The organism is Leptolyngbya sp. KIOST-1 (assembly GCF_000763385.1).
GTDB lineage: Bacteria > Cyanobacteriota > Cyanobacteriia > Phormidesmidales > Phormidesmidaceae > Nodosilinea.
Genome location: NZ_JQFA01000002.1, coordinates 3,030,090 through 3,087,760, shown reverse-complemented (window position 1 = coordinate 3,087,760; position 57,671 = coordinate 3,030,090). Strand labels below are relative to the sequence as shown.

Genomic DNA, 57,671 nt, shown 5'->3' with positions numbered 1-57,671 from the left:
CCCCGTGTCGCGCTGTGGCGATGCGGTAGTGATTGAGGCGCTGCCCGGCGGTGCCGACCAGGTGGTGGGGGGGCAGGTGACCCCCGAACAATACCGGGTGCAGGTGCTGCCCGACGATGTGCCGCCCCTGGCGGAGATTGCCGAGGCCGACTGGCAGCTGTCCGAGGCGCTGACGCTGACGGTGGAGGGGGAGGGCCAAACCCCGTCGCGTCTGTTGCAGCAGGTGGCCTACCTGGCTCGCCATCTGGAGAGCCGCTACCAGGGCGTGCCCCAGGACATCGAGTGGACCTACGACGGCGAGACCCTGTGGCTGTTGCAGAGCCGTCCGATCACCACTCTGCATCCGCTGTGGACCCGCAAAATTGCCGCCGAAGTGATTCCCGGCGCCATTCGCCCCCTCACCTGGTCGATCAATCGGCCCCTCACTTGTGGCGTCTGGGGCGAAATTTTTACCGTGGTGCTGGGCAACCGGGCCCAGGGCCTCAGGTTTGAGGAGACGGCCACCCTGCACCACGCCCACGCCTACTTCAATGCCACCCTGCTGGGGGATATTTTTCGGCGCATGGGGCTACCGCCCGAGAGCCTGGAATTTTTGACTCGGGGAGCCAAGTTTAGCCGCCCGCCGCTGGGGTCCACCCTGCGAAACCTGCCGGGTCTGCTGCGCCTGGTGGGCCGCGAGCTGAAGCTGGAGCAGCAGTTCGCCCAGGACAGCGATCGCTTTGGTCATGCCCTGCAGTCGATAGTAGACACCCCCAGCCACACCCTCAGCCCCGTGGACTTGGTGGGCCGGATCGAAACCATCCTTGACCTGCTCAAGCTCGTCACCTACTACAACATTCTGGGGCCGCTCAGCTTTGCCCTGCGCCGCGCCCTCTTCAAGGTGCCCGAAGAAAGCCTGAACCCCGTGCAGAACGTCGAGATTGCGGCCCTAGATGCGCTGCGGGCGATCGCCCAGGACATTCGCCAGGTGCTCTCCACCCCAGAACTCGATCGCATTACCGATAGCTCATCCCTGATGACAGCGCTGGCCGAGAGCACCGACGGCGGGTCGCTGCTCCAGGAGATGGAGCAATTTCTGGACCAGTACGGCTACCTCAGCCCGGTGGGGACCGATATTGCGGTGGCCACCTGGCGGGAAAACCCCGGCCCGGTGCGCGAGCTGCTGGCCCAGTTTGTCAGGCAGCCGCCCACGGCCAAGCCGACAACCCTGCCGCCCCCGACCGGAAAAGCCGCCCTGGTGCAGCGACGGCTCGACCTCAAGGGCCAGGTCAACACCCTCTACAATCGTCTGCTGGCGGAGCTGCGCTGGAGTATTTTGGCCCTGGCTGCCCAGTGGCAGGCCCAGCACCATCTGGGGGCTCAGGAGGATATTTTCTTTCTCACCCTGGACGAAATTCAGTCCCTGGTGGCTGACGGGACCGCCGCTGACTGGGGGCTGGTGCAGGAAAAAATTGGCGATCGCATGGCCCAGTACCGCCAGGACGCCCAGATGCAGGCCGTACCCTACCTGGTCTTTGGCAACGAACCGCCCAGCCGCAACCGGCCCCGCCTGGCCACCGCCACGGTGCAGCAAAAGCTCTCGGGTATTGGGGCCAGTGCGGGCACCGTGGCTGGCCCTGTGCGGGTGATGACCCAGCTAGAGGTCGTGACTGCCGAGGAACCGTTTATTCTGGTCGTACCCTATACCGATGCGGGCTGGGCCCCTCTGCTCGCCCGGGCTCAGGGTCTAATTGCCGAGGTCGGCGGTCGGCTGTCCCACGGGGCCATCATTGCCAGGGAGTATGGCATTCCAGCCGTGATGGATGTCACCAACGCCACCCAGCGGCTCCATAGCGGTCAGTGGGTGCGAATCAACGGCGAAACCGGCACCGTAGAAGTGATTGCTCCCCCGCAGGAGAGGACTCCCCAGCCCACTCTGCCTCCCGCAGGGGAGGACAGCTAGCCTGAATTGGCAATATCAACGCGAGGAGGATGAGCCTATGGGCAGGGGCTCGGCGGCGGCCACCGCCTGGTTTACTGCCTCGATTGCCTCAGCCCGAATCCAGCCCCGCTGGTTGGCGTGGCGGGCTACCGCGTTCGCATCTTCAAAGGTCACCAATTCGCTACCCGCCTGGCGCACCTGGTCTTTCAGGGCGTCGAGTTCTGACTGGCGCTCGGGGCGTTCCTTGGGGATATTGCGAATGTAGATGCAGGCAATGCGATCGGGGTGGTTCTGCACCAGCTGAGTGTAAATTTCCGGGTCTTTTTGGCCACTGTCACCGATCAAAATAAAGGGCAGGTCGGGGTACTGCTCTAGAATCGGCTCGATCTCACTGCGCTTGTGGTCGCTGTGCTCAAAGGAAAGCAGCTTCGACCAGGAGAGGTCGAGGGCCACCAGGGAAATAGGTCCAGCCGGTAGTCCCTGGGCGTCCATAAATTCTTCAAACAGGTCGTACATGTTCCAGGCGCTGCTGGACACGTAGAAGATCGGGTTTTTGTGCTGATCATCGTCACCGGCATGAAACGCCTGGTACAGGTCCGGAATGCCGGGGATGGGCAGGCGGGTCTGGCTGTTGCCCAGGTAGGCCAGCCGAATCATTTTCCATAGGTCGGTGGCGCTGGTGTGGACAATGGTGTCGTCAATGTCGCTGATGATGCCGAATTGGGCCTGCGATCGCGGCACCAGCAGCTGCGCCACCGCCTCCGGGGTCTCCTTTTTGGTGCGGGGTTCGATCAGCTCAACTTTGGCCTCGTGCCACAAATCCTCCCCAGACAACGGCTGATGGGGCCGCATTTCGTCGAAAAAGAAGCCCGCCCCATCGGTTTCAACCTCGTGGGTTTGATCCTGGAACGTCACCCGCAGCTTAGCCCCCGGTACTTCATCGTGGTCAAAGCGACGCCACATGTTGAGGGCATTTTTCCACACCGGCCAATCCTCATCGCAGGGATGGAGGCCGTCATCGCGCAGCACCCGGCCCCGAAAACAGAGGCGATCGGCGCTACCGTAGCCCCGGTAAGTCAGCACCTGGAGTGGGCCCGCCAGGCCTATCAGCTTGGTAATCGATCCCTTGACGTTGTTGAGATGGTTAATCGGCATAGTTAAATTTGTGAATGGCTTCTCGAAACAGCTCAATCCGGTTTGGGAACCGGGCTGAAGTCCTGCTTCAAGTCAAAAAGTTGATCTCGAAGCGGGCGGTTCGGCGGACCACCGCCAGGAAAATACCTCAGCCAACAACCCTGCAGCCAAGGACCAGATCCACCCAAGCGGATCCCGACTCTCTCAATACCTGGTGTGGCTACTGCCCCTAGCCCGTAGCTCTGGCACCTGGCCAGCTTAAACCTGCTGGGTTTAAGAAGGGTCAGCTTTAGAGTCGCAAACCTCAAACCGACCAACCTCTGTCGTTTGAACGATCTGGGAGTCGCAGCAGGGCAGATTTTTTGCCGATCAATCCAGAAAAGCGGTTGGCAAACTAGTACCTTTAGACTATTCTTAAAAATACAATTGTACTATTTTGATTCCTGGCTTCTCATCTTTGAGCGCGTATGAATGGTTACCGTGGTGGGGCCCAGGCCCTGGGCTGGATTGTTGCGTTGAGTGTTGGTGTTGGCGTCATGGCAGAACTGATTCAATCGGCTCCCCAGAGTATTGCCGAAGATCAAGGGGCGGCGGTCGAGGCGGCCCCAGCCAACCCTTGGCTGGGCGCGTCGTTCCCGCTCGAAAATTTCTCCCGCTACACCTCACCCTTCGGCTACCGCCAACACCCCATGGGCGGCCACCGCTTTCACTACGGCCTCGATCTGGCTGCTCCTATGGGCAGCTACATTCGCAGCTGGTGGGAAGGTAAGGTGATTGAGGTTCACGACCACACCGCCTGCGGTACCGCAGCTATTGTGCAGTCGGGCCGCTGGACCCACATCTACTGCCACATGCAGGGCAGCGTGGTAATCGAAAAAGAGGGGGGCCGCGTGCTGGTTGACCGGGCTGGCGGCATCGAGATTCGCCAGGGCCAGAGGGTAGCTTCTGGCCAGCGGATTGGCCGGGTCGGCATGACGGGCAGCACCACCGGACCCCATCTGCACTGGGGTCTCAAGTACGACGGGGCCTGGGTAGATCCTGCTCTGGTGATCAAAGCTGGGTTCGACTATCAGCAGCTACAGACGGCGCAGGCTGTAGATTAGTCCCTGGCAGACCTGGGTGAGAAACCCTAAATCCAAGCTTTCCAGGGTGTCGCTGGGCCGGTGGTAGTGGGGGTTGCGCAGGTCTGCCGTATCGGTAATCAAAATTGCCGGGTAGCCCAAATCCCAGAATGGCACGTGGTCGCTGCGCCGCGTGTCGGGCACGGCGCGGCCCCCGTTGACCACGGGCAGCCACTGGCTGGGCAGCCCAGCGGCGCGAAAGCCCCGCCACAGCCGCACCATGGTGGGAATGCTCTGCCACGGCCCAATTTGGGCGATATAGTTGCCGCGATTGGGGTAAAACCGCTCCAGCCCTGCCGGGTAGGTTTGGGAGTTGGGCTGGTGGGAGCAGTAGCCCAGCATTTCCAGCGACAGCATCAGCCCCAGGGGTTCTCCCTGCTGGTGGAGGGCGTTGGCATAGTGGCGGCTGCCCACAAACCCCAGCTCTTCGAGGTCAAAGGCGACCAGCCGCAGGGGCGATCGCCCCGGTTGCTGAGCCAAGGCGCGGGCCAGCTCCAGTAGCACTGCGACCCCGGTGGCGTTGTCGTCGGCTCCTGGGGAACCGGGTACCGAGTCGTAGTGGGCGCCGACCAGAATAACCGGGCGGCGGGGCTCCTCTCCGGGCAGGTCCAAAATCCAGTTGGTGAACGACTGCCCCTCGAAGTCAAACCGGTGGTCGGTGACTTGGCCCCAGCGCCCCAGCTCCTGCTGAAGGTATTGCTGCACAAAAAAGTGATGGGCCGAGGCCAAAAATGGGTTGCGATCGCGCGCCACCTGCTCCAAATGCCCTTTCAGGCGCTCCCGTAGGGCCGCATCACTCACGGGGATCACCTAGGCGGGCTTTTGCAGTTCCCGGGCCACCTCAGCCAGGTTCTTGCGGGGCAGCAGTCGGGTGGCCAGGGACAGCATTTTGTTGGTGGTGCCGTGTACCGCGATGCGCTGTCCTTTCTCCATCGCCGCGTAGGCGTAGGCGGCTACCTCGGCGGAAGTAGGCAGGGTTTTGCCCTCAAACAGCTTTGCGTTTTTGGCGTCGGCCTGGGCCTGAAACTCGGATTCGGTGGGGCCAGGGCAGAGGGTGGTGGCGGTCACGCCCGTGCCCTCCAGCTCGCTGGCGATCGCCTCGGTGAACGACAGCACGTAGGCTTTGCTGGCGTAGTACACCGCCATGTAAGGCCCCGGCAAAAACGCCGCCGTCGAGGCCACGTTGAGAATGCGGCCCTGGCCCTGGGCCACCATTTTGGGTAGGTATAGTCGGCTCAGGTGGGTGAGGGCGACGATGTTGAGCTGCAGCATGGCGTTTTGCTTCTCCCAGCTCGACTCGACAAAGGTGCTCAAATCGCCAAACCCGGCGTTGTTGACCAGCCCGTAGGGGGTAATGCCCTTGAACTCGGTCCAGTCAAAGAACTGCTGGCGGGTGTCGGCCTCGGTGAGGTCGCCCCGATAGGTCCACACCAGGATGCCGTGGGCGGCTTCTAGCTCATCCTTGAGCGCCAGCAGGCGCTCTTCGCGGCGGGCTACCAGCACCAGGTCGTGGTGGTGGGCAGCGCAGACCCTGGCCAGCTCGTAGCCAATCCCGCTGGAGGCACCCGTGATCAAAACTGGCTTTGCCATCGCTTGTCCCTGAAACCAAGTCGGCTTGATTCTAACGAATCGCGGCCGGGGCCGTCCGATCGCGGCGGGACTGAATCTCCAGGTACACCAGCAGGGCGTTGACATCGGCGGGGTTGACGCCGCCAATGCGCGAGGCCTGTCCAATGGTGAGCGGCTTGACCTGGGTCAGCTTCTCGCGGGCTTCCTTGGACAGGGTCTCGATCGCCATGTAGTCGAGGGTCGCGGGCAGTTTGCGGCCCGTATTTTTGGCCACCTGGTCAATCTGGTTCTGCTGGCGCTGAATGTAGCCCGAATACTTAATGTCAATCTCCGCCCCCTCTCGCTCTTCGCGGCTGAGGGCAGGGTTGCCCAGGCCGTAGCGATCGAGGTCGCCGTAGTGGAAACCGGGGCGGCGCAGCAGGTCCGCCAGGGTGATCGAGCCCTTGATCCGCTGGTCGGTGTCAAGGGCGATCCGCTGACCCAGCTCCTCGTGCTCCTTCACCCGAGTTTCGCCCAATCGCTCTTTTTCGGCGGCAATGTGGCTGTACTTGCGGGTAAATAGCTCCCAGCGGCGATCGTCAATCAGCCCGATCTCCCGGCCCAGGGGGGTGAGGCGCTGATCGGCATTGTCGGAGCGCAGCAGCAGCCGGTACTCAGAGCGCGAGGTCAGCATTCGGTAGGGCTCCCGCAGGTCCTTTGTGCACAGGTCGTCCAGCAGGGTGCCGATGTAGCTACCTTCCCGCGGCAGCACCAGCAGCTCCTGACCCTGCACCAGGCGGGCCGCATTCACCCCGGCCACAAAGCCCTGGGCGGCGGCTTCCTCGTAGCCCGTGGTGCCGTTGATCTGTCCGGCGCAAAACAGCCCGGCCACCCGTTTGGTCATCATGGTGGGGTAGCACTGGGTGGCGGGCAGGTAGTCATACTCCACGGCGTAGGCGGGGCGCAGCATGGTGCAGTGCTCTAGCCCCGGCAGGGTGCGCAGCATGGCCAGCTGGAGCTTTTCGGGCAGGCCGGTGGAGAAGCCCTGCACGTAGATTTCGGGAATGTCGCGCCCCTCCGGCTCCAGGAAGATCTGGTGGCTCTCCTTGTCGGCAAAGCGAACGATTTTGTCCTCGATGCTGGGGCAGTAGCGGGGGCCTTTAGAATCGACCCAGCCGCCGTAGATGGGCGACAGGTGCAGGTTGTCCTGAATCAGGCGGTGGGTTTCAGCGGTGGTGCGGGTCAGGTGGCAGGGCATTTGCTGCCGCTCCACCCACACCTCGGGGTCAAAGCTGAACCAGCGAATGTCTTCGTCGCCGGGCTGGGGTTCCAGGGCATCGAAGTTGATCGAGCGGCGATCGACTCGGGCTGGGGTACCGGTCTTCAGCCGCCCAGTCTCAAAGCCCAGGCGGTTGAGGGTGTCGGTGAGGCCGGTGGCGGCAAATTCCCCGGCCCGCCCGGCCGCCATGGATTTGTCGCCAATCCAGATGGTGCCGCCCAGGAAGGTGCCGGTGGTGAGGATGACGGCCTGGCACCTGAAGGCCACGCCAAAGTAGGTTTCCACTCCCACCACTTCGTCGTTGGCCCCCAGCACCAGGTCCGTCACCATGCCCTCGCGGATAGTCAAGTTGTCCTGATTTTCGACGATGGTTTTCATCACGGCGGCGTACTCGCGCTTGTCGGTCTGGGCCCGCAGCGCCCACACGGCGGGTCCGCGCGAGTTGTTGAGCACCCGCTTTTGCAGGTAGGTGCGATCGGCCATCTTGCCAATTTCGCCCCCCAGGGCATCGACCTCGTGGGTGAGCTGCGATTTGGCGGGGCCGCCCACGGCGGGGTTGCAGGGTTGCCAGGCAATTTTGTCGAGGTTGAGGGTAATCAGCAGAGTGCGACAACCCAGCCGGGCCGAAGCCAGGGCCGCCTCGCAGCCGGAGTGGCCCGCTCCTACGACGACCACATCGTATTCATCTAAAAACTCCACGGAAGCGCTCATGCAGGCTGAAACTCAGTAGGTGACGCCATAATCGCCAGACACGATCAATTTTAGCGGGTCAAGGGGGGCATCACCGCTGCCTTGGCCGCTGCCAGGGTGGTCAATCCCCCTCGCAGAGCGAGGCTGCGCCTCTATTCCTCAAGCCGCCTTCAAGCTGAGAGTGCGCGGCCTGGCAATCGCCTTCTACCGGCTGCGATCGCGGCAGATAAACCGTAAACGTGGTGCCATCCTGCGCTGTGGAGGTCACCTCCACTGTGCCGCCGTGGGCAACGACAATTTCGCGCACGATATACAGCCCCAGGCCGATGCTGCCCTGCACCCGTGGGGCTGTCGCTTCCGACAGAGTGTGGCGCATCAGCGGATTGAAAATGGTGGACAGCATCTCCGGCGGAATCGGTGGCCCCTCGTTGTGGACGCTCAGAGTCATGGTTGATGCCTCTGAGGCGATCGAGAGGTCGATTGGCCCTGCGGGAGAACCGTGCTGAATGGCGTTGCCCATCAGGTTGGAAACAACCTGGCGGAGCCGGGACGCATCGCAGTCGCCCGTCAGATCGCCCTCTGCGTGAAAGCGCAGCGTGTGCTGGGGGTGGGCAAAGCAAAATTCCTCAAAGACTTCGCGGCAGAGTTTTTCCAAATCGGTCGGACCGGGCGTCAGCGGCATCGCGCTGCCCAACCCCGTCGATGCAAAGTCGATCAGGTCGCTAATCAACCGTGTGATTGTCTTCGTATTCGTGTCGATCATTGACAGGGCTTTGGCTGAATCGGAGCCATCGCCTGAGGCGCGTGAGATGAGCTGGGCCGCCATGGTGATGGAGTTGAGCGGGTTGCGCAGGTCGTGGCTGAGGATGGCCAGAAACATGCGGCGCGACTGATCGACCCGGCTCGTGTAGCTGCCCACGGCGGCGGCTAGGGATTGATCGATTGACTCGTTGAAGCGGGTGATTTCCTCGATGTCGTCGATGGTGAGCTTTAGGCGGTGCTCACGCCACAGGCGAAGCACACTGGCGCGCAGGGCCCGGTATTCGGAGACCACCTCCATAATGTCAAAGCCTGAGCCCAGTCGTGATGCACCGTGCAGGACCGAAGCGTGGTCGAGGCGATCGCTCTCTTCACCCCCAACGCCGCCTTGCCCCTTCGACTTGCTCGTCTGCTGGTCGGAGCTTTGGCCAACTTTCATATCGCGCGCGGTGGCTCGCAGCATCGCCTCAGCGTCGTTTCGTAGGGCGAGCTTGGTCATAGTTGCGCCTGGGGCAAGGCTGCGCGCAAACGTCTCCCATTCCATCAGAATGAGCTCGACATTCTCAAGAATGAAGTCTGCCAGTCCCATCAATTTCTCCGCTGAAAACGCTCCATGAGCAGGGGACAGTACCCCAGCTTGGCCAGAAGAACATTCAACCTGACAGCCTCCCTTGGGCGATGAGGTAGACATAGGTCAGCCCAATGCCACCCGTTAGGGAAGATTGGGTTAGGACAATTTCAATTAATTCATTTAACGACAGCCTAATCCGTCGGTTCAACAACCAAAAGGCAGAGTGTAGTAGCAATTGCCGCGATCGCCCTACCACTTTGGGCAGAGTTGGGCTGACTGCTTCAGGTCAACTGGAGTTGTCGGATCCTTTTGGTGGATGCCTACCACCGTTATACGCTAGGGCAGCGCAACGGCGTACAGGACATTTGCAACACCCACAGTCTAGCGATTTTCATTGATTGAACGTTGCATTTTTGAACGTTGAATGTTGAATACCGCCCAGCGGTACCAGTCTTCGATGGCACCAGTCAGCCCATCATTCCTGATACCTGATACCTGGAACCTGACACCCCTGATACCTGGAACCCGACACCCCTAAGGTCTGGAACCTGACACCCTGGCAACGGTGGTCGCTCTCCGCCAGGCAAGACTAGTCCAGCTCCGGTTTCAGCCTGGCTTTGAGACCAGCCACCAACTCGTCCACCTCCGCCTCCAGGGTCAGGTAGTGGGTGCAGGCCCGCACGCAGTTGGGCGATTGCAGGGTGCGCAGGTACACCCCCTGGGTTTCCAACTCGTCCACCAGGCGCTTGTGCCAGGCCGGAGAAGGCTCCCCGCGCTCCAGCACCCAAAAGGACACCAGCCCCGAGTCGGGCGGCGTTTGACGTACGGTGCGAACGTAGGGGAGGTCCTGGAGCTGCGCCCACAGCCGCTGGCTGAGATCCACCAGCCGCTGGTAGCGCTGGGCTGGGGTACCCACCTCGGCCTGGTGGGCGATCGCCCTTCGCAGTCCCGCCAGCAGCGGGTAGTTCGAGGTAGCCACCTCAAACCGCTGGCCGTTGGGCTTCCACCCCGTGGGGTTGGCGTTGGCGTCGGTGGTGATCCCCCGCCAGCCGATGAAGGTGGGGGAGATCTGCGCCATCGCCTCGGGACGGCTGTAGAGGCCCCCCAGCCCCGCCGGGCCGCACCACCACTTGTGCCCGGTAAAGGCGTAGAAATCGATCCCCAGGGCGGGCAAATCCAGCGGCAGCGCGCCCACCGACTGGGCCGCATCCACCAGCACCAGCACCGGCTGGGGGCGGCGGTGACAGACCTCGGCGATCGCCTCCAGGGGGAGCACCTGCCCCGTATTCCAAAAAATGTGGCTGATCACCAGCATGCGAGTCTCGGGTCGCAGGTGCTGCGCCACCACCGCCGCTGGATCGCCCCCGTTCACCGTGGCCAGCAGCGGGCAGGTGCTATAGGTGACGCCAAAGCGGCGGCAGATCTCTGCCACGGCGGCAATCACGCCAGGATGTTCACAGTCTGACAGCAGAATGTGATCCCCGGCCTGCCACGCCACCCCCCACAGGGGAATGTTGCAGCCTACGGTGACATCCTCGGTGAGGGTAATGGTGTCGGCGGTGGTGCCCAGTTCTGCGGCGATCGCCGTGCGGGTCTGGGCCGCCTCCGCCATCACCCACTGGTTGGCCGCTGCCGAAAACGGCCCCAGTTCCTGCACCCGTCGGTGGGCCGCCGCGATCGCCTCCAGGGTGCCCTGGGCCATCGGCCCCTGACCTCCGTAGTTAAAGTACTGTTTGCCCAGCAAAGCGGGGAACGATTGGCGATGTTCCAGCAGACTATCTAACCCCGCCGCAAATAAAGACTGCATGTCGTTGAGTGTCGGATTAAAGATTCCCTTCAACCCTATACCACCTGTGCCCAATCGACCGGGCCACCCCAGGCTGTCCCCCTTCCCCGGAATTCCCCGATAGGGTATAACATGCTAAGGGTGAGCGTAGGTACTGTAAATCGGCCTATAGGCTTAACTCAGGCATGAACGGCAGCTCCATTCGACCCAGCTCAAGTCCAAACCGTGCGGTCAACCGTCAGCGACAGAAGTCGTTGCTCTTGACTGCGGATAGGGTTATGCCTGGCCAGACCAGCGGCACGCCATCGTCGATAGATCAGCAGTCGATGGATCGGCATCAGTCATGCGTTTCTTTGTTCTCTAACCTCTGCCCAACCCCTCGCTTTGTCTGCTAGTGCCCCCCTGCCATCGCATTCCAGTCCAGGGGGTGGCCACGAAAGCCCCCTGAGGCTGGCGGCTGGGCTAAAAAGCTCCCAGACTCAGCCCTCCATGCGCTGGCTCACCGATGACGTGCTGTTCCACTACCAGCGCTGCGGTCGGCGGGCCTACCTGGACCTCTACGGCGATCGCGATCGCCAGGACCACCCCTCCGACTACCTGCTCAAGCTGCGCCAGGACAGTCTGGCCCACCGGGAGCGCGTGCTCGAAGACTACTATCCCCTCTACCGGCCCGATTTTCCATCTGGCGACTGGGCCGCCGGAGCCAAAGCGACCCTGGACCTCATGGCCGAAGGGGTTGAGGCCATTCGCCAGGGGGTGCTGGCTGCCCCTGCGGTGGTGGACGGGGTGCAGTTGGTCAGCCAGCCCGATCTGCTGATCAAGCAGCCCGGCTGGTCCTGCTGGGGCGACTGGGTCTACGTTCCCGTTGATATTAAGCTGGGCAAAAAGCCCAAACTCGACTACCAGGTGGTGGCGGCCTACCACGCCTACGTGCTCTCCCGCGTGCAGGGAGTGTGGCCCCAGGCCAGCTACCTGGCCCTGCGCGGTGGCCAGATGTACACCATCGATCTGGCGCGGCTGGTGCCCAAGCTGCAAACCGTGCTCAATGACTGCCTGATCGACCTGCGATCGCCCGTCGCCCCAGAACTGTTTATCTCCCACAGCCGCTGCGACCTCTGCCACTGGTTCAACCACTGCTACAGCGAGGCCAAGGCAACCCGTCACCTGTCGCTGCTGCCCGGCGTCACCCCCGCCCGCTACGAATTGCTCAAGCAGCAACACCTGACTACCGTCGCCGCCCTAGCTCAGGCCAGCCCTGCCCATCTGGCTCCGCTGCCCGGCTTTGGCGAACAGGTGGCCGAAAAGCTGGTGCACCAGGCCCAGGCCCTGATCGGCAACCGAGCCATTCCCCGCAGCGCCCCCCACGCCCCCCACGGCTTTCCGCTGTGGCCCGAAGACCTGCCCGAGGGCGAGGTCGAGCTGTACTTCGACATCGAAGCCGCCCCGGACCAGAACCTGATCTACCTCCACGGGGTGCTGGTGGTCAACCACCGCACGGGCGAGACCAACTTCCACGCCCTGCTGGCCGAAAACCACCGCGAAGAGCGGCGGGCCTGGAACGATTTTCTCGACCTGGTGCACAGTTACCCCTACGCGCCCATCTACCACTTCTGCCCCTACGAGGCTCAAACCGTGCGGAAGCTAGGGCAGCTCTACGGCACCCCTCACCGCCACACCGAGGCGCTGCTCGATCGCTTCTTTGACGTCCACAAATGTATTACCGACGGCGTCACCCTACCCATCGAGAGCTACGCCCTCAAGCACATTGCCCGCTGGATGGGCTTTGACTGGCGCGACGAGGGGGCCAACGGGGCGCAGTCGATCTGCTGGTACAATGCCTGGGCCGAAACGGGCGATCGCAGCTATCTGGACGCCATTCTGCGCTACAACGAGGACGACTGTCGCGCCACCTATCACATCAAAGACTGGTTGGTAAAATTCGCCGAACCCTACTGGGACAGGCTCTACCAAAACATCGGCTAAAGCCTGCCCCGGTCTGGGAACGATGGTCCTCTAAACCGCTGCGGGGCAGGGTGCGGCGGGGATCGCTCCCTTAGCGCTCCTACTGAGGTACCGAGCTGTGGGCACCTAAAATTTCGGCCAGTCCGGGTACGGCCCCCTCCACATCCCCTTTGACCGACTGGCGCAGCTTGCCGTAGGACGAACGCACCAGGCCGTTGTCGGTGTTGGCAATGCGGCGATCGGTTACCCCCAGGATCACCTCGGCGGTCTGAGCCTGGTTCTGGCTCAGGTGAGCTACGGGATCCCCTGCCTGCAGGCCCTCTGCCCACATCGGCTCCAGGGCATCTACCACCGCGGGCAAAATACGCTCAACCGCCCCAGGAATATAGCCCGGCCCGGCTCCTTTGACCACCCCATAGGTCGCTTTGAGCGCCATACCGCCTAGCCCACCCTTGGCGGCTACCTGGCGATCGATCAGCTGGGCGCAGTCGTTGACAATGCTTGCTTTCACCGCTTGGTCATTCAAAATATCGCTTAAGCCCATAGCCATCCCTGTCTGAATAAAAATTTCCTGTACTGCTCTAGATTTTCCGTAGCCCGGTAGCCAGATCAGCATTCCCCACCGCAGATTCGAGATTGCTTAACAAGACGATAAACTTTGCTCAAGCATCCCGGGCTTGCCGAACCTGAGCCAAGGGCATCTTAACCAAAATGCAGTCCGACCGTCTTCGGGCTAGCCCAGCTGGCTCAAGTCCACGATCCAGGCTTGGCCATCGACTTCGACGCGATCGCCTGACACCAGCTTGCGTCCACGCCGGGTTTCAACTTCGCCATTCACTGCCACCTCTCCGGCTTGAATCATTAGTTTGGCCTGGCCTCCGGTACCTACCACCTGCATTTGCTTCAAAAACTGGTCAAGCTTGATGTAGTCAAGACTGGGCATAGCACTATCCCGGGAATACTAGTCGGGGAATACTGGGATGTAGAGCAGGAAACAGACCAATAGAAAGTCTTCAACTCCAGAGGCTAACCTGCCCCTTACACTCAAAGTAAGGCACCCTAAGGCAAGGGTGTCTATACCAAGGCCAGCTAAGGATTTGTAGTTTTTCCCCCGGCAAAATTCCACCTCTGAACTTGGATTTGATTCATACCACTGCTACCAGCGGAGAAGCACGATGTTGAGCAATCCCCAACTCCTGCAAGAACTCAGACAAAAGCAAGCGCAACTCGAGCATTTTCGCCATGCTGCCGGCCAGTCGCTCCAGGCCCTGTTAGACCAGTCCGATTGGGGCATTATCACGGGGGCGGGGCATCGGGGTTTACCGCTGATCACCCTGCGTTTGGATCACCGCATTGCCCTCGACGACCCCTTTTTGCTGGCCTTAGCCGAAGAGGCCGAGCGTACCTGGGGACCTGTAGATTTTGCCCTCTTTTCGGGCGAATCTCAAGATCCTGTGCGGGTACTAAGCTGCACCCTGCTCGATCGCCGCTGGCGGTGGCGACAGTCCAGCCGTTAATCGGTCCAGCCAAATATACCTGGCGTCTCCTCGGCCGCAGTCATCCCTAGGCCGCCTATCCTGCATCGCCAACTCGCTTTAACACCTGAGGCCCAGCCCCTCCAACCCGCAGGATCGTTGCCGCAGTAGCGTGGCCATCGCTAACCCGCAGATAACCCGCAGGGTATCAATAGCTCAGCTTGAGTGCGTTGACGGGTACCTCTTCCCAGGTTTCTACGGTGCGCATCTGAGCCACCCACCCCGCCGCCCGCTGCTCCTCGCTCAAATTCTCCTCAAACGAACGGTGGCACGCCTGGGCTTGCGCCTCATCGCTACAGGCAATGCAGGAGTAGATAATCCCTGACGGATCAATTTGTTCGTTGACCCAAATCATGCGTAGTTGTGCCTCTCGAACTCACCAGCCGACTCTAACATCTCTAGCAGCCCTAGGCTCAGGAAGCAGCCACAGAGGGAGCCCCCACGTTGGCTACCGTTTGACGCAGTTCCGCGATCGCCTGGAGTTGGTAGTCGTTAACTTCCTGTAGTTTAGTCACTCCGCCCGCCAAATTGTCCAACGACTGTCTCAGCCCGTTAACACTCTCCTGGGCTGGGTTCAGCAACTCTTCGCAAACCGCAAGCTTACCGATTAAGCCTGCTAAATCTCGCTGCTGTTGGCGCAGGTCGCTCTCAAAGCCCTCAACCTCACTGCGCTGGGTGGCCAGGGCCTTTTCACTGCTTTCAATGTCCTGCTTGAGTTGGCCAATGCTGTCCTGGCTTTGCTTGATCTCAGTTTCTAGGGCCTGAATCGCCTCGGTGGTCTGCTGGCGCTGCAGGTCAATGGTATTGAGCAGTGGCTCCAGGTCAACGGCACTGACCGGCGCTTCTTCCACCGCCAAGCCCTGCCGTCGGCGCAGCACAGCCTGGTGCTGACTCAGGACCTCCTCCCGCTCCAGCAGGTTGCGGCGCTGGCCCACCAGGGTTTCATTGAGCATCTGCGAGCGATCCTGTTCCTCCTCCAGCTCAGTTTCTAGCTGGAGGCGATCAAATTCGCTGGCTTGCTCAATTTTGAGCTTCAGCTCATCGATCGCCTGCTGCTCCAGGGCTAGCTCCTCCTCCTGGTCGGAGACAAAGCGAGACATTTTCTCCAGGTCTTTTTCTAAATCGCCAACCAGGGTTTGCAGTTGTTCGAGATCCATGGCCTCCAGGGCCGCCACATCGACCTTTTTGCTCAGCCGTACCTTGTCCGTTGTGTTGAGCAAGTCGTAGATTTTCTGGTGCAGGTTGACCTGGGCCTGGAGCGTATCCGACAGCGACTGAATCTGCTCCTGGTGGGCCTTGACCGCCTGCTGCCGCAGTTTGAGCTCCTCCCGCTTGGCAACCAAGCTGGCTTCGGCCTGCCGCCAGTCGGTCCAGCGCTGCTCCAGCTGGCTGGCCTGCTGGTCTAGCTGCTGCTGGCGCTGTTCCAGGTCCTGGCGCTGGTTTTCCAGGGACTGACGATACTCCCCCAGCAGCCCCTGGTGGTAGTTGAGACCATCGTTGGCATGGGTGAGGGGATCGCGCAGCGCCTCCAGGGGCATGACGGTCTCGGTGATCCGATTGAGGGCGCTCTGTAGGGTGGCAATCTGCTCTGAATCAAGGCCTGCAGTGGAGCTTCCTTCGGCGCGCTGTTCCTCAAGCCGACGCATTTCACCGTTGAGGTGGGCCCAGGCTCCCTCTAGATCCTGGTTTTTACGGGTAAGCTCCTCCTGCTGCTGCTCAAGGGTCTGGCGCAGCTGCTCGAGTTCCTGGCGCTGAGCATCGAGTTGCTCCAGGTCGGCTTCGGCCTGTTCCACCTGCTCCTGGCGGGTTTCTAGCTCCAGCTCACGGCGATTTAGCTCCTGACTCTGAAACGTCAGTGACTGCTTCCACTGCTCGATCTCTTCCTCTTGAGTTTTAGACTTTTTGCTCAGATTTGAGAAATTTTGCAGGATGCTCGTCAGGGTCCGCCCCGCCTCGTAGTGGCGCTGAACCTGTCGGTTGCCGCTGACTTCCACCATTACCAGCGCACCCGCATTATAGGAGGCGTCATCTGGGGCGACGAGAGTCTCATCGCCGGTTACAGTGCTCCAGCTGTGCTCGCTGCGCTGGCAGGCAAGCAGCTTAAACTCGGGCTTGCCGCTGCCAATAAACCCGGTCTTTTTCTGGACTTCTGCTAGGTACAGCACGCTGTTGGTCCTCGTGGCTTAATAATGTCAACGCTAAAAAAAATAAAGCTGATGCAGTAATTCTAAAGACTCAAAGAGCAATGGGGGGACCGATCGCGGTTAAGTCCGGCGTCATCAAGGGTAGGATGCCTGTCTGCATAAACCATTCAAGTCCCAGCGTGATGTGTTGTAATACACCATTGATGGATTCTCAGGCCATATCGAATCCCATTTGCCCTGAGGCTGACTGGGGCTCATAATGCAGGGTCTCCCCCGTAGAGTCAGCCGTACGCAGAGCTGCTCAAACCAATCAAGCGTCCCGTTTTCATGCTCATCCTAGCCTTACCCTGAGCCTATCGATAACAATCTACGACAAAGTTTTGGGTCCAAATCAGTTTGGGTCCAAATCAGAGGATGAGGGGTTCCCCCCTCCACGATCGCCCCCAGTGTCAACCTCTCTGGGTCCAGCCAGCGGCGATCGCCTGGTCACGAACCCAGGCGCTGCTACCAAAGTTAACTGGAATCTTAGCTAATTTTGGTTTGGTTAGACGGGGGTAGGCAACCCCAGCGGAGAAATACCCCGCCTCGGGTGGCCGTCCTTAGCATGCCCAAGAATAGTGCTGAGAGATCAGGCGCTGAGGAACATCGACGGGGGCAGTTTTCCGGTGCAATACCTCGAGCTGCGTATACTTAAAAGGGAGGCTGTCCAGCCACAGCCTCGCTCCGTGCTCTGCCCCGAGTTTTTCTGCCCCAATTTAGACAGAACCACGAGTCGACAGAACCACGAGATTACCCATTGCCTGCCTTGAAGCGAATGCACCTCAAGCCCTTGCCCCGCTGGAGGCTCCCTTCGCCCGAACTGGCTGGCTCGAGCCGTAGGCTAGATTCAGGGCGTCAGACCTGGGGTTAGAGGGTAGAATCGGGCTTCTAATTAGGGCATGCTGAGTCCAACTCACACGCCATAGCCTGGTCAGCCAGGTATCGTTCCCCTCCTTGGGTTGCCTCATGCAGGGTTATCTGTCAGAAATTGATATTCGCAGCATTTTGCAGCTCATCGAGCTAGGTCAGCGGACCGGCGAGCTGTACGTGGAGAGCTATGGCAGCAATCAGCCGTCTAGCTACCCCTTAGACAGCGCCCTGATGGCCCCGGTCCCACCCTCCTGGCTGGTGTTTCTGGCCAATGGGCAGATGGTGTATGCCGGAGCGACCGACAACAAGCTCGATCGCCTGCGCGACCACCTACACCGCTACGGCATTGACCAGTCCCTGCCCGATCCCAGCACCACCGCCGCGATCGCCTCCTTTAACTCCCTGGAGTACGGCACCCTGTGGGCCATGCTAGAGCAGCATGCGATCAGCCCCGACCAGGGCCGCACCATCCTTAGCCATATGGTGCATGAGACCCTGTTTGACCTCCTCAGTCTGCACCACGGGGCCTTCGTCTTTCAGCTAAGTTCCGCCCTCAGTCCCCAGCTAATGACCCACACCATTGGCGACTTGGTGGCCGGAATCACCCAACAAATCCAGACCTGGCACCAGCTGCACCCCCACCTGCAATCGCCCGATCAGTGCCCGGTACTGCTGGCCCCCGAGGTCTTTCGCGCCAGCGTATCCGACCAGGTGTACCAGCGCATGAACACCTGGATGGACGGCAAGACCTCCATTCGCCGCATCGCTCGCTACCTCAACCGAGATCTGCTCAGCGTTGCCCGTAGCCTGGTGCCTGCCCTACAGCAGGGTCAAGTCAGCCTGGTCTACAGTCCGGCTGAGGTGGGCCAAACTCCCAGTACCCCACTCCCTGGCCCAGACCGTCTGCCTCGCATTGTCTGCGTAGACGACAGCGCCACCGTTCGGCAGGCCGTGGAGCGTATCCTCGACGGTCAGGGCTACGAAGCCACCTCCATTGGCAATCCCCTCAAAGCCCTGGGCCTGCTGTTTCAGCTCCAGCCCAACCTGATTCTCTGCGACATCACCATGCCTGAGCTAGACGGCTATGAGCTCTGCGCCATGCTCAGGCACTCCAGCGCCTTTCGCCAAACGCCTATTGTTATGCTCACGGGCAAAGAGGGCTTTTTAGACCGGGTCAAAGCCAGAATGGTGGGAGCTACCGACTACCTCACCAAACCCTTTGGCCCCGGCGAACTGCTGGCCCTGGTCGAAAAATACGTCGGCCCCGGAGACCTTAACCGCCCCCGTCCCGACACCCTGCTGGCCGAAGCTATCGAAGACGAATTTGACATTGACTTTAGTCAGGCTTCCCTGCCCCGATAGGCCTCCTCCGGTAACATTCCTTAGTCTGAATCGGGTTTTTGCATCAATTCCGATAGGATTCGCCATAATCTAAACAACCGGATTGATTAATTTATCTAAACCGTCAGCATCCCTTGCGTTTGAGGGTACTTTAGAGTCACAGGTTTGGAGGCTGAAGCGATCGCTTATCTTGAGTCCAGCTCAAAGGTTTGGAGTTTTCCCGTCGGCAAGACTCGGCTTCTGGACTTGAATGAGGTTTATACGCCGTCATCCTTTGCGCTAAACCCTCGCCATCGGTAGCGGCTAAACCTTCGCTACTGGTTTATCTCTGGCCGTGCAGGCAGGCCTTTTAACTCAACCTATGAGCACAGTTCTAGTGGTAGAAGACAGCGTTCCTCAGCGGGAAATGATTACCGAACTCCTTCGAGGTATTGGCCTCAGCGTCACCGTTGCCAACGATGGCATGGAAGCCCTAGAGCAGATGCAGAGCCAGCGCCCCGATATGGTTGTGCTCGACATTGTCATGCCTCGCATGAACGGCTACGAGCTGTGTCGGCGGATTAAGGCCGACCCCTCCACGCAGCACGTGCCGGTGGTCATGTGCTCCTCCAAGGGGGAGGAGTTCGATCGCTACTGGGGCATGAAGCAGGGGGCAGACGCCTACATCGCCAAGCCGTTTCAGCCCACCGAGTTAGTGGGCACCGTCAAGCAGCTGCTCAGACCGTAATCAGACCGCCACAACCAGACCAGAACCGCAACGCCGCAACAGATCGATCACCCGAGGGACAACGAACAACAGTGCTATGGTAGGCAATCCTGATTTTCTCACCCAGACTGGACAAGACCAAGATCCAGAGCTACAGGAGCTGGAAACACCGGATGGTGAGCTATTCCTGCGGTTCTTTGTCACCGCCGAAGACGAGTTTGCCCTGCCCGCCACCGGCATTCGCCGCATCATTGAACAACCCCCTGATCGCATTACCCCAATTCCTAACGTATCAAACCTGCTGTTGGGTACCCTTAACGAGCAGGGCCGGGTCGTGTGGGTGGCTGACCTGGGCCAGTTTCTCGGCTATTCTTCGGTCCTCAACACCGATCGGCCTGAGATTTCGGTCATCGCCATTGAAGATCAGGGAACTATGCTAGGCTTGGCCGTTAACCGCATTGTCGGCACCCGCTGGCTCAACCCAGACAAGACTCAGGTATCTGACACCAGCCCCGATACGATGGCACCGTTTTTGCGGGGTGAATGGGTCATGGACGCGGAGGACCACAAAACCCTCAGGCTGCTTGACCACGTCGCTGTTATCCGTTCAGCCCGCTGGGCCACCTAGGCTTAGCTCATCCTTACCCCCTTAGGACACTTGCACCGGCAGGAGAAGACCATGGCTTCAGGCATTGATTACTCTCAAGCCTACCAAAAGGCAGAAAGAGCCTACGTACAGGGCAACTACCCAGAGGCCGCAGCGGTGATCGATCAGCTAGCTGCCGACTACCCCGAAGACCCCAGTGTGCTGCTGCTGCGAGGCCACATCTACTGCTATGGTTTGCAGCAGTACCAGGTGGCGGCTGCCCAGTACAGTGCGGTGCTCGATCTGACCTCTGAGCCCGAGTACGTCGACTATGCCAGCAATGGCCTTGACTACGCCAACCAGTTTGCCTCCTCCGGGGCTGAGGCGCCTGTGGACTTCGAGGCCGATACCGGAGATACCTTTTTTGATGCCGGGGCCGCTCTGTCTATGGATTTGGACAATGGGCGCACGGCCAACGGGGCCACCAGTCATAGAGAGACCGATCCCCTCAGCCCGGTGGACAGTCGCCACGCCTCGGTAGCGGCGGAAACCGGTGCCTTCAATGACCCCTTTGCCACCGATCCCTTTGCGGGCGACGATCCCTTCGCGGTTTCGCCGGGGGATGACGGCCCCAGCTTTGGCTCCAACGCCCTGGGCGATGGCTGGGCTGAGGGCGAGGAAAGCCTGGATGACATTACCTTTGACGACGAAGCGTCCTTTGACTCGTTGGAGATGGGGGACTCTGACGACGACCCATTTAGCGCGGCCTCGGAAGACTATGGCGACTCCTACGACGACGCCTTTAGCGATGCTGGGCTGGCCTCCGCAGACCTTAACACGGTCTGGCCGCCCGCCGACGATGGCGGCGACGACATGACGGTGTTTGCCCCGGAGCCAGATCTGCTCCAGGACGAACTGGACACCGCTGGCGACAGCCTCGGTGGCGACTTTGATGTCTACACCGACAACGGTTACAGCCCAGACCTGGAGGACAGCGCTCAGCCCAGCAGCAATGTGGACTTTTTGGACGAATTTAGCGATTTTGACGACCTGGGCAATCTCCCCGACTTTGAGCTGTCAGACAGCTCAGCTGGGTTTACGACCCCCTCGGTAGGGACCTCAGGGCTGACCTCAACGGACGACACCAGCCCCTACAGCGGCGGCACCTCAGCCTTTGACATCAGCGACCTCAACGACCAGGCGGTCATCAGCGATGACGATATTTTTAGCATTGCCGGGGCCACCGATAGCCTGCCCGTTTTCACCCAAACCGACAGCCACGAGGTCGAGGCGGTTTCCGCTGAGCAGGATTGGCTGGGCTTTTTAGACAATGCGCCCCTACCGAGAAAAGAACTGATGGTCGCCGTGGCGGCGGGGGTGGCTTCGGCCCTGGCGGTGGGGGTGATTAACTTCGCGGCCTCGACCCTACAGCCGGGCCGACCAATGCCCAAGGCCGTGCATGCGGCGATGGCCCTGGCGGGTGGGGTGGCTGGGTTTGGCGCGGCACTGGGGGCAGGGCACCTGGCCCATCGCCAGGTCCGACGCAGCGTTGACGATCTGCAGCACCAGTTTGACACCGTTATCCAGGGCAACCTGACGGCTCGGGCGACGGTGTTCACCGAAGACGAGTTTGGCCGCCTGGCCAGCAGCTTCAACAAGATGTCGCGGGTGATTTTAACCACCACCAGCGAGGCCCAGCGCAAAGCCCAGGAGCAAGAGCAGGCCAAGGAAGACCTCCAGCGCCAGGTGATTCGCCTCCTCGACGATGTGGAAGGGGCGGCCCGAGGCGACCTGACCGTGCAGGCGGAGGTCACCGCCGACGTACTGGGGGCCGTTGCCGACTCGTTTAACCTCACCATTCAAAACCTGCGGGAGATTGTGGAACAGGTGAGCGTAGCGGCCCGCCAGGTGAGCAAGGGCTCGACCGAAAACGAAATCTTTGCCCGCAGCCTGTCCGCAGACGCCCTGCGCCAGGCCGAGGAACTGGCGGTGACGCTGAATTCGGTGCAGGTGATGACCGACTCGATTCAGCGGGTGGCCGAGAGCGCTCGCGAGGCCGAGGAAGTGGCCCGCTCGGCGTCGTCTACTGCCCTGAAGGGGGGCGAGTCGGTGGAGCGGACGGTGGCCGGCATTCTCGAGATTCGCGAAACGGTGGCCGAAACCACCCGCAAGGTGAAGCGTCTGGCGGAGTCTTCCCAGGAGATTTCCAAGATTGTGGCCCTGATTTCGCAGATTGCCTCCCGGACCAACCTGCTGGCCCTCAACGCCAGTATTGAGGCGGCCCGGGCGGGGGAGGCCGGTCGTGGCTTCGCCATTGTGGCCGATGAGGTGCGCCAGCTGGCCGACCGGGCCGCTAAGGCTTCGAAAGAAATCGAGCAGATCGTGCTGCAGATTCAAAGTGAGACCGGCGGGGTGATGACCGCCATGGAGGAGGGCACCCAGCAGGTGATTGAGGGCACCCGCCTGGCGGAACAGGCGAAGCGATCGCTGGAAGACATTATTCAGGTATCAAACCGGATTGACGTCCTGGTGCGATCGATTACCGCCGACACGGTGGAGCAAACCGAAACTTCCCGCGCGGTGGCCCAGGTGATGCAATCGGTGGAACTGACTGCCCAGGAAACCTCTCAGGAAGCCCAGCGAGTGTCGGGCTCGCTGCAAAATCTGGTGGGGGTTGCCCGCGACCTGCTGACCTCGGTGGAGCGCTTCAAGGTGGAAAAAGCAGACGGTTAGTTGCAGTTCAGCCCAACGGGAGTACGCCAGTCACGGTAGAAAAGCATTCATAGGGGAACCGACATGCTGCCTGAAGATCAAAAACGAATCTTGGGGTATTTCATCGAAGAAGCCAAGGATCACCTCAACACCATTGAGCAGGGGTTGCTCAATCTGGTCGCCACCGTCGAAGACGCTGAGATGATGAACGAGGTGTTTCGGGCAGCTCACTCGGTGAAAGGCGGGGCGGCCATGCTGGGGCTAAACAGCATTCAGCGCACCAGCCACCGTATGGAGGACTTCTTCAAGGTCATGAAGGAGTCGCCCGTGCGCCCCGATCGCGACCTGGAAACCATGCTGCTGCAAATTTTCGACGGTCTCCAGGAGCAGCTGGAGCAGTTGCAGAGTCCCTTTGGCCTCACCAATGATCAGGCCCAGGAGATCATGGCTCCGCTGGAGCCGATCTTTGTGCAGGCGGAGGCCCACCTGGAATCGCTGGTAGCAGCCGCGCCCGCCGCGCCCGCCGCGCCGCCACCGCGTCCGGCGGTGATAGCTGCCACGGTCCATCCCGAAACCAGTGCCCTGCAGCTGGTCTTTCGTAGCGATATTCCGGCCCTGCTGCGGGATATGTTGGCCACCTTTAAGCAGCCGGACAACAGCACGTCGCGCCAGACCCTAGGGCGGATCTGTCAGCGGCTGCACAGCATTGGCGAACAGTTTGAGCTGGCCCAGTGGTGCACCCTAACGCGGATGGTGGGGGGGGCGATCGCCAACCCAGAGCAGACCTACCGCACCCTGGCCCCGGTTGTGATTAAAGATTTGAAGCAGGCCCAGGATCAGGTGCTGGCTGGGGTTGCCCATCAGGTGGAAGGCTCAGCCACCCTGGCAGCTCTGCTGCCTCAGCCGGCCATCAGCGACGACTCTACCCTCGATGCCCTGCTGGCTGAGGCCCTCAACGAGGATGCCAGCGAGCCTGACCTGGCCGATCTGTTTGCCGCTGCTGAGGAGGGTGACGATGACCTGGCTCTGGCTGATGCCGCCGATTGGCTCGACGATCTGACCCTAGATACCGCTGACAACGCGGTCGATACCAGTCTGGAGTCGGTGTTTGAGGCGATCGATATCGCTGGGCCTGCCGCCGAACCCGCTGGTTCTCAGGCCGTTGCCGGCAATGTTGGCCCCGAGGTCGGTGCTGCCGAACTCAACAGCCTGGCCGATCTGTTTGAAGGAGCACCGGATAGCCTGAACGATCTCTGGGAGGAAGAGGAGGCGGGCGATGTTTCCCTGGAGGATCTCGATTTTGACGAGGCCAGCCCCGCCGCCGGTGTAGACCCTGAGTTTGCCGATCTGCTCAGCGATGACGGCGCCACCGCCGGTGGGACTGAGGGAGCTGAGGTCAGCGCCAACGAGGCCCTCGATGATATGGCCAGCCTGTTCGGCTACGATCTCGATGCTGGGCCTGGGGATGAGGCAACAGCGGCTAATGCTCCCAAGCCCCCGAGTCTTGAGTCCCAAAACCAGGAGCCCTCAGCGACTCCAGGGGAGAGCCCCGCCCTCTTTGAGGATCCCTTTGGTGATCTTCTGGTTGAAACCCCTGGCGCTGGCGGAGAGCCGTCTGCCCTCGGGACGGAGGCCATGGACGATCCCCTGGCCGACTTCCTCGACGATGGCCCTTCGTTGTCGACGGCGATCGAGACATCCCTGGAGGGTGACGACTTTTTTGAGGTTGACAGCACCGACGGTGTCGCCGAGACCTCAGCCACTACCGATGAGGTAGATAGCTTCTTTGACGCCGTTGGCAGCGGCGATTTCATTGAGGACGACGATGCTCAAACCATGCCTGAGCTTCACCTGGAGCTCGATCACGAGGGGGTGAGCAGCGGTACCCCGCCTAACAGTAACGGGCTCTTTGCCAGTCCGGACGCAGATCTATGGTTGGCTGAGCGCAGTGATGCCAGTCCGGCGGCTGAATTCGATAGCCTGTTTGGAGAATCTGAGCCTGAACTAGCTGAACCTGAGCCATCTGAGCCCGAGTCAACCGCTCCCCTCGGCTCAGACGATCCCTTCGACGACCCGTTTGGGGAACTCAGCCTCGGTGACAGCGCCCTGGAGCTATCGCTCGAGCACCTATCTGAATCGGAGACCGCTGCAGAGCTATCGTTTACGGAAACTCAGGCGGATCTTGGCTTTGACGTTCCCGTAAACGACGCCGAAGAGGTCACCGCCGCTGGGGCAGGCGACCAGGATGACGACGATGACTTTGCCGATTTAGAAAGCTTGCTGGACGATCAGGGGGCCGCGGCTGACCCCTTTGCTGAGCTAGAGGACGACCTCAACGCCAGTACCCCAAGCCTAAATGGAGAAGGACTGGGCGAATTTTTCGCCATGGACGAGAGTCGCAATGGCGATACGCCTCCCGACCTGGTCCCAGTGGAAACCAGTCAGGATGATGACGATAGCGACTTTGGCGATTTAGAAGCGCTGCTGGGCGAGGAAACCCTGGGGTACAGCCCTGACACCAACGGGCAGGTGGGCAGTCCCTCCAGCCCGGCTGACTCAGTGGCCAGTCGGCCCCCGCAGGGCGTGGACGACGACGAGTTTGGTGACCTGGAGAAGCTGCTGGAGGAAGCCGACCAGTTAGGTGGAACGGCCCCGACGGTGGGGGGACGGCGCGCCGCATCGACCCAGGCGGCCCGGCGATCGCCTCGCCGCACCGCTAGCACCACGGATCAGACCATGCGGGTTTCGGTGGGCCACCTGGATACCCTCAGTAACCTGGTGGGCGAACTGGTGGTCAACCGCAACTCCCTGGAGCAAGACCAGGAGCGGCTGCGCCAGTTCCTCGACAACTTGCTGAACCAGGTTTCGCAACTCAACGACGTGGGTCAGCGGATGCGTGATCTGTACGAGCGATCGCTGCTGGAAAGCTCCCTGATCGCCAACCGTCAGGCCTTTGCCCTGGGGGTTTCCTCCTCCGACCGAGGGGGCAGCAGCCACGCCACCGGGGCCACCTTCGACGCCCTGGAGATGGACCGCTTCACCGGGTTCCACACCCTGTCTCAGGAAATGATCGAGCTGATCGTGCGGGTGCGGGAGGCGTCGTCGGACATTGAGTTCACCATCGACTCCACCGATCAGATCGCCCGGCAGTTTCGCCAGGTGACCACCCAGCTCCAGGAGGGCCTCAACAAGGCTCGCATGGTGCCCTTTGGCCAAACCGCCGATCGCCTGCCCCGGGCCGTGCGCGATATCTCGCTCCACTGCGGCAAAGAGGCCCAACTGGTGGTCGAAGGTCGTGACACCCTGATCGACAAAATGATTCTGGAGCGGCTCTACGATCCCATGACCCACCTGGTCAACAACGCCATTACCCATGGCATCGAGTCGCCGGAGGAGCGCCTCGCCAACGGCAAAGGCCGCGAGGGCACGATCACCGTGCGGGCCTTCTACCAGGGCAACCAGACCGTGATCTACATTGCCGATAACGGTGGCGGCATCAACCCGACGGTGGTCAAGGCCAAGGCGCTCAAGCAGGGGCTGATTACCCCCGCCGAAGCCCAGACCATGAGTGAACTTGAGGTTTACGACCTCCTATTTCTGCCGGGCTTTAGCACCCGCGACCAGGCCGACGACTTCTCGGGCCGGGGCGTGGGCATGGACGTGGTGCGTACGGCCCTGGCCGACATTCGCGGCTCGATTACGATTGAGTCAGAGGTGGGCAAGGGCACTAGCTTTACCATTCGACTACCCCTCACCCTTAGCATTACCAAAGCACTCAGCTGCGTCAACAACCAGGCCCGCATTGCCTTCCCCATGGACGGCGTCGAAGATATGTTCGACGTGCCTAAGGAGCGCATTCAGACCGATGATCAGGGGCATTCCTGCATCCTCTGGCGCGACACGCTGCTGCCCTTCCGGCCCCTGGGCGAGCTGCTGCGCTTTAACCGCAGTCTGGGACGGGGTCGGGTCTACGGCGGTCCCCAGGACGAAGATGTGGTCTCGATGGTGGTGTTACGCAGCGCCAGTACGTTCATTGCCCTCCAGGTCGACCAGGTGATTGGCGAGCAGGAGATTGTAATTAAGCAGCTGGAGGGGCCGGTGCCTAAGCCCATCGGCATCGCCGGGGCCACGGTGCTGGGGGATGGGCGGGTGATGCCCATTGCCGATGTGCTGGAGCTGATCGACCTGGCCAGCGGTCGCCTGCGCCGGGATGCCTCGACCTCGCTGTGGACGCAGACGGTGGAGGAAGAGCCGGTGGAGGCGGTGGCTCAAACCGATCCGACGGTGCTAATTGTGGATGACTCGATTACGGTGCGCGAGCTGCTGTCCATGAGCTTCAACAAGGTGGGTTACCGGGTGGAGCAGGCCCGCGACGGCCAGGAAGCCTGGGAAAAACTGCGCTCTGGCCTGCCCTGCGACCTGGTCTTCTGCGACATTGAAATGCCTCGCATGGACGGCCTGGAGCTGCTTTCGCGGCTGCAAAAAGACAGCGGCCTGAGCAAGATTCCGATCGCGATGCTGACCTCTCGCGGGGCCGATCGCCACCGTCAGATGGCCGTCGACCTGGGGGCCAAGGGCTACTTTACCAAGCCCTACCTGGAGGAAATGCTGCTGGATGCCGCCCAGCGCATGCTCAAGGGCGAGAACATGATTCGGCAAAAGACAGAGGAACCTGCCTCCTAGGGATCTTGGGCTTAGGTGAGGTTGGCGAAGTAGAAGCCAAAGGGCGGCAGCTCCAGAATGTCGTGGTAGCTGCGATCGCTGACGCCCATATTCTCTATGGGTTCGCCGGGGGGAATTTCGGCGCGATCGCAGTAGACGGTGGCAGGGCTGAGGTTAAACAGACACAGCAACCGCTGCTGATCGCAGGTTCGCACAAACCCCAGCAGTTCGTCCTCAGACAAGCTCAACAGCGATAAATCGCCCTGCCGGAGGGCGGGCTGCTGGTTGCGCCAGCGAATTAGCCGCCGATACTTCTGTAGCAGCGAGGTCGGATCGGCCTCCTGCACATCGACAGCATAGGCCTGGTGATCAGATGGGATAGGCAACCAGGGCTCTGCGGCTTTAGTAAAACCAGCGGCAGGGGCATCTTTGTGCCAGGGCATGGGGGTGCGAGAGCCGTCGCGGCCCAGCACGTGGGGATAACCCTGCAAGCCAAAGGGATCCTTCATTTTTTCGTAGGGAATCTCGGCCTGGGTGAGGCCCAGCTCGTCGCCCTGGTAGAGGCAGCAGCAGCCTCGCAGCGAGGTGATCAGGGCGGCAAACATGTGGTCGAAGGCGTCCTGCAAAAAGGTCTCACTGGGCTGGTACTTGCTCCAGCGGCTTTTGAGCCGGGGAAAGTCATGGGTGCCCGCCGTCCAGCAGATCACCCCGTCGGTAAACAGCGACTCGACCCGCTCAATTAGCTGAGTCAGCCGCTGCACCGTCAGGGGTTCGTCGGTCATCAGCGAGGAGTTGTAGGCGGTGTGTAGCCGCTCGGTGCCGCTGACGTAGGCGCTGGAGGTGAGCAGGGCGTCTTCGGTACTGCTGATTTCGGCCAGGGCGATCGCACCATAGCGATCGAGCAGCTGCCGAATAGGCTTCAGCAGCTCCAGGGTAGAGGGCTGATCGAGGTTGTGCAGGTTGAGCTGAGTAAAAAATGGATCCGAGGTTGTCGCCCCTGCTGGGCGGGGCATCCCGGCAGGCCGCGGGGGGTTGTCTTGCAGACTGCGATCGTGGGTAAAGAAGTTCACCACGTCCAGCCGAAAGCCATCGACGCCCAGGTCGAGCCAGAACCGGGCGGTGTCCAAAATGGCCTCCACCACTGCCGGGTTGTACCAGTTCAAGTCGGGCTGGCTGTCTAGAAAGTTGTGCAGGTAGTACTGCTGCCGCTGGGGTTCCCAAGCCCAGGCGCTGCCGCCAAAGGTGGAAAGCCAGTTATTGGGTGCGGTACCATCGGGCCTGGGGTCGGCCCACACGTACCAGTCGGCCTTGGGATTGTCGCGGCTGGTGCGGCTTTCCTCAAACCAGGGATGTTCGTCAGAGGTGTGGTTCCACACCTGGTCAATCAGCACGCGCAGGTTGCGATCGTGGGCGGCCTCCAGCACAGCTTTGAAATCGTCCAGGGTGCCAAAAATCGGGTCCACGGCCCGGTAGTCAGAAATGTCGTAGCCAAAGTCGCGCATGGGCGACTTAAAAAAGGGCGAGATCCACAGAGCATCGACATTGAGACTGGCAACATAGTCGATGTGGCTCAGAATGCCGGGCAGATCGCCAATGCCGTCTCCGTTTCCATCCGCAAAGCTGCGCGGGTAGATTTGGTAAATGATGGCACTGCGCCACCAGTCAGGCTGAGAAGGCATAGCATCAAAGATCTAACAACAAAAACAAACCTTTAAACCCCAAACCAGCGTACAAATTGGGCGATCGCGAGCTAGAAACAGGTCAATCGCAGGGGACGGGCACCTGGACAATTGGTTGGGCCGGCCGCCGCTGGGGAGCACAACATGTTCAAAAGACCGATTCAATGGGCTCATAGGCGGCGGAGAATCTAACGGTCATTGGCAATGGCCTCTTCCCTCCTGCTCTCTAGTACATCTTTTGCGGTGCCGCTGTTGGCGGGGGGGGTGCTGGGCTGCAAATTGCCAAAGAAATAGCCGTAGCCCCGCAGCCGCAACATGTCGCCATTGCGCTTGGCCGCTTCATCGACCCCCGAAGTCGTCACACAGGGCAGCATCTCGTCTGGCAAATCAAAATGGGCTGTCTCGGGACTCAGGTTAAAGATACACAACAGCCGCTGCTGGGGCGCTTCGCGAATAAAGGCGAGCAGCGGAGCCTCGGTGTTGAGAATCTGGCAGTTGCCCTGCATCAGGGCCGGTTGCTGCCGTCGCCAGTGCAGCAGTCGCCGCCAGGCATTCAGCAGAGAGCTGGGGTCTTCGTTCTGGGCATCTACCGCCCGAGGCCGATGGCTATCGGGGACCGGCAGCCAGGTATTTTCATGGCTGGAGAACCCCGCACTGACAGCGGCAGCCTGCCAGGGCATGGGGGTGCGAGAGCCATCGCGGCCCACCACATCGGGGTAGAGCGCCTTGCCAAAGGGATCCTGAATTTGGCTTTCGGGAATGTCCTCGGGAATGCGGGCTTCGTTGAGGCCCAGTTCGTCGCCCTGGTAGAGGCAGAGGGCTCCCGGCATGGCGACCAGCATGGCGGCCATCTGGTGGTAGAAGGTTTCGGGATAGGGCGTGCCCTCGCCATCGTGCCCTGCCCAGCGGCTGCGCAGGCGACCGTAGTCGTGGTTGCCCACCATCCAACAGTTGCCGCCACCCTGAAAGTGCTTTTCAACTTTTTCCAGGGTGGAGCGCATCAGGTCGGCACTGATGGGTTCGTCGACCAGCAGAGCACTGTTGTAGGCCAGATGGGCCCGATGCTTGCCCTTGACATACTCACTCGACAGTTCAATCGAGTCTTCGCAGAGGGTGACCTCGGCCAGGGTAGCGGTGCTGGGATACTGATCCACCAGCTCTCGCACGGGCCTCAGCACATCGAGGGCTTCAGGGCGACAAAAGCTGTTCTCGAACATCAGCTTGGCCATCGGGTTTTTGGGGTCGATGCCGTCGGGACGGGGCGCATCGTCGGCTCGCACCCGCTCGTCGCGCAGTTCAGGGTCGTGGAGAAAGAAGTTGGGCGCATCGATGCGAAAGCCATCTACGCCCCGGTCCAGCCAAAACTTGGCCCGCTCCAGGATGGCCTCTACCACCTCAGGGTTGCTCCAGTTGAGCTTGGGCTGGCTGCGCAAGAAGTGGAAGAGATAGTACTGCTCACGCTTGGGTTCCCAGGCCCAGGCCGAGTCTCCGTTGAAGGCGGAGAGCCAGTTGTTTGGGGGTGAGCCGTCGGGCTTGGGGTCGGCCCAGACGTACCAGTCGGCCTTGGGGTTGTCGCGGTCCTGACTGCTTTCTAAAAACCAGAAGTGGCGATCGGAAGTGTGCCCCCAGACCTGGTCGACAATCATTCGCAGCCCCCGAGCGTGGGTAAGGGCCAGCAGTTTATCAAAGACATCCAGGTCGCCAATCACCGGGTCGATGTCGAGCATGTCGGTGATGTCGTAGCCCAAATCGTCCATGGGCGACTCGTAGATAGGCGTCAGCCAGATAGCGTCTACCCCCAGGGCAGAGATATAGTCGAGCTTGTCAATAATGCCGTTGAGGTTGCCGCGGCCATCGCCATCGGTGTCTAAAAAGCTCCAGGGCACGATCTGATAGATAACGGCGTTTTGCCACCATTCGATGGTTTGCATGGGGTAATTCCTTGGCGTCTTGTGGTGTAGGGTGCCGGAGGGACGCGACCTGAGTAACGAATCGAAGACAATGAATCGACACAAAAATAGAGCGCTGTGCCATCAGCACGGGTTTCTTTATTCTCCCCAGGGAACTTTGGGAAAGTATCCGCCAGAGGATTGAGGCCCGATCTCTCTGGCGAAGGAATTAACCCCAGGCGTCAATAGCCCGGATCCAGCAGGGTTAGGGCGATCGCCCCTACAGACCGACGGTTCAGGGTAGGATCGTAGGTATCTTGAGCAGTGTGGGGCTATGACCGTAGCGGAGCGATCGCGCATTGACTGGGCACCGATAATCGACGCGTTTGCCGCTGCCCTGGGGCGCGATCGCGTGGTGCGGCGCAAAGAAGAGATTCTGGTCTACGAGTGCGACGGCCTGACCAGCTATCGCCAGCGCCCCGCCGTGGTGGTGCTGCCCAAAACCACCGAGCAGGTGGCAACGGCGGTGAAAATTTGCCACCGCTTCCAGGTGCCCTTTGTGGCGCGGGGGGCAGGGACGGGCCTCTCGGGTGGGGCACTACCGATCGAAGACTCGGTGCTGATTGTCACCGCCACAATGAACCAGATTCTGGCGATCGATCTGGACAACCAGCGGGTAACCGTGCAGCCGGGGGTAATCAACAACTGGGTCACCCAGGCCGTCAGCGGCGCGGGCTTTTACTACGCCCCCGACCCCTCCAGCCAGTCGGTGTGCTCGGTGGGTGGCAACGTGGCGGAAAATTCGGGCGGCGTGCACTGCCTCAAGTACGGCGTCACCACCAACCACGTGCTGGGGCTGAAAGTCGTGCTGCCCACGGGCGACATTGTAGAGATTGGCGGCGAGGTGGCTGAAACTCCTGGCTACGACCTCTGCGGCCTGTTTGTGGGCTCTGAAGGCACCCTGGGCATTGCCACCGAAATTACCCTGCGCATTCTCAAAGCGCCCCAGGCGGTGCAGGTGCTGCTGGCCGACTTTATCTCGGTGGAGGCGGCGGGGGAAGCCGTGTCGGCCATCACCAGCGCGGGCATTATTCCGGCTGGGATGGAAATGATGGACAACTTCAGCCTCAACGCCGTGGAAGACGTGGTCGCCACCAACTGCTACCCCCGCGACGCGGCGGCGATTCTGCTGATTGAGATCGACGGGCTACCGGCGGAGGTGGCGGCGACAGGCGATCGCATTGCCGAGCTGTGCCGCCAAAACGGGGCGCGCACCATCACCGTGGCCACCGACCCCGAGGAGCGGCTGCGGCTGTGGAAAGGGCGCAAGGCCGCCTTTGCCGCCATGGGCAAACTCAGCCCCGACTACTACGTGCAGGACGGCGTGATTCCGCGCACCCAGCTGCCCTACGTGCTGGCGGAAATCGAGCGGCTGGGGGACCAGCACGGCTACCGGGTGGCCAATGTGTTCCACGCGGGCGACGGCAACCTGCACCCGCTGATTCTCTACAACAACGCCATTCCCGGCCAGCTGGAGCAGGTGGAAGAGCTGGGCGGCGATATTCTTAAGCTGTGCGTGCGGGTGGGGGGCAGCATTTCGGGCGAGCACGGCATTGGGGCCGACAAGCGCTGCTACATGCCCGACATGTTTTCTCCCACGGATCTGGAAACCATGGGCTGGGTGCGGCAGGCCTTTGACCCGGAGCGACTGGCCAACCCCACCAAGCTGCTGCCCTCCCCTCGCACCTGCGGCGAAGCGGCCCGTAGCAGCGCGGCGGCGACCTTACCCGAGGTGGAGCGGTTTTAGGGGGCGTCACAAAACCCGTGGCCCAACAATGGGGTACGATCAGCATCGGCTTTTCATTACCGCTGCCATGACTGCCCGCATTGAGCTGACCGCCGCTGCCCCGCACCAGACCATGACCCTGGAGTTCCCCGCCGATGGCGTAACGCTGACGGGCCGGGTGCGGGTGCCGGGGGACAAGTCGATTTCCCACCGGGCGCTGATGCTGGGGGCGATCGCCAGCGGTGAAACCCGCATTCAGGGCCTGCTGCTGGGCGAGGACCCCCGCAGTACCGCCGCCTGCTTCCAGGCTATGGGTGTCACCCTGTCCTCGCTAGAAGATGAGTGGGTGACGGTGCAGGGAGTGGGCTTAGGAAATCTTCGGGAACCCGCCGATGTGCTCAACGCGGGCAATTCGGGCACCACCCTGCGGCTGATGCTGGGGCTGCTGGCCTCCCACCCCGCTCGCTACTTTGCCGTCACGGGCGACGGTTCCCTGCGATCGCGCCCCATGGACCGCGTGATCAAGCCCCTGACTCAGATGGGGGCCGAGATCTGGGGTCGCCAGAACAATCGCCTGGCCCCCCTGGCTGTGCGGGGGCAGAGGCTCAAACCTATCCACTATCACTCTCCCGTCGCTTCGGCCCAGGTCAAATCCTGCCTGTTGCTGGCCGGGCTGATGACCGAAGGCGACACCACCGTCACCGAGCCCAGCCTGTCGCGGGACCACAGCGAGCGCATGCTGCGGGCCTTCGGTGCCAATATCCTGGTGGAACCTGACACCTGTAGCGCCACGGTGCGCGGCCCGGCCACCCTCACTGGACAGACCGTTGTAGTGCCGGGGGACATCAGCTCGGCGGCCTTTTGGCTGGTGGCCGGGGCGATTACCCCCGGCGCTGACCTGGTGGTGGAGAACGTGGGCATCAACCCCACCCGCACCGGTATTCTCGCTGCTCTCCAGACCATGGAGGCCGACATCACCCTGGAAAACCGGCGCGAGGTCACCGGGGAACCCGTGGCCGACCTGCGGGTGCGCCACAGCCGCCTCAAGGGGGCCAGCTTTAGCGGCGACCTGATTCCCCGCATGATCGATGAAATTCCGGTGCTGGCGGTGGCGGCCCTATTTGCCGAGGGCACCACGACCATTGCCGATGCGGCAGAGCTACGGGTCAAGGAGTGCGATCGCATTGCCGTGATGGCGAGCCAACTCAGCCGCCTGGGGGCCCGGATCGATGAACAGCCTGAGGGGCTGGAAATCTATGGTGGCACCCCACTTAGCGGGGCCACGGTGGACAGCTACAATGACCACCGGGTGGCCATGAGCCTGGCGATCGCGGCCCTGCGAACCCAGGGCCCTCTGCACATTCAGCGGGCTGAGGCCGCCGCCGTTTCCTATCCTGGCTTTGCCACCACCCTGGCCCAGCTTTGCGGTTTGGGCCAATTCCATCCCCGAACCATGACTTAGGGTGTGGGTCTGGGCACACTCTAACCAGGCCCAGAGGCCGAGCCCCAGAGGCAATCTGAGGGCTTGACGTTTAAAAAAATGATGTGGCACCGTTGAAAAACTTTGTCAATAGCCTCACCACTTATATGGCCCTCAGCCCTGATATGGTGGCCCGCCAGCGGGTCAATCAGTGGCTGCGATCGCGCCGCTGCCTCACCTGCGACGAGTGGTTTCTCTACCACTGGACTCCGCCTGCGGTGCCCCGCCCCCTGCCCAAACCGCTGATCGATTTTACCTTTCACCATCTCCACGCCTACTCTGGCCTCGACATCGGCTGCGTTCAGCCCAAAGATCACCTGGTTAACGACCTCGAGTTTCCGGCGGTGTGCTGGTTTGACTGGAGTTTGACCCTGTGCGAAGACTTTTACACCGCCTTTGGCCTCGACATCAGCGAAGACTTCGACGAAACTCAGTTCTTCACCGTGGCGGACCTGATCGGGTTCTTGCAGCAGCAGCTTGCGCAGCCAGAGACCGCGTCGGACTAGAGTCCCTATCCATAACCCGGTAAAGTGGGAGAGTAGCCTACGATGCGCCTCGGGAAGCGCAAGGAAGCCCCCATGAGCCTGAAAGATCGCATCAGCGACGACATCAAAACCGCCATGAAGGCCAAAGACAAAGTGCGCCTGGAGACGGTTCGCAGCATTAAAAAAGTCATTCTCGAAAAAGAAACCCTGGTGCGCCCCAGTGGCCAGGACGAACTCACCCCCGAGCAGGAGCTAGAGGTGCTGACCCAGCTGGCCAAGCAGCGCAAAGACTCCGTCGAGCAGTACCAGAAAGCAGGGCGTGAGGATCTGGCGGCTCAGGAGGCGCAAGAGCTGGAGATTATCTCGGAGTACCTGCCCCAGCAGCTCAGCGATGCCGAAGTAGAGGCCATCATCGACGACCTGATTGCCAAAACCGGAGCCGCATCGCCCAGGGACATGGGCAAGGTTATGGGGCCGGCTATGCAGCAGCTCAAGGGCCGCGCCGATGGGGGCCAGGTTCAGGCCCTGGTGAAGGCTAAATTGGGAGGCTAACGCACCGACTGGAGCTGGGTGCGCACCTCGCATAGGTGGGCTTCGTCAACAATCAAGTGTTCTTCGTAGTTGCGTTGCCACACCGACTGCCCCACCTGATTGAGGCGGAGGTTGATGCGCTTGGCTGCTGCGGCCTTAAAGCTGGCAATAAATGACGACAGCAGCCAGGGTTTCTGGCTGCTGTGGCCCGTCATTCCGCCCGCCAGACCGACGGCGGCAGTGGTCGGCATATCCAAAAAGACGATGCTCTGCAGGCGATTGGGAGTAATGCTCCACGCATCGATGGCAATGCCCTTGCGGCTGGCCGCCGATCGCACCCACTCGTCAGCCACAATCAGACCGCAGTCGTTGAGCCGTAGGTTGCCCTGGTCGTAGGTCCCCAGTAAGGGCTGCTGCTGAAAGGTCGAGAGCCCAATCAAGTAGGCTTTAGGGGCGGTGGAATCGGTCAAAGTGTCTGCCCTCGGCGCGACTACGGTATGGGCGTGACTGAGTAAGGTCATAACGGCTAAACCACGAATGCACCAGTACCCTATAGTCTGCCCAGGTGCTCTGGGTCAGCCACCAGCACTGGCGAAGAAGTTAGCTAGGCTACAGGTTTACATGCCGTCGGCAAAGGCGGTGATGAGCTTGTCGAGGTAGCCATTGACCAACTGGGCAGACTCGGGGGAGAGGGTGGTCACAATTTCGGTTTGGAGGCTGCGGTAGGCGGCGATCGCGGAGTCTTCTTTGTGGAGGGCGCGGGTAATGTTCTGCATCCACACCACGTACTCTTCCATAAAGCCATCGGCGTTATCCAGCAGAATGGCTTTGGAAATGCACTCCAGGGTGTACAACATGTCGCGCTGACACTTGCTGCCGTGCTCTTCTACGGCGGCCCGGTGGCTGACTATGAGACGCCGCAGGGCTTTAAGCACGAGGGCTTCCCCTTCCGCTTTGAGCTCGGTGTAGGTCTTGAAGCGCGAGTCAAAGGAGGTGACGAACTGAGCCAGAGGGCGGAGTTCTAAATCGCTCAGGTACCGGCCGTCAGACTGTTGGAGGGAAGCAAGCAAAGCGTTGTTCATAGCAGTGGGAAGGGCTCTAGCGCAAGCACAGGGTGTAGCTTACTTTGCCCAGATTGTTGCAATTAGTAACGCATGCCGATCGCAACCCCTGCCGGAGCAGAATGGCTAGTTCTCCTTCGCGGGAGGATCGGGACGGTTGATAATGTCATCGATGACATTGTCAACGGCAACGGTAAGGCTGTAGGGAATAGACGCGTCGGCCCTGGATACCACGACCACCTCGTAGTAGCCCGACTGGGGCAGCTCCCCGGCCCAGGTGTTTTGATCGGCATCGGCCAGAATGTGGGGCAGGGTGTCGCTGGGCACCGGCACGTAGACCGACAGCCGGGTGCTGTTGGGCGGGGCCTGGAGGTTGAGGCGCAGCAGCTGTCCGGCACTGAGGTTGAGGATGTAAACCTGGCCCTGACCGGGGCTGAGGGTACCCTGCTGCTGCTGGTTCAGGCTGCCCTGCTCAAAGCTAATTTCGGCCAGGTTCGTACCCTGCTCCAGGGCGTTGACCTGATCCTGGGCCAGGGCAAACCAGATTTGATCGACCGGGGTTTCCACAAAGCCCTCGCTGACCCGACCTGGAAACAGGTGGCTAAAGCGGGCATCGGCCAGATCGTAGAGGGCGGCGCTGCTGACAAAGAGGGCGTTGACCTGGCGTTTCCAGCGATCGCTGTCGGTGGGATTGTAGCGGCCCAGCCGCCCGCGCGCCTCGGTGCTGAGGTTGGCCTCCACCAGATCCAGATTGTTGGCTGCGATCGCGTCCCACTCGGCCCGCAGGGGCGCGTCTTCGGGCTGGGCGGTGAGCTGAGTGCCCTGGCGATTGGGGTTTTGCTCAAAGAAAAGCTGGTCGGTCAGCGCGGTGAGATAGCTCCAGTCAACGCCCAGGTTGGTGGCGCGATCGCGCAGGGCCTGCTTGCGATCGCGCTCGGCCTCGCTCAGGTTGGGGTTGCTGGCGTCGCTACCGCCGGGGGAAACCACCTCAGAGCCCCCGCCGAACTGGCTCAGGGGGTCGAGCCACCACCACAGCCCCCCCGCCAGCCCGACCGTCAGCAGCAGCCCTGCCAGGGCGGGCCAACACCCCGACGAGGTTTTTTGCACCGGCACCGCTCGCGGCGGCGGGGCCACAGTGGCCGTGGGGTCGTAGGCCATCGGGGGCGAGTAGGGGCGGGGCGGGGCTACCGTCACCGTGGGTTCTGGCGGTGGCGGCGGCACGGCGGGCTGCATCCGGATCGGCATGGGCTGGGCCCAGGCGGCGGAGAGGGGGTCGGGGTGGGCCAGGTTGAGGGCGGCCAGAGCCTGCCCCGCCGAGGGGTAGCGGTCTGCCGGGTTTTGGGCCACCAGGCGGGTCAGCACCTGGCCCAGGGTATCGGATAGCTCAACTTGCTCGGGCCAACTCCAGCGATCGCGGCGATCGTCGTAGAGGGCCGCTGGATCCTTGCCGGTCAGCAACACCAGGGCCGTGACCCCCAGTGCGTAGAGATCGCTGGCGGGGCTGACCTGGCCCGACTGGAGCTGTTCGTCGGGGGCGTAGCCCACCGTGCCCAGCCGGGTCACAGTGCCATCGGTGGCCTGGTAGGGCTGGGCCACCCCGAGCTGGTAGCGCACATTGACCACCAACTGCTTTACACCGCCAAAGTCGATCAGCACCGGTCGGCCGTCGGCGTTGCGCTGAATTAGGTTGTCGGGGGAAATATCGCGGTGCACAATGCCGATGCTGTGCAGGTACTGTAGCAGCGGCAGGGTCTGCATCAAAAACTGCACCACTTCGGCTTCGCTAAAGCGACCCTCGTAGGCGCGACGGCGATCGAGCAGCTCTCGGTAGGTGGGGCCTTCGACGTAGTCCTGCACCAAAAACAGCCGCCCCTCATCCCGCAGCAGCTCCCGAAATCGGGGCACCTGGGGGTGGTTGATCTGGTAGAGAATGCTGGCCTCGCGCTCAAACAGGGTTTGGGCTTTGTCGAGGGCCAGCTTGCCCGGCACCTGGGGGTTAAACTCCTTCAGCACGCAGAGTTCCTGAAACCGATGGGTGTCCTCCGCCAGGTAGGTGTCGCCAAAGCTGCCCTGGCTGAGCTGCCGCAGCACCCGATAGTGCCCCCCAAGCAACCGTTCTCCCTGTCCTGTTTCAGCCATAGCCGCGTACTGCCAAACTCGTTAGGAATGCAATCCAAGTCTAGACCCGGATTTTACCTGTAGGACAACTCTAAACCCCAGCTGGACTTGGTACAGCGCTACGCGCGATCCATCTGTCACAGATTAGCGTAAACCCGAGCTACTTCTTTAGCTCAAATCTGCGCTGTCACTGTGGAAAATCTGGGGAGAATTTGGATAGGGGCAAACGGCCGTTTGCTCCTACGAGAGGCATTGAATTTTTGATCTATACCTGTGTTCAGCAACGTTCACTGTCAAATCAGGACGCGATCGCTGCTCCGCACAGCGGTACTAGAGCACCAGTTCAGTATGGCTGCGATCTCGAATCTGCCACCGCAAGGTCTACAGATCCCTACAGATTCCTTGGCAGAACAGAGGTTTAAACCGATGATCAATCACTCCTTTCCGTCGGGTCCAGGGCGGCGGAACGCCCCTGGTCGAGGGGGGTCTGGGGCCAGCGACATGGCCCCAGTAGCACCTTGGGCTTACCGCCGCAGTTGTGGCTCGCATGCCCCTAGCCTCCCTGCAAAACAAATTCTGTACCGACGCTCTAAGCGGCCTGCCGCAACCAGGTCTGGCGCAGCTGGGCGATCGCCACTTCCTTGTGCTTGGCCTCCACCTCAATCCAGGGGGCCTGGCGATAGCTGGTGGGCATGGCGGCAATCAGGTCGCTGTGGCGGGGGTCGTGCAGCGCCTCGCGCCCGTTGGAAATGTGCACCAGCTGCCAGGTGGGCTCCGGCCAGGTGGTGCGGGCCGCCGCCAGCATCTGCCCCACGCTGGGGTGGTCATAACTGTCCAGCCGTTCGTGTACCAGGTGGTGGTGGGCGTCAAACACCAGGGGTACGCGGGTGGCCTGGCAGATGTCGAGCAGGGCGGCGGTGCTGTAGGTGTGCTCGTCGTTTTCAAGGGTGAGGCGCGATCGCACTTGATCGGGCAGATCGCCAATCACCTGAATCAGCCGCTCGGCGCGATCGCCCTTGCCGCCGTGAATATTCATCGCCGCCCAGGGCGACTGGGGCAGCCCCATCAGGTCAAACCAGCGGGCCTGGGCGCTCAAAATAGTGATGCTGTTGGCAATCACCGCTGGTTTGTCGGAGTTGAGCACCACAAACTGATCGGGGTGCAGCACCAGGCGAAGGCCGGTGGTTTGGGCGCGATCGCCCACCTGGCGGAGAGCCTCGCCAAATTCCGCCAGAATGCGATCGCCCAGGGCCGTATCGGAAAACGGAAACAGGCTGGAAATCAGGCGGTAGAGCTGAATCTGATGGTCCTCGCAAAAGGTGATGGCCAGATTGAGTCGCCGCAGGTTCTCGCCGTAGAGCGATCGCAGCGCCTCGGTCTGAGCCGCCTCGTCCAGCTGCAGCAGTCGCTTGCGGGTCATGGTCTTGAAGCGCACCTCAGGTGAGGTGGTAATGCAGACCAGACCCAGCTTGGGCACATCGGCGGTTGTCTGAGGTTTGGCTAACGTTTGGATCATGGGTAGGGGCGCAGGGCCTGCGCTCTCGGTGGGTAACGACGGTTAATGGGGGTCTCTAAATTCAAAATTGCCTAAATTCAAAATGGCTGGGGTCAAAATTGCCTGGGGCAAACAGCGTTTGCCCCTATAGAGGTTCGGTGGGTAATCAGGTCCAGTAGAGGATTTTGGCCTGGGGAAAGCGCTGGGCGATCGCCTGCTCAAAAAAGCGCCGCAGCGCTTGCATCGTGTCCTTGTCGTAGACGTACTTGATGCCGCCAAACTTGTTGCGTTTGGTGGTGCGGTTGGCCTCATCGAGATCCAGCTTGCTGTTGGGGTACCACTGTTGCAGCACCTCCTTGGAGCCGGGGGTAAACCGATGAGAAATCAGTTCAAAGGTGAGGTCGCAGTCAAAGTCGAGGGCAGCGGCGGCCTCGTCCAGCAGTTGGGTATACTCGTCACGCCAGTTTTCCAACGGCATGATGGGAGCCACCACAAAGCCCACAGGGTAGCCGCCGCCGCCCTGCTCAACCGGCAGAGCCAGCTTGCGAATCGCCTCTAGCCGCTGGGCTACCGACGCAGTGCCGCCCTCCAAAAAGCGCGACACCGAGGCAGCGTTGATGCTAAAGCGGCAGCGGGTGTGGCCGTGGTGGGGCAGATTTAGCAAATCATCCACATTGTCGAACTTCGACACCCAGCGCAGGTACCCCTGCTGGCGGGTGCCAAAGTAGCGAATGCACTCCGCCAGGCTGCCGGTGAGGTGCTCAATGCCGAGAGGGTCGGTGTAGCAGCTCACTTCGTAGGTGGTGGGCTGATTGGGCCGCTCGTACTGGGCCAGGTTGTCGAGAATTTGGGGCAGGTTGGCATAGACGCGAATGACCGGCGGCCCCTGCAAGCTCCCGGCCAGGTAGCAGTACTGGCAGTGGGCCGGACACCCCTGGGCCAGGTGAAACTGCCAGTCTGCCGAAGGCGGAATGGGGGTGAGCTTGAGCTGGCTGGCCGGAGCTGTAACCACCGCCAGGGTGCGTTTGGAGATGGCGTAGGTTTCGCGCTCGGTTTCGCCGCGCAGCCCGGCAAGGCGGTTGTGCTTCAGGTACTCGATGGGTAAGTCTAGCGCCTGTACCCGCTGAAGAATTCGCTGGCCCCAGGGTTCGTCCAGGGCCGCAGGGGTAAACAGCACCTGCTCTGGCATCCACCGTTGGTGGCGATAGGCGGTGGCGACCGGAGCGGGCTGGGTGGTAGGAAGCGTGGGGGCGGTGGCGATCGCAGAATCAGTCAAATTAGCCAAATTGGTAGTTGGAATGCAGCAGCTACTCTCACTCTGACAAGCCATTCGAGCCGTGAAATCCTCTACCAGGCGTGGATTGCCCCACTAATGCGGACGTATTTCCGCCGCTACAGTCCGCCCTCGGGCCGGTCAGCAACGGCAACCGTGGCTGCACCCAGTCCGCCGTTGCCATGACAAGCCTGAAAGACCTGACCGAACAAGGTCAGGGCCCCCGACTCAACCTGGCGTAAAAGCGTGAAATGGTCAGCGGTTGCTGCTAGGCTGCTGCTCAGCACCCAACCGTATGGATTGCATGATCAGGTTCAATGCCAGGTATTTCTTTCTAGCCCTTTTGCTCTTTTGGGTCGAGACCGCGATCGCCATATTTCTAGACGATCGCATCATTCGTCCCCTGGTTGGCGATGTACTGGTTATTCCGTTGATTTACTGTCTGATCAAAGCCTTTTGGCCAGTGCGTCCCCGCTCGACCGTCTTACTCGTTTTTGCATTGGCCTGTTTGATTGAAGGGTTGCAGTACCTCAAACTGGTCGATCGCCTGGGGGTGCGAGACAATCGGCTGTTGGCTACAGTCCTTGGCACCACCTTTGATGGAAAAGATATTTTGGCCTACGCGATCGGTGCTGCTCTAGTCCTGCTGGTGGAACATCGACGTGCGGGTGCTCAAAAAGTGTAGGGCTGGACCTCTGTTCGGGGCTGGGCTGGAGAAACCGCAGGCGATCGCCGCTACGCTAGCCCTACCGCGCTAGGGCCCTATCGCGCCGGGGCCCTAGCGCGTCAGGAGAAATTTGGACTTAAGCTAGATTGACGGGCCTTTGGTGCGCCGAGGACAAACTTCAACCATGCTTGAAAAGCCGCAAACCCCGCTGACCGGCAGCAACGGTCGCCCCGTTGTTTCCCTCCACCGCGCTATTCTCAGCCGGGGGAGCTACTTTTGCCTGCTCAGTTTGGGCAGCACCGGCAGCATTCTCAGCATTGGCAGCACCGGCAGCATCCTCAGTATCGGCAGCGCCGGGAGTATTTTGAGCATCGGCAGCGTGGGCAGCATTTTGAGCGTTGGCAGCGTCGGGAGTGTACTGTCGGTGCTGAGCCTGGACAGCATTCTCAGCCTCTTGCAGTTTTGGGCGGTTCGTCAACGGTGACTGTCCCAGCGTTCCCTCCCCCTTAAATGAAATGCTGAACTTGAAATCCATCTCCCGATTCCCATCCGGTCACCCTGTCGGGAGAACGGTCCTTTGCCCTGGGGAATTGGAGGTGGCCAGCAGTATTTCGTATAACTCTGGAGCCCAGCCTGCAATTTTCGGCTCTCAGTGGGTAGCCTGTCTCCATAGATCCGCCACCTTTTTCTTCCCTCGCCATGCTACCTGTGGGCTCCCGTCCGAAACCTAAACATCGTCGCCGCCTGGTGATCGCCCTAATTGTGGGAGGGTTACTGGTGACGGGCTTTCCGTTTTTGGTGGTGGGTGGTCTGCTGGCCAAAACCAACTGGGATGAGTGGCAACACTGCCGCGGCTACACCCAGTTCAGCCCCACCCTTTGGAACGACCCCACGCTAAGCGCAGAGCCAGCCTACGTTCGCCTCTGCATGGTGGATAACCTGCTGGCAAAATACCTGCTGCTGGGAAGGTCCCAGGCTGGGGTGATCGAGCTGTTGGGGCCACCGGAACCCCAGACCGGCTTTGCTGACTACGACATGGTGTATGTGCTGGGACCAGAGCGCAAATTTATCAGTATCGACTACGAATGGCTGGTGATCAAACTCGATGCCGCGGGCCATGTAAGCGAAGCAAGGCTTGTAACTGATTAGCCTGTGCTATAGCCATCGCTATAATCACGACTAGACAGTAAAAGTCCTGGCTCAACTACCCCGAAGAACCAGGACTCTTGAGCAGCGGAGAGTCTCCATCCGTCTCAAGGTTAGGAGCTGGCAAAAGCGCGATCGTAGGGAGCCCTTCACCACCTCAAAATATTTTTAATTTTCTTCTGTAGGGTGGGCATTGCCCCCCCGAAAACCATGGCCTTTACTAATAAATCGTGGTAATAATCTCTGTCTCTTTGAAGCAGAAAACCCGGAGAGCGGGGTGGATTCTGACAGTCTGATCAAACCCACCCCTGCCCCTCTAGGGGGATTGTGATCCGGGGGTGTAGGGTGGGCACTGCCCACCCTACGGGGATTAGGAATCCCGGATTAGCCAAAACGACTGGAGGTCGAGGCTATGAGGAACGCGGCGTAGGTGAGAATGTAGCCCACGGTGAAGTGAGCCAGACCCACCACACGACCCTGAATGATCGACATGGCAACGGGCTTGTCCTTCCAGCGAACCAGGTTCGCCAGGGGAGTGCGCTCGTGGGCCCAGACCAGAGTTTCGATTAGCTCTTGCCAGTAGCCCCGCCAGGAGATCAAGAACATGAAGCCCGTTGCCCAGACCAGGTGCCCAAAGAGGAACATCCAGGCCCAAACCGCGAGGTTATTCATGCCGTAGGGGTTGTAGCCGTTGATCAGCTGCGACGAGTTAAGCCACAGGTAATCGCGGAACCAGCCCATCAGGTAGGTGGAGTTTTCGTTGAACTGAGCCACGTTGCCCGACCACAGCGCCAGATGCTTCCAGTGCCAGTAGAAGGTAACCCAACCAATGGTGTTGAGCATCCAGAACATGGCCAGGTAGAAGGAATCCCACGCGGAGATGTCGCAGGTGCCGCCACGGCCAGGGCCGTCGCAGGGGAAGCTATAGCCGAAGTCCTTCTTGTCGGGCATCAGCTTGGAGCCACGGGCATCCAGGGCACCCTTGACCAGGATCAGGGTGGTGGTGTGCAGACCCAGGGCGATCGCATGGTGAACCAGGAAGTCACCAGGGCCGATATTCAAAAACAGCGAGTTAGTGCTGCTGTTAATGGCATCGAGCCAGCCGCCGAGCCATACGTTGCCGTGGTTAGGCCAGGCCGTAGTGGCAATGCTGTCCGGGTTGGATAGGAGAGTATCCATACCGTAGAGCAACTTGCCGTGGGCAGCCTGCACCCACTGGGCAAACACAGGCTCAACCAGAATTTGCTTCTCGGGGGTGCCAAAGGCGACCACCACGTCGTTGTGGACGTACAGACCCAGGGTGTGGAAGCCCAGGAATAGCGAGACCCAGCTCAGGTGCGAGATCAGCGCCTCCTTATGCTCCAGCATGCGGTAAAGCACGTTGTTGTGGTTGGCCTTTGGATCGTAGTCGCGCACCAGGAAGATGGCGCCGTGGGCAAAGGCCCCCACCATGATGAAGCCAGCGATGTACTGGTGGTGGGTATAGAGCGCCGCCTGGGTGGTGTAGTCCTTGGCGATAAAGGCGTAGGACGGCAGCGAGTACATGTGCTGCGCCACCAGCGATGTCACCACCCCCAGACAGGCCAGGTGCCAACCCAGCTGGAAGTGCAGCGAGTTGTTGTAGGTGTCGTAAATACCCTTGTGACCTTCGCCAATCCAGCCACCAAAGGGAGTGCCTTCGGGCGGGCGGTGGGCGTTCATGATGGTCTTCATGTCGTGGCCAATACCGAAGTTAGTCCGGTACATGTGGCCCGCCACGATGAACAGCACCGCGATCGCCAGGTGGTGGTGAGCAATATCCGTCAGCCACAGCGCGTCGGTCTGGGGATGGAACCCACCCAGGAAGGTGAGAATCGCCGTCCCGGCTCCGTCGCTGCTGTTGAAGATATGGTTGGGGGTGTCAGGGTTCTGGGCGTAAACTCCCCACTGGCCAGTGAAGAACGGCTTCAGCCCTTCCGGGTGAGGCCGCACCGACAGGAAGTTGTCCCAGCCCACGTGCTGCCCCCGAGCCTCGGGAATCGCTACGTGAATCAGGTGTCCCGCCCAGGCCAGGGAGCTGACTCCAAACAGACCGGCCAGGTGGTGGTTCAGGCGCGACTCAGCGTTCTTGAACCAGGCCAGACTGGGGCGGAACTTGGGCTGCAGGTGCAGCCAGCCGGCAAACAGAAACACCGCCGCCAGAATCAGCAGGAACATCGCCCCGCCATAGAGGTCGGCGTTGGTGCGCATGCCGATGGTGTACCACCACTGGTACACCCCAGAAAATGAAATATTAACCGGATAGGTAGCCCCCGCCTGGGTGAAGGCATCCACGGCGGGTTGGCCAAATTGCGGATCCCAAATCGCGTGGGCGATGGGACGCGTGCCCAGCGGGTCTTTCACCCACTGCTCAAAGTTGCCTTGCCAGGCGACATGGAACAGGTTGCCCGAAGTCCACAGAAAGATGATTGCCAGGTGGCCAAAGTGGGAGGCGAAGATCTTTTGGTAAAGATTCTCCTCCGTCATGCCGTCGTGGCTTTCAAAGTCGTGGGCGGTGGCAATCCCGTACCAGATCCGCCGTGTGGTCGGATCGGCAGCCAGGTCCTGGCTAAATTTAGGGAATTTAGTTGCCATGAATCAAAACAGGTTTGCTGTACGAATGGGTCAGAAAACACAATTCGCCGATATTCGGTGGTTGGGGTTGTGGTGTAGGAGCACAGCATGCTGCGCCCCTACTGGGATCCCATGACCAAACGGGTCATCCCACCGAAATGATTCGAGCCAGGAAGAAGGCCCAGGTGGTGGCAATCCCCCCGAGGAGGTAGTGGGCCACACCCACAGCCCGACCCTGAGTGATGCTCAGCGCCCGAGGCTGGATGGCCGGAGCCACCTTCAGCTTGCTGTGCGCCCAGACGATGGACTCAATCAGCTCCTGCCAGTAGCCACGACCGCTGAACAGGAACATCAGACTGAAGGCCCAGACAAAGTGAGCGCCCAGGAACATCAGGCCGTAGGCCGACAGCGCCGAGCCGTAGGAGCCAATCACCTGCGAGGCCTGAGCCCACAGGAAGTCCCGCAGCCAGCCGTTGATGGTGATGGCACTGGCCGCAAAGTTGCCGCCCGTGATGTGGCTCACCGTACCGTCGGGGCTCACCGTCCCCCAGATGTCCGACTGCATCTTCCAGCTGAAGTGGAAAATCACAATCGATAGGGAGTTGTACATCCAGAACAGGCCGAGGAACACGTGGTCCCAACCCGATACCTGGCAGGTGCCGCCCCGACCGGGACCGTCGCAGGGGAACCGGAAGCCCAGTTCACCTTTGTCGGGAATCAGGCGGGAGCTGCGGGCGAACAGCACGCCCTTGAGCAGAATCAGCACCGTCACGTGGATGGTGAAGGCATGGATGTGGTGCACCATGAAGTCGGCGGTGCCGAGGGCCATGGGCATCATCGCCACTTTGCCTGCGACTGCAACTCCGGTTCCCCCAAACACAGGGCTAACGCTAGCCAGCGCGTTGGGGGCGGTATTGCCAGCAGCGGCCGCATGGAACCCTTGCACCCACTGGGCAAAGATCGGCTGCAGCTGAATGGCGGTATCCGAGAACATGTCCTGGGGACGGCCCAGGGCGCGCATGGTGTCGTTGTGGATGTACAGACCAAAGCTGTGGAAGCCGAGGAAAATACACACCCAGTTCAGGTGCGAGATGATCGCATCACGGTGGCGCAATACGCGATCTAGGTTGTTGTTGACATGTACCGAGGGCTCGTAATCACGCACCATGAAGATGGCGGCGTGAGCACCGGCTCCCACAATCAAGAAGCCGCCAATCCACATGTGGTGGGTAAACAGCGACAGCTGAGTGGGGTAGTCGGTGGCCAGGTACGGGTAGGGCGGCATGGCGTACATGTGATGCGCCACGATGATGGAGAGGGATCCCACCCAGGCCAGGTTCCACGCCAGCTGGGCATGCCAGGAGGTCGTGAAAATTTCGTACATACCCTTGTGACCTTCGCCAGTGAAGGGACCTTTGTGAGCCTCCAGCACCTCTTTGAAACTATGGCCAATGCCCCAGTTGGTGCGGTAGAAATGCCCCGCCACAATGAAGAGCACTGCTAGCGCCAGGTGGTGGTGGGCTGTATCCGACAGCCACAGGCCACCGGTCACGGGGTTCAAGCCGCCCTTGAAGGTGAGGAAGTCAGCGTACACGTTCCAGTTCAGGGTGAAGAATGGCTTCAAACCCTCCGCAAAGCTGGGGTACATCTCAGCCATCAAGGCCTTATTGAGGATCCACTCGTGGGGCAACGGTATGGCCCCTATCGAATCGATCACTCGACCGCCAATGGTTAGGGGACGACCGGCATCGATCGCATCCATGCAGGCGTTGATGGGCAGCGACACGTGGATTTGCTGCCCAGCGTAGCCCAGGCAACCCAGCCCGAGCAGCCCGGCCAGGTGGTGGTTCATCATCGATTCCACGTTCTGGAACCACTCCAGCTTGGGAGCGCGCTTGTGGTAGTGGAACCAGCCTGCAAACAGCATCAGGCCAGCCATCACCAGCGCCCCAATGGCGGTGCAGTAAAGCTGGAAGCTGTTGGTAATGCCGTTGGCGCGCCACCACTGGAACAACCCAGAAGTGATCTGAATACCGTTGAAGCCACCGCCCACGTCGGCATTCAGGATCTCTTGACCGAAGATCGGCCAAACCACCTGGGCGCTGGGCTTAATGCCGGTGGGGTTGGTCAGCCAAGCTTCATAGTTCGAAAACTTAGCGCCGTGGAAATACATGCCACTGAGCCAAACAAAGATGACGGCTAAGTGACCGAAGTGAGCGCTGAAGATTTTGCGGGAAATATCTTCTAAATCGCTGGTGTGACTGTCAAAGTCGTGGGCATCGGCGTGCAGGTTCCAAATCCAGGTGGTGGTTTTGGGCCCCTTGGCCAACGTGCGGTCGAAATGACCTGGCTTGCCCCATCGCTCAAATGAGACTGGCACCGGGTCTTTATCAACCACGACCCTGACTTTTTGTCCCGGTTCAGGGGGACTTATGGTCATGGGACTCTCCTCTCTTCTACTCGAAAATACAGAGCGGATAAAGGCGCTTCCTATGTATAGGCAGAGATAACCTGAGTCGATAGAAAGCTTAAATAAGCTGTATCAGGGAGTTCAGGCTGTCCCAAATACTTACAGTTCCATTAGAGAACCAATGGAACTGCTTTGAATTGGGGATCAGCCAACAGCAGCCACTCTTCAACAGGGGATAGGCCAGCCTGAACCTGAGCTCAGACGGCCCCAATACCCTGAGAAAACGGCAGGTTAAGTAACAAACTACAGAATCACCGTCGTTCTTGGTAAGCGAAATTTTCACAAGTTAATAACTCTGGAAAAATTAAAATAGATCCTCTCTAGGCTCGCTATTGAGGGCTTTGGGCGGCTATATTTTCTTTGAATGAGGAAAATTTGGGGCGAAAAAGTGGGGTGGAGAAGGCACAGATCGGGAGCGGCAGTGCCCTATCCTTCAAAGTTTTTGGGGTTTGTAAAACTTTTTAAGCATTAAGCAAGTAGGAGTGGTTGCTGAAAGTCCTGAGCCGGGGCTCGAGATCGTGGCGGCCCAGGGTGCGTTGGTCAGTGGATCCTGATCGTTTATCGGTAGGGCTGGGTTTTGGGCCTGGATCTAGGGCTGAATCTCCACAAGACTGAGGCTTGCGGTGTATTTAGGGGTGGAGAGGGTCTATCTGGTTATACCCAGGCTGCGGGTAACCTGGCGTTTCTGGCTTAGTAAGGAATACCAGCAAATCTCTGTGCTTGGGATCGCCCCATGTGGTGTACATTATGAGAAAATTGTGACAACTGTTTAAGTAAGCTGATTTAGGAGGGCATGCCCGATGGACTGGCGAGTCATTGTCGTTTTACTGCCAATTGCTGTGGCCGCAAGCTGGGCGGTGTTTAACATTGGTCGGGCTGCCCTGGGGCAACTCCAAGATTTCATCAACAATCGAGAAGCCTAGGGCGTGTCATCAACTGTGGCTAAAAGCTTGGTATATCAAGCCTTGCCACGCCCGACTCAAAAGACAGGCTAGGGGCTGTGGCCCTTGGCCCCTAGGTGTCAGAGCTGAGCTGCTGTGCGATCGCAGCGATGCAGTGGTGAACCCATCAGTGTAGATCTATCGCCAGGGTGACCTGGGCCAGCGCTGGCTCACCCTGGCGATAGTTCTTTTAAATGGGGCATCAATTGGCTAAAGGCGATTCCCCGGTGGCTGAGGGCCTCCTTCTGGCTCGGCTGCATTTCAGCAAAGCTTTTGCCCAGGCTGGGCAGGTAGAAGATGGGGTCGTAGCCAAAGCCGCCGCTGCCGCGGGGGGTCAGCAAAATTTCCCCGTGGCAAATGCCCTTGGTTTCAAGCACGACCTCCCCGGCTGGATTGGCCAGCGCCAGGGCGCAGATGAACTGGGCACTGCGATCGCTCTGTCCCTCCAGTTCTTTGAGCAGGCGGTCAATTCTGGCGGCATCGCTGTCGGCGTAGCGGGCCGAGTAAATACCGGGTGCCCCGCCCAGGGCGGTGACGGCGAGGCCGGAGTCGTCGGCGATCGCCCACTGGTTGAGCGCTTTGGCCACGGTTGCCGCCTTGAGGCGAGCATTCTCTAAAAACGTGGTGCCGGTTTCCTCAACCTCCAGGTGGTCGGGTTTGAGCTGTAGCTGCCAGCCCAGAGCGTCGAGATACACCTGCATCTCGATCAGCTTGCCGGGGTTCCCGGTGGCGACAACAATCGTGGGCGGCTGCGGGATATCCATCAAACTTGGCGAAGTATTGGCGATGGGTCGATTGTAGTGCCAGAAGGGGAACGAAATGACCGCATAAAATGGCACAGGCTCAAATACAGATCGAACCTAAACCTGGTAGCGTGGTTGAACAGTGATCGCCATCGCAAAGGTTGACCCTTGACCCCAAAGCGCCCCTCCCAAAGCGCCAACTACTGGATGCTTGCCCCCTATGTCCGGCGCGAGTGGCCCACCATCTTCCAGGCGCTGCTGGGCACCATCATTTTTGTCTCCTTCTGGCCGATTTTGGCCTGGCTGTCGGGCAATATCCTGGCTCAGCTGGCGGCGGGTAACGTGCCGGTGGTGGGCCGCTTCATCGCCATCACCATGGTTGGCTTTGCGATTCAGAAGATCGGTCAGTACATCCAGGATTCCCTGATGGCCAAGGCAGCCCTGGAGGTCGCCTTTAACCTGCGCCGCGATGTCTACACCCACATCCATCGGCTCAGCCTCACCTACTTCGAGCGCAGCCAGACGGGGGATCTGTCCTACCGATTGACCGAAGACATCGATCGCATTGGCGAAGTGGTGCAAAAGCTGTTCCACGACTTTTTGCCCTCAGTTTTGCAGCTGGTGGTGGTGCTGGGCTACATGGTCTACCTCAACTGGCAGCTCACCCTGACGGCGATCGTGCTGGTGCCCATTCTGGCGGTGCTGGCCGGGTGGTTTGGGGAACAGATGCTGAAGTTTTCCCGCCGTAGCCAGAACCTGGTGTCTGACCTGTCGTCGCTGGTGACCGAGGTGTTTAGCGGCATTCGCCTGGTGCGGGCCTTTGCTGCCGAAGACTACGAGGTGGAGCGCTTTACCCAGGAGGCCGAAAAAAACCGCCAGGCCAAGTACAAAGCCGCCTGGCTCCAGGCGGTGCAGTATCCGGTGGTGGGCTTTACCTACGCCGTGGTGGTGATGCTGATTTTGCTGGTGGGCACCTGGCAGATCGCCGAGGGTAACCTCACCGGAGCCTCCTTTGGTAGTTACGTGGTGGCGGCCCTGATGCTGATCGACCCGGTCAACCACGTCATTATTAACTACGGCGAGTTTAAGCAGGGGGAGGCCTCCGTCGATCGCGTGATCGAGCTGCTCAACATTGAGCCTGCGGTGCGCGAACTGCCCACGGCAAAGGAAATGCCGGCGGTGACTGGCCGGGTGGAGTACCGCAACGTCACCTTTGGCTACGACGCCGACGAGCCAGTGCTGCGCAATTTAGATCTGCTGGCTCTGCCCGGGGAAAAAATTGCTCTGGTGGGCTCGTCCGGGGCGGGTAAGTCTACCCTGGTGAACCTGCTGCCCCGCTTCTACGACCCCCAGTCGGGCCAAATTTTGATCGACGATGTGGATGTGTCCACCGTGACCCTGCGCAGTCTGCGGCGGCAGATTGGCATTGTGCCCCAGGAGACGACGCTGTTTTCGGGCACGATCGCCCAAAACATTGCCTTTGGCCAGAAGGAGTTTGACATTGAGGCGGTGGAAGCGGCGGCCCGGATTGCCAATGCCCACGACTTCATCAGTCAGTTTTCCCAGGGCTACTACACCTGGATGGGCGAACGGGGGGTAAACCTGTCGGGGGGGCAGCGGCAGCGGGTGGCGATCGCCCGGGCGGTGCTGCTCAACCCCCGCATTTTGATTCTGGATGAAGCCACCTCAGCCCTGGATGCCGAGTCGGAGGCGCTGGTGCAGGAGGCGCTGGAGCGGTTGATGAGCGATCGCACCGTGTTCATCATCGCTCACCGTCTGGCCACCGTCCGCGACGCCGATCGCATTTTAGTGATGGAAAAGGGACGGGTAATTGAATCTGGTACCCACAGTGAGCTACTGGCCAACCAGAGCCGCTACGCCCAGTTCTACGCCCAGCAGTTTGCCGGTAGCGGGGCAGAGTGACCCGCGCCGGGGATGTCATGGCTCCCCTGGAGGTACTAACCTGAGGTAAGTAATTATTCCTGGTTGATCATGGCGTCACCTCCGGCCACCGGCCTTGGCCCCAGCTCAGAAAAAGCGATTTACCACGATGGCCTGGGCGATCGCCTGTTCATCTGGCTCTTCAGCCGCAAAATGGCTCAGGCCGTGGGTAAAGATACCGCCCGCAGCGGTTACGACGGCTTTGTCGATCTGTCCAGCCAGATCATGCAGGGCCGCAACGCTCAGCAGCAGCAGGCCCTGGTGGCGGTGGTGCTCAAGTCGCTGGTGCCCGCCCAGGTGCTGTGGCTGATTCGCACCCTGTTCTCGCCCACCCGGGTGGTGTGTGAACTCAACGCCTGGTTTGCCACCCGGCTATTTGAGTGGCTGGTAGGCCCCTGCGAGGTCAAAACCGTAGAGTTTACCGATCAGCAGGGGCGAGTGCGGCAGCAGCGCAGCGGTGTTCACATCAAAAAGTGCCGCTACCTGGACGAAAGCCGCTGCGTCGGCATGTGCGTGAACATGTGCAAGCTGCCCACCCAGCGTTTCTTTACCGAAGATTTCGGCATTCCCCTCACCATGGTGCCGAACTTTGAAGACTTTAGCTGCGAGATGGTCTTTGGCCAGCCGCCGCCGCCCCTGGAAACCGAGGACGCCTACCATCAGCCCTGCCTGGTGGATCACTGCTCCCTTGCCAACCGCGATCCCCAGCCCTGCCCAAAGGTGCGGACCTGAACCGACTCCGTGTTCTCAAGGGCAAATTTGGTTGCGCCACCTAAACGCAACGGGGGAAATAATCGCTACTGTAATCAGCAGTACAATGTCCACTGGTTTGCTGGCGGTTCTACACCCATGATCGAAGTTGAGCACCTGAGTAAGACCTACGGGTCTACCACGGCTATTCAAGACATCACCTTTGGGGCCCAACCCGGAGAAATCCTGGGCTTCCTGGGGCCAAATGGGGCGGGTAAAACCACCACCATGCGCATTTTGGCGGGCTACCTGCCAGCCTCTGAGGGTACCGCCCGGGTGGCGGGCTACGACGTCCATACCGACTCGATGGCCGTGCGGCAGCGGATTGGCTACCTGCCGGAGTCGCCCCCCCTCTACCCCGACATGTCGGTGCAGGGCTATCTCACCTTTGTGGCCAAAATTAAAGGGGTGCCCGCCGACCTGCGCCAGCAGCGGGCCGATATCGCCATGGATCACTGCGGGCTGCTGGATAAGCGCAAGGTGCTGATTCGCAAGCTGTCCAAGGGCTACCGCCAGAGGGTGGGCATTGCCCAGGCAATTATTCACGACCCGCCGGTGATTATTCTGGACGAGCCCACGGTCGGACTGGATCCGCGCCAGATTAACGAAGTGCGGCAGCTAATCAAGGGGCTGGCCGGGAGCCATACCATCATTCTCTCCACCCACATTCTGCCGGAGGTGAGCATGACCTGCGATCGCGTCACCATTATCAACCGGGGCCAGGTGGTCGCCACCGATACCCCCGACAACCTCACCACCCGCCTCTCCGGCGAGGCGGCCTACGAGCTCGAAATCAAAGGCGACGTGGATACCGCCCAGCGGCTACTGGCTGAGCTATCCCCTGTGCGCCAGGTGACGCGACTGGGGCTAGAGCACCTGCCCCAGTACCACCACCGGCTGCGGGTCAGCGGAGAGGCCGATCGCGCCCTGGGCGGGCTGATCTCCACCGCCCTCGTCAGCGCGGGCCTCGAACTCCACGAGCTGCGCCGCCAGCAGGCCACCCTCGAAGACGTCTTCCTCAACCTCACCACCACCGAACCCGCTACGGCGGCAACCGCACCACCCGAAGCACCCGCCGCCGAAGTCCCTGTAACCGACCCATCGTTAGAAGCATCCGAAGCCTAGCCATCTCGGCTTTTGGCTTTTGGATTCTGGCTTTCCCCCTCATCCTCCCCACCTCCCTCATCTCCTCACCCCCCACCCACCTACCCTCCCACCCATCCACTCCCCACCCATCCACCCATGACCCTGCTCCTCAAAAACATCCTCGCCATCTATCAGCGGGAGCTGCAAAGCTACTTTGCCTCGCCGCTGCCCTACATCATTGCGGCCGTGTTCTGGCTGCTGGGGGGCTTCTTCTTGGTCGCCATTCTGCTGGGGCCCCAGGGCATTCTGGCCCAGGCGGCGATGGCCGATCAGGCGGTCCAGATGGGGCTCCCCACGCCGCCGCCCTTTGATGTGGCCTACGAGTTCAACAAAGCCTACGTGGGCCTGCTGGGGTCGCTGTCGATGTTTGTGCTGCCCATGCTGTCGATGGGGCTCTACGCCGACGAGCGCAAGCAGGGCACGCTGGAGCTGCTGGCCACTTCGCCGGTGACCAACTGGGCGGTGGCGCTGGGCAAGCTGCTGGCGGTGGTGAGCTTTTACATCGCTATGGTGCTGCCGCTGATGGTGTGCCAGGCGATCGCCCTGGGCGCGGCAACGCCGCCCACCGGTTCCGGGGTGTTCTTTCTGTCGCACCTGGGCCTGGTGCTGGTAGCCGCCAGCGTGCTGGCGCTGGGGATGTTTATTTCGTCGCTGACCGAGAGTACGGTGCTGGCGGCCATTATGACCTTTGCGCTGATCCTGCTGCTGTGGCTGGTGGATGCGGTGGCTCAGGGACTGCCGGGGGTGCTCGGTAGCGCGATCGCCCACCTGTCGTTGCTCAAACATTTCACCGACTTCACCGAAGGCATTTTTGATACCGGCGGGCTGGTGCTGTTTCTCTCGTTTATTGGCCTCGGGCTTTACCTGACGGCCCAGTCTATAGAAACCCTCAGATTCCAGCGTTCCTAGGGCGTGTCATCAGTTGTGGCTCAAAGCTCGGTATATCCAGCTTTGCCACACCCGACCCAAACGATAGGCTAGGGGCCGTAACCCATAATTTTTGGGTGTTTGGCAGCTAATTGATGACAGCCCCTAGCGCTTCAACCCGTCAATTTCGCAGGCAACTGGTTAGCAATAGCAGGTTATGGCGATGAAGTCCTTTGCGGTTTACCAAAAGTATTTGAAATACCTGGCGCTGCCGGGACTGGCCCTAGTCACCGCGGGTTTGCTGGCGGGCGTGGTGGCAGGATGGACCCTGCTGCCCGCGGGGCTGCTGATTGGCGGTATTGGTCTGCTGCTGCTGGGGCTGGTGCTGGGCAACCAGGGCCAGGGCCGATTTTGGGCCCAGCGCTCAACCGAAGCCGGAGCCAATGCGCTGGTGTCGACCCTGGCGGTGCTGGTTATTTTGGGCCTGGTCAATTTTGTAGCGGTGCGCTACGCCACCCGTGTAGATCTGACCGAAAACCAGCTGTTTACCCTGGCCCCACAGTCGCAGCAGGTGGTGCGATCGCTGGAAAATCCCACCCGTGTCGTCGTCTTTGACCCGCTGCCCAATCCCCAGGATCGGCAGCTGCTCGAAAGCTTCCGTCAGACTGGGGGGCAGTTCACCTTTGACTACGTCAACCCCTATAATGACCCGCGCCTGGCCCAGGAATTTGGCGCCACCCAGACCGGCATGGTGTTTGTGGAAAGCGGTGGCACCCGCCGCTTTTTGCAGAATGTGGGTCCCAGCGAACGCCTGTCGGAGCGAACGCTGACCAATGCGCTCGACCAGGTGGTGAGCGATCGCGCCCTCACGGTGTACTTCACCCAGGGCCACCAGGAATTTGTCATTGACGGCAGCGATACGGGCTTTTTGCAGGCCGCCACAGCCCTTGGGGAGAAGAGTGCCCTGGTGCAGCCGCTGGATTTGGCCCAGACCGGCACCGTGCCGGAGGACGCCAACGTGGTGGTAGTAGCTGGCCCCGCTGCCGAGTTTTTTGATGCCGAGGTCGCGGCCCTGCAAACCTACCTGAACCAGGGCGGTAGCCTCATGCTGCTGATCGATCCGCGCACCAGCCCCGGCCTCGACACCCTGCTCGACCCCTGGGGCGTCACCCTCGACGATCGCATTGTGCTCGATACCTCCGGCAGCGGTCAGCTGGTCGGCCTCGGTCCGGCGGCCCCGCTGGTGACCGACTACGGCGACCACCCCATCACCCGCGATTTTCGCGGCGGGCGATCGTTCTTTCCCCTGGTGCGGCCGGTCAATGTGGAGGAGGTGCCGGGGGTAACCGCCACTCCCCTGCTCCAGAGCAATCCCCAAAGCCGAGCCGAGTCCCTCTCTGCGGAGGGCCAGCTGCAGTTTGACGAAAATGCGCCCCCCTCGGGCCCCTACACCCTGGGTGTCGCCCTCAGCCGCCCGGTGGATGGCGCTGCCGCCGCCGAAGGCGAACCGCCGCCGGAGTCACGCCTGGTGGTGATTGGCAACGCCACCTTTGCCACCGATGGGCTGTTTGAGCAGCAGCTCAACGGCGACGTCTTTCTCAACGCCATTAGCTGGCTGGGGCAGCAGACCGATGCCACCCTCTCCATTCGCCCCCGCGAGGTGACCAACCGCCGCATTACGATGACGGTGCAGCAGCAGGTGGGCCTGGGGGTCTTTTCCCTGCTGGTGCTGCCCGTCATTGGCGTGGTCCTGGCGGTGGTGATGTGGCTGCGGCGGCGATAGTCTGCCGGAGGCAGAATAGGGCTTGATAGTGCAAATGCACCACAGTATGATAGGGGGGCTGCCCCTGAGGCTCTCCGATGGCGATTGTTTCTTCCCACACTCCTGACGACGCAGCCAGGGGGGCTAAAAAAGCCAAACCGTCTGCACCGCCAGCGGCGGATAGCGCCGTGCAGCCGCTGCTGTCGCTGGTCAAGGGGGGCGACGCGCAGCCGGAGGATGTTCAGTCTGAGACGGCGTCCCCAGGCCCGGCAGCCGCAGAGGATAGCCTGCGGCCTCAGCGTCTGAACAACTATATCGGCCAGGCGGCCCTCAAGGAAGTGTTGGGGATTGCGATCAAGGCCGCCCAGTCGCGCCAGGAGCCCCTCGACCATCTGCTGCTGTACGGGCCGCCAGGGCTGGGTAAGACCACAATGGCGCTAATTTTGGCCGAGGAAATGGGGGTAGTTTGCAAAATCACGACCGCCCCAGCTCTGGAGCGACCCCGTGATATTGCCGGTCTGCTGGTCAACCTCAAGCCTGGGGACGTGCTGTTTATCGACGAAATTCACCGCCTGCCCCGGGTGACCGAAGAAATTCTGTACCCGGCCATGGAGGACTCCCGGCTGGACATCACCATCGGCAAGGGGCAGTCGGCCCGCACCCGCAGCATTCCGCTGAGCCCGTTTACCCTGGTGGGGGCCACAACCCGGGTGGGGGCGCTCAGCTCACCCCTGCGCGATCGCTTTGGCCTGATTCAGCGGCTGCGGTTTTATGAAATTGACGAACTGACTCCCATTGTGCTGCGCACCGCCGATGTGCTAAAAACCCCCATCGAGCCTGCCGGAGCCGAAGAAATCGCCCGTCGGGCTCGGGGCACACCCCGCATTGCCAATCGGCTACTGCGGCGGGTGCGCGACTATGTCGAAGTGAAGGCGGCAGGGTCGATCACCGCCACCCTGGCGGCCGAGGCCCTCGAACTCTTCAACGTCGATCCCTGCGGTCTCGACTGGACCGATCGCCGCCTGCTCTCGGTCATGGTAGAAAACTTTGGCGGTGGCCCCGTCGGCCTCGACACCATGGCGGCAGCTACGGGCGAAGACCCCCAAACCATCGAAGAGGTCTACGAACCTTACCTGCTGCAAATTGGCTACCTTCAGCGCACACCCAGAGGTCGGGTCGTCACCGCCGCCGCCCGGCGTCACCTGGGGTACGCTGAGGGGCCTGACGGCGACAGTCAAATGACCTTGCTGTAGGGCTAGTCAACGGATTTTGGCCAAAGGGCGGGTCAATCGGGGGTGTGGGTTCACGGCAGTCTTGAACCGCAGCCCCTAAACCGTGATCCGTAAGTTGCGGAACTCGCCATCACTAGTGCTCTGTCAAACCTACGGGAACCCTAATGTTTAGCTTTGACACTGTACTAGATTGCCTCCGTTATGGCTTGATAGGCGGGTTCTTCTCAAGCTATTTGGCCATTCAACGAGGC

The 57,671-nt window shown here is 60.7% G+C and carries 44 protein-coding genes (2 of these 44 cut by a window edge); 23 read left to right on the top strand and 21 right to left on the bottom strand.

Annotated elements, in window-relative coordinates; all coding sequences use genetic code 11:
- Positions 1–1,942: the 3' portion of a glycerol-3-phosphate acyltransferase gene (locus NF78_RS13625; protein WP_035989710.1), read on the top strand. The gene continues 1,043 nt to the left of window position 1, outside the view; only the last 1,942 of its 2,985 coding nucleotides appear in the window; its start codon lies beyond the left edge, outside the window; the stop codon is at positions 1,940–1,942.
- Between the two features lie 15 nt (positions 1,943–1,957).
- Here NF78_RS13625 and NF78_RS13620 read toward each other — a convergent pair whose 3' ends face one another.
- Positions 1,958–3,076, bottom strand: a complete 1,119-nt coding sequence (locus NF78_RS13620) for an App1 family protein (protein ID WP_052050382.1) — start codon at positions 3,074–3,076, stop codon at positions 1,958–1,960.
- 446 nt (positions 3,077–3,522) lie between these two features.
- Between NF78_RS13620 and NF78_RS13615 the strand changes: the two genes are divergently transcribed.
- A complete protein-coding gene (locus NF78_RS13615; protein WP_035987158.1) occupies positions 3,523–4,158 on the top strand; it encodes a M23 family metallopeptidase in 636 nt (211 codons plus the stop codon).
- Here the strand turns inward: NF78_RS13615 and NF78_RS13610 are convergent.
- The 5 genes from NF78_RS13610 to NF78_RS13590 all read right to left on the bottom strand — a co-directional run bounded on the left by NF78_RS13610 (position 4,132) and on the right by NF78_RS13590 (position 10,830).
- On the bottom strand, positions 4,132–4,977 hold the full coding sequence (locus tag NF78_RS13610; protein WP_035989706.1) for a M28 family peptidase: 846 nt from the start codon (positions 4,975–4,977) through the stop codon (positions 4,132–4,134). The two genes, NF78_RS13615 and NF78_RS13610, sit on opposite strands and share 27 nt — an antisense overlap.
- Before the next feature lie 9 nt (positions 4,978–4,986).
- Positions 4,987–5,766, bottom strand: a complete 780-nt coding sequence (locus NF78_RS13605) for an SDR family NAD(P)-dependent oxidoreductase (protein ID WP_035987156.1) — start codon at positions 5,764–5,766, stop codon at positions 4,987–4,989.
- A 31-nt stretch (positions 5,767–5,797) separates the two neighbouring features.
- Positions 5,798–7,714: a tRNA uridine-5-carboxymethylaminomethyl(34) synthesis enzyme MnmG gene (gene mnmG, locus NF78_RS13600; protein WP_035987152.1), complete on the bottom strand. Its 1,917-nt coding sequence runs from the start codon at positions 7,712–7,714 to the stop codon at positions 5,798–5,800.
- A gap of 100 nt (positions 7,715–7,814) precedes the next feature.
- Positions 7,815–8,951: a sensor histidine kinase gene (locus NF78_RS13595; protein ID WP_081972612.1), complete on the bottom strand. Its 1,137-nt coding sequence runs from the start codon at positions 8,949–8,951 to the stop codon at positions 7,815–7,817.
- A gap of 661 nt (positions 8,952–9,612) precedes the next feature.
- Positions 9,613–10,830, bottom strand: coding sequence for an aminotransferase class V-fold PLP-dependent enzyme (locus tag NF78_RS13590; RefSeq protein ID WP_052050380.1), 1,218 nt, complete (start codon positions 10,828–10,830; stop codon positions 9,613–9,615).
- A gap of 363 nt (positions 10,831–11,193) precedes the next feature.
- On the opposite strand from NF78_RS13590, the gene NF78_RS13585 reads away from it, so the two are divergent.
- The gene (locus NF78_RS13585) at positions 11,194–12,792 is read left to right on the top strand and encodes a TM0106 family RecB-like putative nuclease (RefSeq protein ID WP_263970597.1); all 1,599 of its coding nucleotides are present in this window, start codon (positions 11,194–11,196) and stop codon (positions 12,790–12,792) included.
- A 79-nt stretch (positions 12,793–12,871) separates the two neighbouring features.
- Here the strand turns inward: NF78_RS13585 and NF78_RS13580 are convergent, their stop codons facing one another.
- Together NF78_RS13580 and NF78_RS13575 are read right to left on the bottom strand one after the other, a co-directional pair.
- On the bottom strand, positions 12,872–13,321 hold the full coding sequence (locus NF78_RS13580) for a DUF6918 family protein (protein ID WP_263970596.1): 450 nt from the start codon (positions 13,319–13,321) through the stop codon (positions 12,872–12,874).
- A 183-nt stretch (positions 13,322–13,504) separates the two neighbouring features.
- A complete protein-coding gene (locus NF78_RS13575; RefSeq protein WP_035987147.1) occupies positions 13,505–13,714 on the bottom strand; it encodes an RNA-binding S4 domain-containing protein in 210 nt (69 codons plus the stop codon).
- Between the two features lie 232 nt (positions 13,715–13,946).
- Between NF78_RS13575 and NF78_RS13570 the strand changes: the two genes are divergently transcribed.
- Positions 13,947–14,288 (top strand): hypothetical protein, encoded by a 342-nt coding sequence (locus tag NF78_RS13570; protein WP_035987145.1) that lies wholly within the window; start codon positions 13,947–13,949, stop codon positions 14,286–14,288.
- A 166-nt stretch (positions 14,289–14,454) separates the two neighbouring features.
- Here NF78_RS13570 and NF78_RS13565 read toward each other — a convergent pair whose 3' ends face one another.
- On the bottom strand, positions 14,455–14,661 hold the full coding sequence (locus NF78_RS13565; RefSeq protein WP_035987142.1) for a hypothetical protein: 207 nt from the start codon (positions 14,659–14,661) through the stop codon (positions 14,455–14,457).
- 58 nt (positions 14,662–14,719) lie between these two features.
- Positions 14,720–16,471 carry a pilus motility taxis protein HmpF gene (gene hmpF, locus NF78_RS13560; protein ID WP_035987140.1) on the bottom strand — a complete coding sequence of 584 codons (1,752 nt, stop codon included), beginning with the start codon at positions 16,469–16,471 and terminating at the stop codon, positions 14,720–14,722.
- A 984-nt stretch (positions 16,472–17,455) separates the two neighbouring features.
- Here hmpF and NF78_RS13555 point away from each other — a divergent pair.
- The 5 genes from NF78_RS13555 to NF78_RS13535 all read left to right on the top strand — a co-directional run bounded on the left by NF78_RS13555 (position 17,456) and on the right by NF78_RS13535 (position 27,387).
- The gene (locus tag NF78_RS13555; protein ID WP_035987137.1) at positions 17,456–18,721 is read left to right on the top strand and encodes a response regulator; all 1,266 of its coding nucleotides are present in this window, start codon (positions 17,456–17,458) and stop codon (positions 18,719–18,721) included.
- A 340-nt stretch (positions 18,722–19,061) separates the two neighbouring features.
- Positions 19,062–19,427: a response regulator transcription factor gene (locus NF78_RS13550; RefSeq protein WP_035987134.1), complete on the top strand. Its 366-nt coding sequence runs from the start codon at positions 19,062–19,064 to the stop codon at positions 19,425–19,427.
- Between the two features lie 76 nt (positions 19,428–19,503).
- Positions 19,504–20,034, top strand: a complete 531-nt coding sequence (locus tag NF78_RS13545; protein WP_035987131.1) for a chemotaxis protein CheW — start codon at positions 19,504–19,506, stop codon at positions 20,032–20,034.
- Positions 20,035–20,085: 51 nt separating this feature from the next.
- Complete coding sequence (locus NF78_RS13540; protein WP_035987128.1) at positions 20,086–22,725, top strand: HAMP domain-containing methyl-accepting chemotaxis protein; 2,640 nt, start codon at positions 20,086–20,088, stop codon at positions 22,723–22,725.
- Positions 22,726–22,788: 63 nt separating this feature from the next.
- On the top strand, positions 22,789–27,387 hold the full coding sequence (locus NF78_RS13535) for a response regulator (protein WP_035987126.1): 4,599 nt from the start codon (positions 22,789–22,791) through the stop codon (positions 27,385–27,387).
- A gap of 11 nt (positions 27,388–27,398) precedes the next feature.
- Here the strand turns inward: NF78_RS13535 and NF78_RS13530 are convergent, their stop codons facing one another.
- Together NF78_RS13530 and NF78_RS13525 are read right to left on the bottom strand one after the other, a co-directional pair.
- On the bottom strand, positions 27,399–29,045 hold the full coding sequence (locus tag NF78_RS13530; protein WP_035987124.1) for an alpha-glucosidase family protein: 1,647 nt from the start codon (positions 29,043–29,045) through the stop codon (positions 27,399–27,401).
- Between the two features lie 188 nt (positions 29,046–29,233).
- Positions 29,234–30,976, bottom strand: coding sequence for an alpha-glucosidase (locus NF78_RS13525; RefSeq protein ID WP_035987121.1), 1,743 nt, complete (start codon positions 30,974–30,976; stop codon positions 29,234–29,236).
- Between the two features lie 292 nt (positions 30,977–31,268).
- On the opposite strand from NF78_RS13525, the gene glcD reads away from it, so the two are divergent.
- The 4 genes from glcD to NF78_RS13505 all read left to right on the top strand — a co-directional run bounded on the left by glcD (position 31,269) and on the right by NF78_RS13505 (position 35,237).
- Positions 31,269–32,741, top strand: a complete 1,473-nt coding sequence (gene glcD, locus NF78_RS13520; protein ID WP_035987119.1) for a glycolate oxidase subunit GlcD — start codon at positions 31,269–31,271, stop codon at positions 32,739–32,741.
- A gap of 67 nt (positions 32,742–32,808) precedes the next feature.
- Positions 32,809–34,182 carry a 3-phosphoshikimate 1-carboxyvinyltransferase gene (gene aroA / locus NF78_RS13515; protein ID WP_035989697.1) on the top strand — a complete coding sequence of 458 codons (1,374 nt, stop codon included), beginning with the start codon at positions 32,809–32,811 and terminating at the stop codon, positions 34,180–34,182.
- Positions 34,183–34,265: 83 nt separating this feature from the next.
- Complete coding sequence (locus NF78_RS13510) at positions 34,266–34,706, top strand: hypothetical protein (protein WP_035987117.1); 441 nt, start codon at positions 34,266–34,268, stop codon at positions 34,704–34,706.
- Positions 34,707–34,778: 72 nt separating this feature from the next.
- Complete coding sequence (locus tag NF78_RS13505; RefSeq protein WP_035989694.1) at positions 34,779–35,237, top strand: GatB/YqeY domain-containing protein; 459 nt, start codon at positions 34,779–34,781, stop codon at positions 35,235–35,237.
- Here NF78_RS13505 and NF78_RS13500 read toward each other — a convergent pair.
- The 5 genes from NF78_RS13500 to NF78_RS13480 all read right to left on the bottom strand — a co-directional run bounded on the left by NF78_RS13500 (position 35,234) and on the right by NF78_RS13480 (position 41,175).
- Positions 35,234–35,737, bottom strand: a complete 504-nt coding sequence (locus tag NF78_RS13500; RefSeq protein WP_156119759.1) for a transposase — start codon at positions 35,735–35,737, stop codon at positions 35,234–35,236. The two genes, NF78_RS13505 and NF78_RS13500, sit on opposite strands and share 4 nt — an antisense overlap.
- Before the next feature lie 96 nt (positions 35,738–35,833).
- Positions 35,834–36,298, bottom strand: coding sequence for a hypothetical protein (locus NF78_RS13495; protein WP_035987115.1), 465 nt, complete (start codon positions 36,296–36,298; stop codon positions 35,834–35,836).
- Between the two features lie 105 nt (positions 36,299–36,403).
- Positions 36,404–38,416 (bottom strand): serine/threonine-protein kinase, encoded by a 2,013-nt coding sequence (locus NF78_RS13490; RefSeq protein WP_052050373.1) that lies wholly within the window; start codon positions 38,414–38,416, stop codon positions 36,404–36,406.
- 568 nt (positions 38,417–38,984) lie between these two features.
- A complete protein-coding gene (gene uvsE, locus NF78_RS13485) occupies positions 38,985–39,911 on the bottom strand; it encodes a UV DNA damage repair endonuclease UvsE (protein ID WP_035987113.1) in 927 nt (308 codons plus the stop codon).
- A gap of 145 nt (positions 39,912–40,056) precedes the next feature.
- A complete protein-coding gene (locus NF78_RS13480) occupies positions 40,057–41,175 on the bottom strand; it encodes a spore photoproduct lyase family protein (protein WP_263970595.1) in 1,119 nt (372 codons plus the stop codon).
- Between the two features lie 331 nt (positions 41,176–41,506).
- Here NF78_RS13480 and NF78_RS13475 point away from each other — a divergent pair, with 331 nt between their 5' ends.
- The 3 genes from NF78_RS13475 (at position 41,507) to NF78_RS28255 (ending at position 42,979) form a co-directional block, all read left to right on the top strand.
- Positions 41,507–41,848: a DUF2809 domain-containing protein gene (locus tag NF78_RS13475; RefSeq protein ID WP_225885294.1), complete on the top strand. Its 342-nt coding sequence runs from the start codon at positions 41,507–41,509 to the stop codon at positions 41,846–41,848.
- 166 nt (positions 41,849–42,014) lie between these two features.
- Positions 42,015–42,314, top strand: coding sequence for a hypothetical protein (locus NF78_RS13470; protein WP_052050367.1), 300 nt, complete (start codon positions 42,015–42,017; stop codon positions 42,312–42,314).
- 215 nt (positions 42,315–42,529) lie between these two features.
- Complete coding sequence (locus NF78_RS28255; protein WP_156119758.1) at positions 42,530–42,979, top strand: hypothetical protein; 450 nt, start codon at positions 42,530–42,532, stop codon at positions 42,977–42,979.
- Positions 42,980–43,360: 381 nt separating this feature from the next.
- On the opposite strand, the gene psaB is transcribed toward NF78_RS28255, so the two are convergent.
- On the bottom strand, positions 43,361–45,589 hold the full coding sequence (gene psaB / locus NF78_RS13460) for a photosystem I core protein PsaB (RefSeq protein WP_035987108.1): 2,229 nt from the start codon (positions 45,587–45,589) through the stop codon (positions 43,361–43,363).
- A 124-nt stretch (positions 45,590–45,713) separates the two neighbouring features.
- The gene (psaA, locus tag NF78_RS13455; protein WP_035987106.1) at positions 45,714–48,008 is read right to left on the bottom strand and encodes a photosystem I core protein PsaA; all 2,295 of its coding nucleotides are present in this window, start codon (positions 48,006–48,008) and stop codon (positions 45,714–45,716) included.
- A gap of 830 nt (positions 48,009–48,838) precedes the next feature.
- Here psaA and NF78_RS13450 point away from each other — a divergent pair.
- On the top strand, positions 48,839–48,961 hold the full coding sequence (locus NF78_RS13450) for a photosystem II protein Y (RefSeq protein WP_035987104.1): 123 nt from the start codon (positions 48,839–48,841) through the stop codon (positions 48,959–48,961).
- Between the two features lie 188 nt (positions 48,962–49,149).
- Here the strand turns inward: NF78_RS13450 and rdgB are convergent, their stop codons facing one another.
- On the bottom strand, positions 49,150–49,743 hold the full coding sequence (gene rdgB, locus NF78_RS13445; RefSeq protein WP_035987102.1) for an RdgB/HAM1 family non-canonical purine NTP pyrophosphatase: 594 nt from the start codon (positions 49,741–49,743) through the stop codon (positions 49,150–49,152).
- A gap of 147 nt (positions 49,744–49,890) precedes the next feature.
- Here rdgB and NF78_RS13440 point away from each other — a divergent pair, with 147 nt between their 5' ends.
- From NF78_RS13440 to ruvB, 6 genes are all read left to right on the top strand, one after another.
- Entirely contained in the window at positions 49,891–51,645 is a 1,755-nt protein-coding gene (locus tag NF78_RS13440; protein WP_318655469.1) for an ABC transporter ATP-binding protein, read from the top strand.
- A 69-nt stretch (positions 51,646–51,714) separates the two neighbouring features.
- Positions 51,715–52,395 (top strand): DUF4033 domain-containing protein, encoded by a 681-nt coding sequence (locus NF78_RS13435; protein ID WP_052050362.1) that lies wholly within the window; start codon positions 51,715–51,717, stop codon positions 52,393–52,395.
- 117 nt (positions 52,396–52,512) lie between these two features.
- The gene (locus NF78_RS13430) at positions 52,513–53,538 is read left to right on the top strand and encodes an ABC transporter ATP-binding protein (protein ID WP_035987100.1); all 1,026 of its coding nucleotides are present in this window, start codon (positions 52,513–52,515) and stop codon (positions 53,536–53,538) included.
- Between the two features lie 117 nt (positions 53,539–53,655).
- Positions 53,656–54,468, top strand: coding sequence for an ABC transporter permease (locus NF78_RS13425; RefSeq protein ID WP_035987098.1), 813 nt, complete (start codon positions 53,656–53,658; stop codon positions 54,466–54,468).
- 175 nt (positions 54,469–54,643) lie between these two features.
- Positions 54,644–56,209: a GldG family protein gene (locus tag NF78_RS13420; RefSeq protein ID WP_052050359.1), complete on the top strand. Its 1,566-nt coding sequence runs from the start codon at positions 54,644–54,646 to the stop codon at positions 56,207–56,209.
- A gap of 77 nt (positions 56,210–56,286) precedes the next feature.
- Entirely contained in the window at positions 56,287–57,441 is a 1,155-nt protein-coding gene (gene ruvB / locus NF78_RS13415) for a Holliday junction branch migration DNA helicase RuvB (protein ID WP_035987096.1), read from the top strand.
- A gap of 203 nt (positions 57,442–57,644) precedes the next feature.
- Here ruvB and NF78_RS13410 read toward each other — a convergent pair whose 3' ends face one another.
- Positions 57,645–57,671 carry the 3' end of a pentapeptide repeat-containing protein gene (locus NF78_RS13410; protein WP_081972611.1) on the bottom strand. It continues 990 nt past the right edge of the window, so only the last 27 of its 1,017 coding nucleotides appear in the window; its start codon lies off the right edge, out of view; the stop codon is at positions 57,645–57,647.

Excerpts from the sequence above, each read along its gene's own strand:
- NF78_RS13620 (WP_052050382.1), bottom strand. The coding sequence starts at position 3,076 with ATGCCGATTAACCATCTCAACAACGTCAAGGGATCGATTACCAAGCTG.
- NF78_RS13615 (WP_035987158.1), top strand. The coding sequence starts at position 3,523 with ATGAATGGTTACCGTGGTGGGGCCCAGGCCCTGGGCTGGATTGTTGCG.
- NF78_RS13605 (WP_035987156.1), bottom strand. The coding sequence starts at position 5,766 with ATGGCAAAGCCAGTTTTGATCACGGGTGCCTCCAGCGGGATTGGCTAC.
- mnmG (WP_035987152.1), bottom strand. The coding sequence starts at position 7,714 with ATGAGCGCTTCCGTGGAGTTTTTAGATGAATACGATGTGGTCGTCGTA.
- NF78_RS13595 (WP_081972612.1), bottom strand. The coding sequence starts at position 8,951 with ATGACCAAGCTCGCCCTACGAAACGACGCTGAGGCGATGCTGCGAGCC.
- NF78_RS13590 (WP_052050380.1), bottom strand. The coding sequence starts at position 10,830 with ATGCAGTCTTTATTTGCGGCGGGGTTAGATAGTCTGCTGGAACATCGC.
- NF78_RS13580 (WP_263970596.1), bottom strand. The coding sequence starts at position 13,321 with ATGGCTATGGGCTTAAGCGATATTTTGAATGACCAAGCGGTGAAAGCA.
- NF78_RS13575 (WP_035987147.1), bottom strand. The coding sequence starts at position 13,714 with ATGCCCAGTCTTGACTACATCAAGCTTGACCAGTTTTTGAAGCAAATG.
- NF78_RS13570 (WP_035987145.1), top strand. The coding sequence starts at position 13,947 with ATGTTGAGCAATCCCCAACTCCTGCAAGAACTCAGACAAAAGCAAGCG.
- NF78_RS13565 (WP_035987142.1), bottom strand. The coding sequence starts at position 14,661 with ATGATTTGGGTCAACGAACAAATTGATCCGTCAGGGATTATCTACTCC.
- NF78_RS13555 (WP_035987137.1), top strand. The coding sequence starts at position 17,456 with ATGCAGGGTTATCTGTCAGAAATTGATATTCGCAGCATTTTGCAGCTC.
- NF78_RS13550 (WP_035987134.1), top strand. The coding sequence starts at position 19,062 with ATGAGCACAGTTCTAGTGGTAGAAGACAGCGTTCCTCAGCGGGAAATG.
- NF78_RS13545 (WP_035987131.1), top strand. The coding sequence starts at position 19,504 with ATGGTAGGCAATCCTGATTTTCTCACCCAGACTGGACAAGACCAAGAT.
- NF78_RS13540 (WP_035987128.1), top strand. The coding sequence starts at position 20,086 with ATGGCTTCAGGCATTGATTACTCTCAAGCCTACCAAAAGGCAGAAAGA.
- NF78_RS13535 (WP_035987126.1), top strand. The coding sequence starts at position 22,789 with ATGCTGCCTGAAGATCAAAAACGAATCTTGGGGTATTTCATCGAAGAA.
- NF78_RS13530 (WP_035987124.1), bottom strand. The coding sequence starts at position 29,045 with ATGCCTTCTCAGCCTGACTGGTGGCGCAGTGCCATCATTTACCAAATC.
- NF78_RS13525 (WP_035987121.1), bottom strand. The coding sequence starts at position 30,976 with ATGCAAACCATCGAATGGTGGCAAAACGCCGTTATCTATCAGATCGTG.
- glcD (WP_035987119.1), top strand. The coding sequence starts at position 31,269 with ATGACCGTAGCGGAGCGATCGCGCATTGACTGGGCACCGATAATCGAC.
- aroA (WP_035989697.1), top strand. The coding sequence starts at position 32,809 with ATGACTGCCCGCATTGAGCTGACCGCCGCTGCCCCGCACCAGACCATG.
- NF78_RS13505 (WP_035989694.1), top strand. The coding sequence starts at position 34,779 with ATGAGCCTGAAAGATCGCATCAGCGACGACATCAAAACCGCCATGAAG.
- NF78_RS13500 (WP_156119759.1), bottom strand. The coding sequence starts at position 35,737 with ATGACCTTACTCAGTCACGCCCATACCGTAGTCGCGCCGAGGGCAGAC.
- NF78_RS13495 (WP_035987115.1), bottom strand. The coding sequence starts at position 36,298 with ATGAACAACGCTTTGCTTGCTTCCCTCCAACAGTCTGACGGCCGGTAC.
- NF78_RS13490 (WP_052050373.1), bottom strand. The coding sequence starts at position 38,416 with ATGGCTGAAACAGGACAGGGAGAACGGTTGCTTGGGGGGCACTATCGG.
- uvsE (WP_035987113.1), bottom strand. The coding sequence starts at position 39,911 with ATGATCCAAACGTTAGCCAAACCTCAGACAACCGCCGATGTGCCCAAG.
- NF78_RS13470 (WP_052050367.1), top strand. The coding sequence starts at position 42,015 with ATGCTTGAAAAGCCGCAAACCCCGCTGACCGGCAGCAACGGTCGCCCC.
- NF78_RS28255 (WP_156119758.1), top strand. The coding sequence starts at position 42,530 with ATGCTACCTGTGGGCTCCCGTCCGAAACCTAAACATCGTCGCCGCCTG.
- psaB (WP_035987108.1), bottom strand. The coding sequence starts at position 45,589 with ATGGCAACTAAATTCCCTAAATTTAGCCAGGACCTGGCTGCCGATCCG.
- psaA (WP_035987106.1), bottom strand. The coding sequence starts at position 48,008 with ATGACCATAAGTCCCCCTGAACCGGGACAAAAAGTCAGGGTCGTGGTT.
- NF78_RS13450 (WP_035987104.1), top strand. The coding sequence starts at position 48,839 with ATGGACTGGCGAGTCATTGTCGTTTTACTGCCAATTGCTGTGGCCGCA.
- rdgB (WP_035987102.1), bottom strand. The coding sequence starts at position 49,743 with ATGGATATCCCGCAGCCGCCCACGATTGTTGTCGCCACCGGGAACCCC.
- NF78_RS13435 (WP_052050362.1), top strand. The coding sequence starts at position 51,715 with ATGGCGTCACCTCCGGCCACCGGCCTTGGCCCCAGCTCAGAAAAAGCG.
- NF78_RS13430 (WP_035987100.1), top strand. The coding sequence starts at position 52,513 with ATGATCGAAGTTGAGCACCTGAGTAAGACCTACGGGTCTACCACGGCT.
- NF78_RS13425 (WP_035987098.1), top strand. The coding sequence starts at position 53,656 with ATGACCCTGCTCCTCAAAAACATCCTCGCCATCTATCAGCGGGAGCTG.
- NF78_RS13420 (WP_052050359.1), top strand. The coding sequence starts at position 54,644 with ATGGCGATGAAGTCCTTTGCGGTTTACCAAAAGTATTTGAAATACCTG.
- ruvB (WP_035987096.1), top strand. The coding sequence starts at position 56,287 with ATGGCGATTGTTTCTTCCCACACTCCTGACGACGCAGCCAGGGGGGCT.